Here is a 57,671-nt window from a genome sequence, read left to right on the forward strand (position 1 = left end):
TCCCCCGCACCCAGTGGCCCGTGACCCGCACCTACTCGGTACGGGCCTGGGACCCCAAGACCCGCGAACTGGCCATCGACTTCGTCGTGCACGGGGCGGAGGGCATCGCCGGCCCCTGGGCCGCCCGGGTCCAGCCCGGCGAGGAGATCCGCCTGCTCGGCCCCGGCGGCGCCTACGCGCCCTCCGCAGACGCCGACTGGCACCTGCTGGTCGGGGACGAGAGCGCCCTGCCGGCGATCGCCACCTCGCTGGAGGCCCTGCCGCCCGGTGCCACGGTCCGCGCCTTCGTCGAGGTCACCGGCCCCGAGGAGGAGCAGCGGATCGACACCGATGCCGAGGTGGTCTGGCTGCACCGCGGAGAGCGCCCGGTCGGCGAGGCCCTGCTCGCCGCGGTGCGCGCCCTGGAGTTCCCCGACGGTCGCTGCCAGGCGTTCGTCCACGGCGAGGCGGGGTTCGTGAAGGAACTGCGCCGGCTGCTGCGCCTGGAGCACCAGGTGCCCCGGGAGGACCTGTCGATCTCCGGGTACTGGCGCCTCGGTCACAACGAGGACGGCTGGCAGGCGTCCAAGCCGCAGTGGAACGCCCAGGTGGAGGCCGAGCAGGAGACCGCGGCCTGACCTCCCGAGAGCTCACCGAGCCGAACCCCCAGGGACCGGAGCCCCCTGGGGGTTCTTCGGGTCCGCGACCGGTCCACTGCCCGGGGACTACCCTCGGCAGCACGATGTCCCGCACCCGACGCAAGAGTCCCGCCCCGCTCCCCCAGCGCCAGGGGATCGACGCCGCACGGCTGCGGCTGCCGTTGACCGGCGGTCCCTGGCGCACCGTCCGCGACCACCTGGTGGAGCGGTTGGCCCCGCCGCCCGAGGTGATCGACGCGATGCTGACGGCCGGCGAGTTCGTCACCGCCGACGGACGTCCCCTCGCGCCGGACGCCCCGTACGCACCGGGCCTGACCCTCTGGTTCCACCGGGAGCTGCGCCCGGAGCCCCCGGTGCCGTTCCCGCTGCGCATCGTCCACCGCGACGCGCACATCGTCGTGGTGGACAAGCCGCACTTCCTGGCCACCACCCCGCGGGGCGGCCACGTCACCGAGACCGCCCTGGCCCGGCTGCGCCGGGAGCTGGACCTGCCCGCCCTCGGCGCCGCGCACCGTCTGGACCGGCTGACCGCCGGACTGGTGCTGTTCACCGTCCGCCCCGAGGAACGGGGCGCCTACCAGGGCCTGTTCCGGGACAAGCGGGTGTACAAGGAGTACGAGGCGCTGGCCCCGGACGATCCGGCCCTGGACCTTCCGCGCACGGTCCGCAGCCGGATCGTCAAGGAGCGCGGGGTGTTGACCGCGCAGGAGGTCCCGGGCGAACCGAACGCGATCAGCCGGGTGGAGCGGCTCGGCCCCGTTCCGACGGACGGACGGCACGGGGCCCTGGCGCGCTACCGCCTGCTGCCGCTGACCGGTCGGACCCACCAACTGCGGGTGCACATGAACGCCCTGGGCGTGCCGATCCTGGGTGATCCGCTGTACCCGGTGGTCCGCGAGCCGGTGCCGCCCGGGGACTTCGGCGAACCGCTGCGGCTGTTGGCGCGGGTGCTGGCGTTCACCGATCCCGTCACGGGCGTGGCGCACCGTTTCACCAGCGACCGCGCGCTCGCCCCGTAGCCCGGGGTCAGCTCCCCCGCCACCACTGGGCGAGCCGCCACCACACCCCCTGTTGCGCCGGGTCCGGTGCGGGGGCGACGGGTTCGGCGGTCGGGGGGAGCGGAACCGAGGCGGCGCCGGTCAACTCCCCCACTGCGGACAGCGGTGCGGGGGTGGAGACCTGCCAGTCACCGGCCATGGCCACCGGCTTGCCGATGCTGGGGCGGGCCCGGACGTCCTGCGGGGGCCGCGGCGCGAAGACCACGGGGAGCTCGACCAGGTGGCGGGAGAGGATGGTCGAGCGCCAGCGCAACTGCGTGGGGTCCGAGGCGAGCCGGACGTCCGGCAGCCGCATCAGCAGGGCGTCCACCCCGGTGTCGGCGATCGCCCGCCCGATGTCCTGGCCGGGGCACTCGTGGGGACCGCTGCCGAAGGCCAGGTGCGAGCGGTTGCCCTGCATGTTCGCCGACAGGTCCGGACGGACCGCGGGGTCGAGGTTGCCCGGGGCGATGCCGAAGATGAGGCCGTCGCCGGCCTGGATGCGCTGTCCCCCCAGTTCGGTGTCGCACTTGGCGAAGTAGCCCACCATCGCGGAGAACGGGGGCTCGTCCCACAGGGTCTGCTCCACCGCTTCGGGCACGGTCATCTGGCCGCCGTTGAGCTGCGCCCGGAACCGCGGGTCGGTGAGGACCATGCGCAGCACGTTGGCGATGAGGTTCGCGGTCGCCTCGTAGGCCGCGACCAGGACCAGCCGCAGGTGCTGGGCCACCTCGTCGTCGGTGAGTCGGGACTCGTGGGTGATGAGGGCGCTGGTGAAGTCCTCCACCGGCTTCGCCCGACGTCGGGCGACCAGGTGCATGAGGGTGCTCATCACGTACTCGTTGCTGGCGATGGCGGTCTCGGTGCCCTTGATCATGTCGCGGGCGGACTGCACCATCCGCTCGTTGTACTCCTCGGGCATGCCGAGGATCTCGCACATCACCGCCATCGGCAGTTGCTCGGCGAACTGGCTGACCAGGTCGGCCTGGCCCCGCTCGCAGAACTCGTTGACGAGCCGCTGGCTGTAGCGGTTGATGTGGCGCCGCACGCCGCGGTGGTCGATGGTCGCCATGGCACCGGTGACGGCGCCGCGCAGCCGCTGGTGTTCCGCCCCCTCGGCGAAGCTGCAGATCGGTTGCCAGGAGTACACCGGCGCGAGCGGGTGGGCGGGGCCGACGCTGCCGTCGAGGACGGCGGTCCAGTGGCGGGAGTCCCGGTTGTACTGGGAGGGGGTGCGCACCATGTGCAGGTTCTCGCCGTGGCCCAGCACGGCCCACATGGGGACGTCGTTGTGGATCAACACGGGTGCCACCGGCCCGTGTTCGGCGCGCAGCTGCTCGTAGAGGTCCGCGAGGTCCGCATCGGCCTCGGCGCCGTGGATGCGCCGGCGCCCGACACCGGCGCCGTGTGCGGGACAGCCGGGGGGCGGGGACGCGGTGGGGTCGCCGAGGGGCGGGCCGGCGGGGAGACGGGGCTGGGTGGTCACGTGAGTGCTCCGAGGAGTCCGGGGATGGCTCGTGGGCCGGGGGGACGCCGGCAGGTGCCGGAACGGGCGAAGGGTTGTCGGGGACGGTCGGCCGCCGGGGCCGGGGACGGCCCGGCCGGCCGGGCGGCAACGGGGCGGCGCGGGCGGACGCCCGGTCGGACCGGGTCAGGCGCGGGCGCCGGTCAGCGAGTGCAGGAAGTGCATCAGGGTGAGCAGGGCGTCCCGGCTGGACGCCCGGAGCCGGGCGTCGCAGTTCATGATGGGGACGTACTCCGGCAGGTCGAGCGCGACCCGCAGTTCCGTCATCGGGTAACGGGGCGCGCCGGGGAAGTCGTTGACGGCGATGACGAACGGCACCCCCCGTTCCTCCAGGCGCCCGATGACGTCGAAGCTGACCTCCAGGCGCCGGGTGTCGACGAGGACGACGGCACCGAGGGCGCCCTCGAACAGCCCGTTCCACAGGAACCAGAACCGCTCCTGCCCGGGGGTGCCGAACAGGTACAGCACCAGTTGCTCCGTGATGCTGATCCGGCCGAAGTCCATGGCCACGGTGGTGGCGGTCTTGGAGTCGGAACCGTAGTCGTCGTCGACCCCGATGCCGGCCTGGGTCATGGTCTCCTCGGTCGTGAGCGGGCGGATCTCGCTCACGGCCTGGACCATGGTCGTCTTGCCGACCCCGAAGCCTCCGACGATCACGATCTTGACGGCCGCACTGGCCGTGGCCGGCAGATGGTCCTCGGCACCCGGGCCGCTCCGGACACCGGTGCTCTGAACGGGGACGACGGGCACCGCGCCCACCGCGTCCTCATAGCTTTTGAAGTCCATGCATCACCGCTTCGAGAAGGGATCGATCGGGCAGCGCGGAACGCACGATCGGCGAGCGCGCCTGCACGAGTTCGGCCGCCAACAACTCCGTCAGCAGCAGGGTCACGACACTGAACGGCAGGTTGAGGTAGGCCGAGATCTCCGCCACCGACAGGGGGGACCGACAGAGCCTGAGCAGTGCGGTCTGCTCCGGCGGGGCGGTGGGCGCGGGATCGGCGCGGGTCACGATGAGCGTGACCAGGTCGACCTCGGCCCGGCCCTCCGCCGAACCCCCGGTGATGACGTAGAGGCGTTCCGGCTCCTTCTCCTGGACGGGTTCGGGGGGACGGCGCTGGCGTTGCGGAGCGGTCATGCCGTCCGTCCGTCGCGCCTGGGCGGACTGGTCAGATGGGCGCCGATGCGCACCACGAGGTCGCGCATGCGATTGCTCATCAGACCCGCGTCCACGGTCTCGTCGGCGAGGACGGCGAGAAAGGCACCCGCGCCCGCGGCCATCAGGTAGAAGTAGCCGCCGCTCACCTCGATGATCACCATGCGCATCCGGCCGTCGCTGTCGGGGATCTCGCCGGCCACCGCACTGGCGAGGCTCTGGAGTCCGGCGCACGCCGCGGCGAGCCGGTCGGCGGCGTCGGGCTCCCCGCCGTAGCGGGCGATGCGCAGCCCGTCCGCGGACAGCACCACCACCTGACGGGTCTGCGGCACACCGTCCGCGAGCTCCTTGAGCATCCAGTCGAAGTTGGCGCGCTGCTGGATCACGTGCGGTCCCCCTCGTCCATGAGGTCGTCGTTGTGCGGGTGGGTGCCGAAGTGGCCCGCGTGCGCGGTGCCGTTGACCGCGCCCTCGGCGCGGTGGACCGGCTGGGCCGGGGCGGGTCCTTCGGCGGGGCCCTTGATGCCGTTCATGAACGCCTCGACCCACAGGCCCGGCTCGGGCTCCGCGGGCTTCTCGCCCTGCGGCGGAACGGGCAGTTGCCAGGGTTCCGGGGCGAGCGGCTCGGCGCTCTGGGCGGTGGCGTCGGCGTAGCGCTGGCTGAGCGGGGTGCGGACCCGGCTGCGCCGTTGGGGCAGACCGCCCGCGGTCCACTCCGTGACGACGGGGGCCTCGCCGTCCTGACGGGCGGCGGCGAGGTCGTCCTCGGGGCGTCGCGGGCCGGTGGTGGGGCGTCGCTTCTTCGCCTTGCGCTGCGGTTCCTGCACGGGCGAGCCGTCGTCGTTCACCCGGGGCACGGCGGTCGCCCCGATGCCGTGGGCGAGACCGGGTGCGGGGCCGGAGGTGAGCATGTCGCGCGGCACGATGAGCACGGCGCGGACCCCGCCGTACGCGGACTGCCGCAGGGACACCTGCATGTCGTACATCTGGGAGAGGCGGCCGAGGACGGCCATGCCGAGCCGAGGGGTCTCGCCGAGGTCCTTCAGGTCGATGCCCGCCTTCGCCTGGGCGAGCATCCGTTCGGCACGCAGTCGGGCCTCCTCGCTCAGGCTCACCCCGCCGTCCTCGATCTCGATGGCGATGCCGGTCTGCACCTCGACCGCGGTGACGTGCACCCGGGTCTGGGGCGGCGAGTAGCGGGTGGCGTTGTCGAGGAGTTCGGCGGCGGCGTGGATCAGCGGCTCCACGTGGGTGCCCTTGACGGCGACCTTGGCGATGGAGTGCAGGTCGACGCGGCGGTACTCCAGGATGCGGGACATGGCGCCGCGCAGCACGCTGAACAGCGGGACGGGCTTGGGCCACTGCCGGCCGGGGCGGGCGCCGCCGAGGACGGCGATGGAGTCGGCGAGCCGCCCGATCAGCGCGGTGCCGTGGTCGATGCGCAGGAGGTCGTCGAAGACCTCGGGGTTGCGCCCGTGGTCCTCCTCCATCTCCCTCAGTTCCGCAGCCTGTTGGTGCACGATCGCCTGGACCCGACGGGCGATGTTGACGAAGGCCCGCTGGGTGGACTCGCGCACCGCCTCCTCGTTGTCGACGATGTCGAGGACGTCCTTCAGCAGGGCGCGCTGGGTGTCGGGGAGGTCTCGGTAGGCCGGGTCGGCGTCGACCACGGCGCGCACCACGTCGGCGGGCGACTCCCCCTGGCGGAGTCGGAACAGGGCGTCGGGCAGCAGCTGACGACCGAGGTGGATCAGCTCGGCGTCCTGGGTGGCGAGGCGCTTCTCCAGGTACGCGGCGCGGTGGGCGAAGTCGGCCCGCAGGTTCCTCAGCAGCCGGCCCCGGCGGGCGGCCTCGCCGGCCGAGGCGAGGACCAGCACGGTACCGACCGCACCGCACAGACCCACCATCAGCCGGGACGGTTCCGGGACGGCCGCGATGCACCCGCCTGTCACGGCGGCCATCAGAACGGTCGGCAACAGCAGCACGCGCAGGTTGGGGATCTTTCGGCCACCGGGAGGCGCTTGAACACTCACCATGTATGCCCTCTGAGGGAGTCGGCTCGGGGATGGTCGGTATATCCGAATAATTGGTGTTTTCACGGGATCAGAACGGTTTCCAGTGTGAATTCTGGGTGCCGGGCGCGCCGCAGCATCCGGAACGATTCCCACCAACGGGAATCCCGGAGAACAAGCGAACGATTTACCTCATTCGCCTTAACTCAGCACGCTGCGGGCGAGCTTAGTGCGGCGCGCCCATCGCCGTGTCATATTCAGGAAGCACCTGAAATCCAGCAGCACGGGCCGCTACACTCGGCCGATTTACACGCTGGGGAGTTCTCCGCATACGAGGAGTGACGGAGCGGAGGCGTCCGAAGGCCCCGATCGTGCAGGTCACAGAAGGGGTGCCGAGACGGAGCGGAACCCCCGTGCGGCGGTGGAGCGCGCCCCCGGCCGACCCCTGCCGGCTCGGACCGCCCGAGTCCCGGTCACCCACGGGCGGGACCCCGGTCAACACGGAACGGCCCGTCCCCCTCGGAACGGGCCGTCACGTTTCTCCGGACGTGGGCGTCAGCCCGACGATCGCACCGTCATCCCACCGAGGAGTAGGCGACCACTCCACGCAGCAGGGCGTCCACGGCCCGCCGGGCGTTCTTCGGCACCGTCGACTCCCCGTCCACCGGGGCGGCCGCGATCTGTCCCAGCACGTCGATGACCTGCTTGCACCAACGGACGAAGTCGCCCGCCGGCATCTCCGCCTCGCGCAGCACCTCGTCCAGGCCCTTGCCCGAGGCCCACATGTACGCCGCCCAGGCGAAGCCGAGGTCGGGCTCGCGCTGGCCGACGCCCTCGGTCTGGCTGATCTTGAAGTCCTCCTCCAGGGCGTCGAGCCGCCCCCAGATGCGGACCATGTCCCCCAGGGCCGCCTTGGCCCTGCCGGACGGCACCTTGGGCGCCGTCGCGTCGTCGGCCGCCCGCGCCTCGTAGACCAGCGCGGACGCGCAGGCGGCCAGCTCCGCCGGGTCGAGCTGCTCCCACACCCCGGCCCGCAGGCACTCGCTGGCCAACAGGTCCAACTCCCCGTAGAGCCGGGCCAACCGCCTGCCGTTGGGGGTGACCTCGTCGCCCCGCAGGTAGTCGAGCTCCGCCAACAGGGCCACGATCCGGTCGAAGGTGCGCGCGATGGTGTTGGTGCGCCCCTCGATGCGCCGCTCCAACTGGTGCGTGTCACGGACCAGTCGGTGGTACCGCTCCGCCCACCGGGCGTGGTCCTCGCGGTCCGCGCAGCCGTGGCAGGGGTGGGCCCGGAGCTCGGTGCGCAGCCGGGCCAACTCGCGGTCGTCGGCGGCGGCCGCGCGCTGCTTGCGGTGCCGCTCGGGCACCAGGTGGCCTGCCTTGGTGCGCAGCGCCGACGCCAGGTCCCGACGGGACTGCGGGGAGCGGGCGTTGAACGAGCGCGGAATGCGCATCCGCTCCAGGGCCTCCACCGGGACCGGGAAGTCGATCGGGGCGAGCCGCTTGACCTGGCGCTCCGCGGTGAGCACCAACGGACGGGGCCCGTCGTGCTGGTCGAAGCCCCGGTGCCCGTTGGAACGCCCGGCCGGCAACCCCGGGTCCAGCACCAGTGCCAGCCCCGCGTACTTGCCGGTGGGCACGTGGATCACGTCCCCCGGCTTCAGCTTCTCCAGGGCTCCCGCCGCGGCGGCCCGGCGCTGGGAGACGCCCTGGCGGGCGAGTTCCGTCTCGCGGTCCTTGAGCTGTCGGCGCAGCCGTGCGTACTCCTCGAAGTCGCCCAGGTGGCAGGTCATCGACTCCTTGTAGCCGGCGAGCCCCTCCTCGTTGCGCTGGACCTGCCGGGAGATCCCGACCACCGAACGGTCGGCCTGGAACTGGGCGAAGGAGGTCTCCAGCAGCTCCCGCGAGCGGTGCCGCCCGAACTGCTCCACCAGGTTGACGGCCATGTTGTACGAGGGCCGGAAGCTGGAGCGCAGCGGATAGGTGCGGGTCCCCGCGAGGCCCGCGAGGTGTTCGGGGTTCATGCCGCGCTGCCACAGCACCACCGCGTGTCCCTCGACGTCGATGCCCCGACGCCCGGCCCGGCCGGTGAGCTGGGTGTACTCCCCCGGGGTGATGTCGGCGTGCTGCTCGCCGTTCCACTTGACCAGCTTCTCCAGCACCACCGAGCGCGCCGGCATGTTGATGCCGAGGGCGAGCGTCTCCGTTGCGAAGACCGCCTTCACCAGGCCGCGCACGAAGAGCTCCTCCACGACCTCCTTGAAGGTGGGCAGCATGCCGGCGTGGTGGGCCGCGATGCCGCGCTCCAGCCCCTCCAGCCACTCGTAGTAGCCGAGGACGTGCAGGTCCTCGGCCGGGATCGCGGAGGTGCGCTCCTCGACGATCGCCCGGACCTCTGCACGGGCCTGGTCGTCGTTGAGCCGCAGCCCCGCGTACAGGCACTGCTGGACGGCCGCCTCGCAGCCGGCGCGGCTGAAGATGAAGGTGATCGCGGGCAGCAGGCCGTCGGCGTCAAGGCGCTCGATGACCTCCGGACGACCGGGGGTCCACACCCGGGTGCGCTGCCGCCGCTCACGCTCGCGGTCGGCCTCGCGCACCCCGCGCCCGCGGCGCTTGTCCCGCCCCCAACTGGGGCGGGAGGACTCCATCCGGGCCATCCGGGTCAGATCCGGGTTGACCGCCTTCTTCTGGCCCTCGCCCTCCTCGAAGAGGTCGTAGACCCGCCGCCCGGCCAGCACGTGCTGGAAGAGCGGAACGGGCCGGTGCTCGGAGACGATGACCTCGGTGTCGCCGCGGACCGTGTCCAGCCAGTCACCGAACTCCTCCGCATTCGACACCGTCGCGGAGAGCGAGACCAGCGTCACCGATTCGGGGAGGTGGATGATCACCTCTTCCCAGACGGCGCCCCGGAAGCGGTCGGAGAGGTAGTGCACCTCGTCCATGACCACGTAGCCGAGCCCCAGCAGCGACTGCGACCCCGCGTACAGCATGTTGCGGAGCACCTCCGTGGTCATCACGACCACGGGGGCGTCGGAGTTCACGCTGTTGTCGCCCGTCAGCAGGCCGACCCGGTCGGCGCCGTAGCGCTTGGCGAGGTCGGCGTACTTCTGGTTGGAGAGCGCCTTGATGGGCGTGGTGTAGAAGCACTTCTTGCCCTGGCCCAGCGCGAGGTGCACGGCGAACTCGCCGACGATCGTCTTGCCGGAACCGGTGGGCGCGGCGACCAACACGCCCTTGCCCGCTTCGAGGGCCTGGCACGCTTCGACCTGGAAGGGGTCCAGTCCGAATGCGTACATCTCGCGGAAGGCGCCGAGGGAGGTGGCCTGCTCGGCGGCGCGCCGCCGCGACGCCGCGTACCGCTCGGCCGGTGAGAGATCCTCTGTCATCGTGCTTCCGAGGTTACCCGCCTCCGGTGACAGCAGGCGATCAATATCCGGATCGTCCTATCGGTGCTGGTCAGGGGAGTGTGGACGATCGGAACGCGACGAGGTGCCCCGGGTGGTCCCGGGGCACCTCGTCATCGTCGACGCCGAACCGCGAGGCTCAGGTGACGTCGTCGTAGCCGTTGATCCGCTGCTGACGTCCGGCTTCCGATTGCGGGGGCACGGTCGGGCCCGCTCCGACCGACTCGGCCGCACCGATGTCGGAGGGCGTGAGGTCCAGTTCCGATGCCTCGTCGTCGGCCGGGCCGGCCGCCTCGATCATGGCCCGGCGGCGGTCGTTGAGGAGCGAGATCCCCGAAGCGAGGAGGTAGAGCAACCAGATCGGGCCGGCCAGCGCCAGCATCGAGATCGGCTCCGTGCTGGGGGTGACGACGGCGGCGAAGATGGCGACGCCCAGGATCATGCCGCGCCACCAGCCGAGCATGCGCCGTCCCGTGATCATGCCCGTGAGGTTGAGCATCACTAGGAACAGCGGCAGGGTGAAGGACGCGCCGAACACCAGGACCATGCGGGTGATCAGGTCCAGGAGCCCGTCGAGGGGCAACTGGTTGTCGAGGTTGGCGGGCGAGAAGTCCAGGAGTACGGTCGCCATCGTGGGCAGCGTCAGGTAGGCGAAGTACGCGCCTCCGGTGAAGAGCGGAACACCGGCGGCGACGAACGCAAGGCTGTACTTCTTCTCGTTCTTGTGCAGTCCCGGCGCGACGAACGCCCACAACTGGTAGAGCCAGAGCGGCGAGGAACCCACCACACCGGCCATCAGGGACACCTTCAAGGCCAGCGTGAACGGCGTCATGAGGCCGTTCAGCACGATCCGGGCACAGGTCCCGTCCTCGCGCTTCGCCAGCTCGGAGAAGCTGTCCTCACATCCGACCGCCTCCAGCACCGGATTGGTGACGAACTCGACGATGTCCTTGTAGAAGAACGCGGCGACGATCGTGACCAGGATGATCGCCACCACCGCCTTGGCCAGGCGGTTGCGCAGTTCGCGCAGGTGCTCCACGAGGGGCATGCGCCCCTCGGGATTCTTCTCCTTCTTGCGGGCAGACTTGAGCAACCCACGTCCTCATCTCGTGCGGCAGGCCGGAGACACCCGGGGCTGCGTCAGCGCTGCGTGGTGTCCGTGTGCTCGGCGACCGGACGTGAGCTGGTCACGTCGCCCGGCGCGGCCTTGATGGTGCGCTGGGCCGGCGGCTGCTCCTTGTGCAGGGGCTCGGTCGGCGCGGGCTCCTGGCCCTCCGCCTTCATCGCCTTGGCCTCGCTCTTGAGGATGCGGGCGGACTTGCCGAGGGAGCGCGCCATGTCGGGGAGCTTCTTCGCACCGAACAGCAGCAGGATGATGACGAGGATCAGAGTGATCTCAAGCGGGCCGATCCGTCCACCGAACATCTACGTCTACCTTCTCACCGAGGCGGCTTGGGGCGGGTTGCTGACCGATCGGCCGGACCCCTGCCCGACCGCCGTGCTGGCAGCGATCGTAACGCTCCAGGGTGAACCGGGGGCAATCCCCGTCCGTACTCCCCGTGGCGGTGGTCCGACGGCTCGGCCGTCCGGCGTTCCGACCCGTGCCTCACTTCCCGGGCCGTAGGGGGCAGCCTACCTGCCCCTCCTCAGCGGCGGACAGGTCGGGAACGAGGGTTTGACGAGGTCGTTGCCGTTGTGCCTCGGCATCCGGACCGGTACGGACGGTCACCGTCCTCGAACCTCCCCGAGGGCACCGGGGGCGAGGCTACGGACGGGCGTCGTGCCCGGCCCGGGCGGCATCCACCGACGCCCGCTCCAGGTCCTCGGCGGCGCCGCCGATCCGGCGGGCGGCCTTCGACACCTCGCGCCCGAGCCGTTCGGCCGCCACGAAGACCCGCACCGCGAGCACCCCGAGGACCAGGAGACCGAGGAAGCCGAGGGCGATCGCGAACATGGGCCAGAACATGCGCCGAGCCTAGACGGTGGTGTGCAGGCGCAGCGTGCGCACCCCGCCACCGGTGAGGAGTTCCACGATGCGCTCGCCCGCCGGCTTGCGGACGGCGGTTGCGCACTCCGGGCAGGTGAAGGAGTAGAAGGTGGTGCTCGCGGATCCGCCGATGGCCAGCCGCAGGGCCGCGGCGGGCAGTTCGAAGCGGGCCCGGCAGTCCGGGCAGCCGGCGCGGAAGACGACGGGGGTCACCATCGCCAGCTCCGGCACGGCGGATATCTCGGACGCCTCGGCGCGGGCCGGTCCGTCGGGGGCGGGCCCGGGGCCCACGGGCGTGCTCACAGCGCTCGCTCCTGCGGTCCGGCGGACGCCGGGGGCGGTCCCTCGCCCCGGTCGTAGGCGGCGAGTGCGTCACGGGCCGCCCGGCGCGCGCTCGCGGCCAGCGCCTCGGGGGCGACGATGCGCCCGTCCCCGCCCAGTCGGAGCGCGAGCCGTCGCAGCGAGGCCGGGTCCGGGGTGCGCAGGGTGATGCGCAGTCCGCCGTCCGGGAGCTCCTCCGCGCGGTCGTGGGGGTAGTACTCGGCCACCCAACGGCCGCCGGGCCCGACCTCCACCACCACCTCCGGGTCCTCGGCCGCGGGCTGGACCAGTGCTTGGGAGAGGTCGCGCAGTTCGACCTGGGGCGGCGCCGACGGCTCGTCCAGGACCGTGATCTCCACCACGCGGTCCAGCCGGAAGGTGCGCCGCGCCTCGGAGCGCCGGCACCACGCCTCCACGTAGGTGTGCCCGATGCTCACCAGCCGGATGGGGTCGATCTCCCGCTCGGTGATCTCGTCCCGGGCGGGCGAGTAGTACCTGATCCACAGTCTGCGGCGCTCGGAGATGGCCCGGTCCACATCGGCGAAGACCCCGCCCTCGGACTCGAAGGTGACCGAGAGCCGGGCGCTGGGGGCGGCGGCCTCGCCCGCCGCGGCCTCCAGTTTGGCGGTCGCCCGCAGCAGCGCCTGCCGGTCGCCCTCGCGCAGCCCCGGCAGGGTGGCGACCGCCCGGGCGGCGACGAGCAGCGCGGTGGCCTCGTCCGCGGAGATCCGCAGCGGAGCGGCCGCCTCGGCGCTGAGGGCCTGCGGGTTGCGCCACCAGATGCGGTCGCCGTCGGTGTCGATGTCGAGGAGGTCGCCGCCGCGGAAGCTGGTTCCGCACAGCGGCAGCACGTCGAGGTCGGAGATCAGTTCGTCCTCGCTGATGCCGAAGGCCCGTGCCACGTCCTCCACCCGGGCACCGGGCCGCTCGCGCAGATACGTCACCAGGGACAGCATCCGACGGGTCTGGTCGATCGCGTTCGCCGGGCGCGCGGGCCTGGCCGGCTTTCCTGCCACGGTGGTACGTCTCCCCCTCTAGCCCTTGGCCACGGCGCGCAGCCGGTCCACGACGTCGGCCCGCAGTTCGGCGGGCTCCAGCACCACCACGTCGGGACCGAACTCGACGAGCCAGGCGTCGAGGCCGTGCCCGTACGGGATCTCCAGTTCGTCCCACCCGTCCCCGAGCTCCCGGACGGTCTCCGCCTTGGCCCGCAGCGGGTACCCGGCCCCGGCGCGCAGCCTGATGCGGGCGCTGCGCTCGGCGCCCTCGCCCGCCCAGCGGGCCACGGTCTCCCGGACCGTGACGACGTCCGGCACGGGCGCGCGGTAGGCGCCGGCGCGGCTACGGACCCGGCCGGTGATGCGGGAGAGCCGGAAGACCCGCTCCGCCTCCCGGTCGCGGTCCCAGCCCGCCAGGTACCACTGGCCGCGCCAGCACTCCAGGGCCCAGGGCTCGACCTGGCGGGGCTCGGGGCGGGCGGCGTTGGCCTTGCGGTAGTCGAACTGGACGGGGCGGCGGTCCCGGCAGGCCAGCATCAGCGGTTCGAAGGCGGCCTCGTGGACCGGGATGCGCGGTTCCAGGGCACTGTGGCCGCCGTGCGGGTCGACCTCGTCGGGCAGTCCGGCGGCGCGCAGCTTCTGGAGGGCGCCGCTGGCCGCGCCGGCGAGCCGCGCCTGCTGCCACACCTTGGCCGCCAGGCCGAGCGCTGCGGCCTCCTCGGCGTCCAGGGATATCGGCGGCAGCCGGTTGCTGTCCCGGCGGGCCAGGTAGCCGACGTCGCCGTCGAGGTTCTCGACGGTCTCGATGACGAGCCCCAGCTCGCGCAGGTCGTCCTTGTCGCGCTCGAACATCCGGTTGAAGGAGTCGTCGCTGCCGAGGGCGCCCACACCGGGTCCGAACGCCTCGATGTACGCCTCGATGGAGCCGCGTAGTTCCCGCTTGCTGAGGGGGCGCCGCGTCCCGAGCAGACACAGCGCCAGATTCATCAGCCGCTCGGCCTTGGAGATGGCCATCGACGCCTTACGTCCTCTCGTTCGCCCACCCGCCCGACGACCGTACCGTTTCGGGGCGTCGCGGGAAAAGCCGAGGGCCCACGCCCGAAGGCGTGGGCCCGTGCCCGCGCTCGTTCGCGGGCGACCGCGGTGTCCTCAGACGGCCATCAGGTCGCAGACGAAGATCAGGGTCTCGCCGGGGGCGATCCGACCGCCGGCGCCGCGGTCGCCGTACGCGAGGTGCGCCGGGATCGTCAGCTTGCGGCGACCGCCGACCTTCATGCCCTGGATGCCCTGGTCCCACCCGGGGATGACCTGGCCCGCACCGAGCTGGAACTGGAGCGGCTTGCCGCGGTTCCAGCTCGCGTCGAACTCCTCACCGGTGGAGAAGGCCACGCCCACGTAGTGCACGGAGACGAAGTCGCCCTTGGCGGCGACCTTGCCGTCGCCCTCCCAGACGTCCACGATCTCCAGGTCCTTGGGGGCCTCGCCCTCGGGGAAGTCGATCTCGGGCTTCTCGATGTTCACTCACTCACTCCTGCTCGCACGGATGGGCAACCGTCCCAGTGTTACACCTTCGCGAGGATGTCCACCGAGAAGACCAGGGTCGAGTCCTTCTTGATCGGGGTGCCCTGCGGCGGGGTGTCCCCGTAGCCGAGCGCGGGCGGGATCACGATGAGGACCCGGCTGCCGACCTTCTTGCCGGTGAGGCCCTGGGCCCAGCCCTTGACGACCTCGCCGAGACCGAACTGGGCGAGCTGGCCTCGCTGGTACGAGGAGTCGAACTCCTTGCCGTCCGCCCAGAGCACGCCCTTGTACTGGACCAGGAGCGAGTCGGTGGCCTTGACCTCGTCGCCGTCGCCCTCCAGGACGTACTCCGACACCAGCTCGGTCGGCGCGGCCGTCTTGGGCACCTTGACGGCGGGGGCGGAGCCGTTGGTGTTGGTCCCCACCTCGGGCAGGTCCGCGTCCTGCTGGGGGACGGCCTTGCCCTTGGCCGAGCTCTTGCCGTTGAAGGAGTTCACCACGTCCACCACGAACACCAGGGTGTCGGTGCCCTTGATCCCGGCCTTCTCGTTGCCCGCCTCGCCGTAGCCGAGGCCGGGCGGAACGGCGAGTTCGACCCGGGAGCCGGCCTTCTTGCCCACCAGGGCCATGTCCCAGCCGGGGATGACCTGGCCCACCCCGATCGGGAAGACCGAGGGGGACCCCCGGTCGTAGGAGTTGTCGAAGACCTTCGCGGTGCTCCAGATCTGGCCCAGGTAGTTCGCCTGGAGGTAGTCCCCCTTGGCCACGGCCGTCCCGGTGCCGGCGATGAGGGTCTTCACCGCGAGTTCCGGGGAGGGCTCGCCGGGTCCCTTGGCCACGGTCGGCTTCTCGCCGAACTCCTTGCCCGCGGTGACGTCCGGGAGGGGGCCGGGCACGATCTTCGTGGACTTCTGGGGCGAGGGGCTGGTCGAGGGGGACGAGCTCGCGCTCGCACTGCCCCCGTCGGACGTGTCGTCACCGCATCCGGCGAGCGTCAACAGTCCGGCGGGCACGGCGAGGAGGAGTGAGCGTCGGCGCACGGTGGGGGCCTCGTATCGATCGTTCTGGCGGTTGGCGTCGCGCCACCTTACTGAGTTCCCCGCGCGCTGCGGCGTTCCGGCCCGCGGTCGGCTCCACCGGGCCCGTGGGCGACGCGGCACCACGGGTAAGGGGCGCCGCACGATGAACGCACGACGCCCCCGGAGCGTTCCGACCCACCGGGACCTGACGGCCGGTGCGGCCGCCGGGACGCCCCCCGGGCCGGTCACATGCCGGCGATCAGCTTCTCCACCCGGTCGTCGACGGACCGGAAGGGGTCCTTGCACAGCACGGTGCGCTGCGCCTGGTCGTTGAGCTTGAGGTGGACCCAGTCGACGGTGAAGTCCCGTCGCTGTTCCTGGGCCCGGCGGATGAAGTCGCCGCGCAGTCGGGCGCGGGTGGTCTGCGGGGGCACCGACTTGCCCTCGAAGATCTTGAGGTCGTTGCAGATCCGGGCGGCCTGGCCGCGGCGCTCCAACAGGTAGTACAGCCCGCGGCGGCGGTGGATGTCGTGGTAGGCGAGGTCTATCTGGGCGACCCGCGGGTGGGACATGCTCATGCTGTGCTTGGCCCGGTACCGCTCGATCAGCTGGTACTTCATGACCCAGTCGATCTCGGTGGCGATCCGGTCGAGGTCCTCGGCCTCGATGGCGTCCAGCGTGCGGCCCCACAGCTCCAGCACCTGCTCGACCGTTCCGGTGCGGATGCCGCGCCGCTCGCAGAAGTCCACGGCCTTCTCGTAGTACTCGCGCTGGACCTCCAGCGCGGACGCCTCCCGCCCGCTGGCCAACCGGACCTTGCGCCGACCGGTGATGTCGTGGCTGACCTCGCGGATCGCCCGGATCGGGTTCTCCAGCGTCAGGTCCCGCATCACGGTGCCGGCCTCGATCATCCGCAGCACCAGATCGGTGGCGCCGACCTTGAGCAGCATGGTGGTCTCGGACATGTTGGAGTCGCCGACGATGACGTGGAGCCTGCGGTAGCGCTCGGCGTCGGCGTGCGGTTCGTCACGGGTGTTGATGATGGGACGGGAGCGGGTCGTGGCCGAGCTGACGCCCTCCCAGATGTGTTCCGCCCGCTGGCTGACGCAGTAGACGGCGCCGCGCGGGGTCTGGAGGACCTTGCCCGCGCCGCAGAGCAGTTGTCGGGTGACGAGGAAGGGGATGAGGATGTCCGCCAGTCGGGAGAACTCCCCGTGCCGGGCCACCAGGTAGTTCTCGTGGCACCCGTAGGAGTTTCCCGCCGAATCCGTGTTGTTCTTGAAGAGGTAGACGTCGCCCGCGATGCCTTCTTCGTGCAGGCGGCGTTCGGCATCGACGAGCAGCCCTTCGAGAATGCGCTCGCCGGCTTTGTCATGGGTGACCAGTTCGGTCACGTTGTCGCATTCGGGGGTGGCGTATTCCGGATGCGATCCGACATCGAGGTACAGACGGGCACCGTTGCGCAGGAAGACGTTGCTGCTCCGGCCCCATGACACGACACGGCGGAAGAGGTACCGCGCCACCTCGTCGGGGGACAGTCGCCGCTGTCCCCTGAACGTACATGTGACGCCGTACTCGTTCTCCAGCCCGAAAATGCGGCGGTCCATGACTGAACATTACGCCTGATGCCCGTTACTGAAACCGGGTTCGGCCGTACCGTTCCGATCATTTTCCACAGTCCCGACCGCCACGGTGGTGACCGTGACCGCACGCGGCACGGCCGCGAGGGCGCTCCGGGCGACGACGAGCACCAGCAGCGCGACGGTCCCCGCCGCGGCGGGGACCGCGAACGCCGCCCGGGCACCGCCCCACTCCACCACCGGCCCGGCCACGGCGGTCCCCACCGCGGCGCCCACGCTGAACGTGGTGACCAACCAGGAGAACGCCTCGGTCACGGTGCCGACCGGGGCGTGTCGGTCCACGACCACGAAGGCGCAGGCCAGCGCGGGCGCCAGGAACACCCCGGCCAGTGCGCTCAGGAGGGTCATGGCCACCGGTCCGGGCACCAGGGTCAGCGGCAGGTAACACACGGCCAGCAGCGCCACCAGGACCCGGAGCCGGGGCTCCGGGGCTCCGGCCCACGGGCGCGCCCCGTACACCGCGCCGCCGACCAGCGCGCCGAAGCCGACGGCCGCCATCAGCCAGCCGTACACCGCGCCCCCGCCGCGGCCCTCCGCGTACGAGGAGCCCGCCACCGCGATGGCGCCCAGGGCGGCGCCCACGCACAGGAAGGCGGCCAGCAGGGTGAGCAGTCCGCGCGAGCGCAGCGCCCCCAGCCAGTGGGCCTCGCGCGGGGCGGAGCGCCAGGCGCGGGACGGCTCGGAGGTGACCACGGACAGCGCGCCGAGCACCCCCAGGGCGTTGATGACCAGCAGGGCGACCGAGGGCGACCACACGGCCACGCACAGGGTCACCAGCAGCGGTCCGAGGGTGAACATGACCTCCTGGGCCACCGCGTCCATCGCGTACGCCCGGTGCACCTGGCCCTCGTGGGGCAGCACGGAGGGCCACAGCGCCCGCAACCCGCCCTCCAGCGGCGGTGCGAAGAACCCGGACACGGCGACCGCCGCGTACGCCACCGGGAGCGGGTCGGTGCCGACGAGGGCGAGGAGCACGGCGCCGAGCGCCGACAGCAGCGAGGCCGGCAACTGGACGCCGGGCTGGCCGCGCAGGTCCACCAGTCGGCCCAGGAGGGGCTGCCCGACCGCGTGGGTCAGCCCGTAGACCGCCGCGAGGCCGGCCGCGAGCCGGTAGCTGCCGCCCTCCGCGCGCACCAGCAGCAGGATCGCGATGGTGGCGGTGGCGTTGGGGAGCCTTCCCACGAGGGTGCCGACCAGTAGCCGCGCGGCGTGCCGCGCCCGGAATATGTCGCCGTACCCCCAGGCCATGTCGGCCCTCCCCACCCATGAAGTGTTACGTATAACGTCAGCCCCGCATACGTACCATGTGAGCAATCCGGCGGTCCACCCGCGTTCCGGCCGTTCCCGACCGGGCGGCCCGGCGGGAACGGGCAGGACGGCACCGCACGGCAGGAGACGACGATGAGGACCCAGGGCCCCGGCGGTCAGGAGACGGCCGCGGGGACACGGCGCCCGGCGCCCGGCACCCGGCCCACCAGCCGGGACGTCGCCCGGGCGGCGCAGGTCTCGCAGGCGGCCGTCTCGCTGGTCCTGGGCGACAAGTGGCGGGGGCGGGTCGCGGAGGCGACCGCCGAGCGGGTGCGCGCCGCCGCGCGCGACCTCGGCTACCGCCCCAACGCCGCCGCCCGCACCCTGCGGCTGGGCCGGACCCGTACGGCGCTCCTCGTCGTGCCCGTGCTCAGCAGCGACTTCTTCGCCGGGGTGCACGCGGGTGCCGCCCGGGTGGCGGCCGAACACGGCTTCGGCGTCGTGCTGTACCCCTTCGACACCGTCTCCGAGGAGGCCCCCGACCCCTTCGCCTCGGCCCGGGCCGCCCTGGACGGGGTCATCGCCTCGTCCATGACCCCGGACGCGGTCGCCGCGATCAGGGGCGATGCGCTGCCCCTGGTCATGTTGGACTCCGACCCCGCCGCCGAACCGGGGGCGGCGGTGGTCAACGTGGACGTCGCGGACGGCCTGCGGCAGGTCGCCGCGCACCTGCTCGCCCTCGGGCACCGTCGGGTGCTGCACCTGGGCGCCGACGTCGACTCCTGGACCTTCCGGGTGCGCGCCCGGGCCCTCGCCGAAGCCCTGGGCAGCTCCGTGGAGCGGCCCGGGCGGGTGGTCGCCCCGCTCCGCGTCGACGCCGCCCGGGCCACCGCGGAGGGCGTCCTGGCCCGGCCCGCGGATCGCCGGCCCACCGCGGTGGTGTGCGACAGCGACCTCCTGGCCGCGGGCGTCCTCAAGGCGGCCCGCAGCCTCGGCCTGCGGGTGCCGGAGGACCTCTCCGTGACCGGCTTCGACGACCTGTCCCTGGCCACCGCCGTCGACCCCGAACTGACCACCGTCCGGCTGCCCGCCGAGGAGGTCGGCGCCCAGGGGATGCGGGCGCTGCTGGCCCTGCTGGACGGCGAGCGGTTCCCACCCGTGAACCTGCCGGTCGCCCTGGTGCCCCGGGGGTCCACGGGCACCGCGCCCGGGGTCTGAGCACACACGCCGAAGAGGGCCCCGGCTGCGGCCGGGGCCCTCGGTGCGCGCGGGGGCTACGCCTCGGAGTCGGGCGCCCCGTCCTCGTCCTTCGCCGGCGTGTCGGCGGCCGCGGCGTCCTCCGCCGTCGCCCCGGCCCCGCCGTCCGGCCGCGCGCCCTCCTCCAGCAGCTGGACGAGCTGGCGCCCCACGATCCGCTTGAACTTGCGCTGCTGGGGGCGGGCGCGGTCCAGGACCGCCACCTCCAGGCGCTCGGCGGGGATCTCCCGCTCGGTCCCGTTGGTGTCCCGGGACAGCGCCTGCACCGCCAGCCGCAGCGCCGCGGCCAGCGACATGCCGTCCTCGTGACGCTGGTCCAGGTAGTTGCTGATCTGCTCGGCGTTCCCGCCGACCGCGACCGAACCGTGCTCGTCCACGATCGACCCGTCGTGCGGCAGCCGGTAGATCTGGTCGCCCTCCGGTTCGTCCCCGACCTCGGCGACCACCAACTCGACCTCGTAGGGCTTCTCCGCCGAGCTGGAGAAGATCGTGCCGAGCGTCTGGGCGTACACGTTCGCCAGACCGCGGGCCGTCACGTCGTCGCGGTCGTAGGTGTAGCCGCGCAGGTCGGCGTAGCGCACCCCGCCGATCCGCAGGTTCTCGTACTCGTTGTACTTGCCGGCGGCGGCGAAGCCGATCCGGTCGTAGATCTCGCTGAACTTGTGCAGCGCGCGGGACGGGTTCTCACCGACGAACACGATGCCGTCGGCGTACTGGAGAACGACCAGGCTGCGCCCCCGGGCGATGCCCTTGCGCGCGTACTCCGCCCGGTCGGCCATGGCCTGCTGAGGTGAGACGTAGAACGGCGTAGACACCGGCTGTCCGCCCCTTCCTGTGAGTGGTTACGGTTTCGGCAGGCGGTTCAGAGCAGGGCGGCACGGGGGCCGTCGGGCTGCTCCAGGCGCCGCTCCAGAATCGAACGCGCGATCTCGGAGGACTCGACCTCCGTCAACCTGCGGAATCCGTTCTCGGTGATCACGGTCACGATCGGATAGATCCGCCGGGCCACGTCGGGACCGCCGGTCGCCGAGTCGTCGTCGGCGGCGTCGTACAGCGCCTGCACCACCAGGGTGGTGGCCTGCTGTTCCGTCAGGTCCTCGCGGAAGAGCTTCTTCATCGAACCGCGGGCGAAGATCGACCCGGAGCCGGTGGCCGCGTAGCCCTGCTCCTCGCTCCGACCGCCCGTGACGTCGTAGGAGAAGATCCGGCCCCGCTCCCGGTCCACGTCGTAGCCGGCGAAGAGGGGCACCACGGCCAGGCCCTGCATGGCCATCCCGAGGTTGGAACGGATCATCGTGGACAGCCGGTTGGCCTTGCCCTCCAGGGAGAGCTGGACGCCCTCCACCTTCTCGAAGTGCTCCAGCTCCAGCTGGAACAGCTTCACCATCTCGATGGCGAGGCCGGCGGTCCCGGCGATGCCCACCGCCGAGTACTCGTCCGAGGGGAACACCTTCTCCATGTCGCGCTGGGCGATCATGTTGCCCATCGTGGCCCGCCGGTCGCCGGCGAGGACCACGCCACCGGGGAAGGTCACGGCGATGATGGTGGTGCCGTGCGGCGCCTCGATCGCCCCCTTCACCGGAGGCAGGGCGCGGTTGGCCGGAAGCAGATCCGGCTGGTGCGCCGAGAGGAAGTCCACGAAGGACGACGACCCCGGCGTCAGGAAGGCAGCTGGTAGACGCCCGGTGCCACGGTTGTTGGCTTCCACGAGATTCCTCCCAGGTTAAGCGGCAGCCCTGCGGACGGTGTCGGGATCGGCGCCCAACTCGCCGATGGCCGAATTGCCGTTGAAGCACGGTACGCCAGGGACCTTACCCGCCTCACGGCCGTGATCCACATGCGTGGTCGGGCCGGTTGGAACGGCGGGTGGCGGCGGGACGACGGCAGCTGCGTCCGCACGGGCGCGACCCGTCCTCGGACTGGTCGGGCCCGTCGGCCGCCCCGCGGTCGGGGAAACGGTGGTGCGTGGCCGGGGTCCGGCCACGCACCTGGGAACACCGGCCCCGCCCTCACGGGCGGGGCGGGGCGGAATTCGTCCGTCCGCCCCGCCCGGCTCCTACTGCCCGCCCTTCTGCACGAAGGAGCGCACGAAGTCCTCGGCGTTCTCCTCCAGGACGTCGTCGATCTCGTCGAGGACGGAGTCGACGTCGTCGCTCAGCTTCTCCTGGCGCTCCTTGAGGTCCTCGGACGCCTGCGCGTCCTGCGCCTGCTCCTCGGTCTCCTCGGTGCTGCGCGTGGCCTTCTGCTGTCCGCCGCCGGTGTCCTTGGTCGCCATCAACCCTCACCCCGCTCGGTTCGCCCGACTCAGTTCGATCGGTCAAGATCAGACCCTACAAGCTGGGCCCGACATCGGCCCCCGCGTTCCGTACTCCCGGTGTTCCCGGTCCTCTCCGTCCTCCGTACGACGAAGGGGGTCATCACCATGATTCCCGGCGGCGGGGCCCTTCAGCCCCGTCCGGCCCGGTTTCGCCGGCGCCCCGGCACCGGTCAGCCGCCGGAGAGCACCTTGACGAGGTCCTCGGCGGTGCGGCACCGGTCCAGGAGCGCCTCGACGTGCTGGCGCGTTCCGCGCAGCGGCTCCATGGTCGGCACCCGCTGGAGCGAGTCCCGACCGGGCAGGTCGAAGATGACGGAGTCCCAGGAGGCGGCCGCCACGTCGTCGGCGTACTGTTCCAGGCACCGTCCCCGGAAGTAGGCCCGGGTGTCCTCCGGCGGCTTGGTGCGGGCCCGCTCCACCTCGTCCTCGTCCAGGATCCGCTTCATCCTGCCGCGGGCCACCAGCCGGTTGTAGAGGCCCTTCTCCTCGCGGACGTCGGCGTACTGGAGGTCCACCAGGTGCAGTCGGGCGGCGTCCCAGTCGAGGCCGTCCCGCCGCCGGTAGCCCTCCATCAGCTCCCGCTTGGCGACCCAGTCCAGCTCGCCGGCGAGGCTCATCGGATCGTTCTCCAAGCGGTTCAGCACGTCCTCCCAACGGGTGAGGACGTCCTTGGTCTGCTCGTCCGCATCGGCCCCGAACCGTTCCTCCACGTACTTGCGGGACAGTTCGAAGTACTCCATCTGGAGCTGCACGGCGGTCAGCGTGCGACCGCTGCGGAGCGTGACGAGCTGTCGCAGGCCCGGGTCGTGCGAGACCTGGTGGAGGGTGCGCACGGGCTGGTCGACGGCGAGGTCCACGGCGATGAAGCCGTCCTCGATCATCGACAGGACCAGGGCGGTGGTGCCCAGCTTGAGGTAGGTGGAGGTCTCCGACAGGTTGGCGTCCCCGATGATCACGTGGAGCCGCCGGTACTTCTCGGCGTCGGCGTGCGGTTCGTCCCGGGTGTTGATGATGGGCCGCTTCAGGGTGGTCTCCAGGCCGACCTCGACCTCGAAGTAGTCCGCGCGCTGGCTGATCTGGAAGCCGTGCTCGTGGCCGTCCTGGCCGATGCCGACCCGCCCGGCCCCCGTCACGACCTGCCGGGAGACGAAGAAGGGCGTCAGGTGGCGCACGATGTCCGAGAAGGGGGTCTCCCGCTTCATCAGGTAGTTCTCGTGCGTCCCGTAGGAGGCGCCCTTGTTGTCGGTGTTGTTCTTGTAGAGGTGGATGGGCTGGGCACCCGGCAGCTGGGCGGCCCGCTCCGCGGCCTCCGCCATGATCCGCTCCCCCGCCTTGTCCCACAGGACCGCGTCCCGCGGGTTGGTGATCTCCGGGGAGCTGTACTCGGGGTGGGCGTGGTCCACGTAGAGCCGCGCACCGTTGGTCAGGATGACGTTGGCGAGACCGATGTCCTCGTCGGTGAGCTGGCTGACGTCGGCGGCTTCGCGCGCGAGGTCGAACCCGCGGGCGTCGCGCAACGGGTTCTCCTCCTCGAAGTCCCAGCGGGCCCGGCGGGCGCGGTGCATCGCCGCCGCGTAGGCGTTGACGATCTGGGACGAGGTGAGCATGGCATTGGCATTGGGGTGGCCGGGGACGGAGATGCCGTACTCCGTCTCGATGCCCATTACTCGCCGTACGGTCATGCGGCCCTCCTTGCCCGGCGCGCCCCCGGTCGGGGGCCGCGCTCACCTACCGCCGGTGCTCCACTGGGCGTGCGGTGCCGGTCCCCGCACGGCGCGGCGCGGCGGTACGGTCGAGCCTATGCCGCTCGACACCAGCGGGGAGATCGTTTCCGTCATTGCCGTGTCGCCGGCCGCACGGTCGGCTGCGGGGGGCCCTGCCCGCCCGCAGCCGAGCGGCGTGCCTAGAGGTACTGACCGGTGTTCGCCACCGTGTCGATGGAGCGGCCGGTGTCGGCGCCCTGCTTCCCGGTGACCAGGGTGCGGATGTAGACGATCCGCTCGCCCTTCTTGCCGGAGATCCGGGCCCAGTCGTCCGGGTTGGTCGTGTTGGGCAGGTCCTCGTTCTCCTTGAACTCGTCCACGCACGCCTGGAGGAGGTGGGAGACCCGCAGACCCTTCTGGTTCTGTTCGAGGAACGCCTTGATCGCCATCTTCTTGGCGCGTCCCACGATGTTCTCGATCATGGCGCCGGAGTTGAAGTCCTTGAAGTACAGGACCTCCTTGTCGCCGTTGGCGTAGGTGACCTCCAGGAAGCGGTTCTCCTCGGACTCGGCGTACATCTGCTCCACCGCGGTCTGGATCATGCCCTGGACCGTGGCGCCGCGGTCGCCGCCGTGCTCGCCGAGGTCGTCGCCGTGGAGCGGGAGGCGCTCGGTGAGGTACTTGCCGAAGATGTCCTTGGCCGCCTCGGCGTCCGGACGCTCGATCTTGATCTTCACGTCGAGCCGTCCGGGGCGCAGGATCGCGGGGTCGATCATGTCCTCGCGGTTGGAGGCGCCGATGACCACCACGTTCTCCAGGCCCTCCACGCCGTCGATCTCGGCGAGGAGCTGCGGGACGATGGTGTTCTCCACGTCCGAGCTGACGCCCGAGCCGCGGGTGCGGAAGAGGGACTCCATCTCGTCGAAGAAGACGATGACCGGGGTGCCCTCGCTGGCCTTCTCGCGGGCCCGCTGGAACACCAGGCGGATCTGGCGCTCGGTCTCGCCGACGTACTTGTTGAGCAGCTCCGGGCCCTTGATGTTGAGGAAGAAGCTCTTGCCCGCGGCCTGACCGGTGACCTCGGCGACCTTCTTCGCCAAGGAGTTGGCCACCGCCTTGGCGATGAGGGTCTTGCCGCAGCCGGGCGGGCCGTAGAGCAGCACGCCCTTGGGCGGGCGCAGTTCGTGCTCCTTGAAGAGGTCCGGGTAGAGGTAGGGCAGCTCGACCGCGTCGCGGATCATCTCGATCTGGTTGCCCAGACCGCCGATCTGCTCGTAGCCGATGTCCGGGACCTCCTCCAGGACGAGTTCCTCGACCTCGCTCTTGGGCACGACCTCGTAGACGTAGCCGGAACGGGGTTCGAGCAGGAGGGCGTCGCCGGGGCGGATGGTGACGTCGAGGAGGGGTTCGGCGAGCCGGACCACGCGCTCCTCGTCGGTGTGCCCGACGACCAGGGCGCGTTCGCCGTCCTCCAGGACCTCCTTGAGGGTGACGATGTCGCCGACGCGCTCGTAGGTCATGGCCTCGACCACGTTGAGCGCCTCGTTCAACATGACTTCCTGGCCGCGCCGCAGTCCGTCGACCTCGACGCTCGGGCTCACGTTCACCCGGAGCTTGCGGCCCCCGGTGAAGATGTCGACGGTGCCGTCCTCGTTGGCCGTCAGGAAGACGCCGAACCCGGCCGGCGGCTGGGCGAGCCGGTCGACCTCTTCCTTGAGGGCCACGATCTGGTCGCGGGCCTCACGGAGCGTGTTCGCGAGGCGTTCGTTCTGTGCGGACACACCGGCAAGGTTGGTCTGTAGCTCGACGATCCGCTCTTCGAGAATCCGCGTGTGGCGCGGTGAGTCGGCGAGCTTGCGCCGCAGTACGGCGATCTCCTGCTCAAGATCGGCGATCTGACCGGCCGGGTCTTCGGACCCTCGACCCGGGCGGATGCCGCGGTTCATGTCATCGTCGTGGGCTGCCACGGTCCTCACCTCCTCCAAAGGGAGCTGGACGCTTCCTGACCCTACCTGGGTGGGTGACGATTGAAACCCCTAGATCACAAAGACCGTGGGGGTGTGTCCGATCTTCACCCTTGCGCTCTCCCTCACGCCAGGGGAATACCCACGGAATGACCTCTGGAAGCGGCCGGGTATGCCCGGGAACCGGTCAACACCCAACAGACTGCGGCCGACTTGTGGGGGTGGCACGCCCCTCGGCGGACGAAACGGTGCATCTCCTGTGACGAGCGCCACGCACCCGGGAGCACCGTCCCGACCGGGTTTTCGGCCAGCGGCGGGGATGTCAGGCACCTCACGCTCCGTGTCCCGGGCCGGGGGCTCCCGCCCGGCTCGCGGGCGGTTGTTAAGGTCGGTCGTCAGGCACCCGCGGGCACGGTCACGTCGGGTGCGCGGGTCGGGAACACGGCAGGAGCGACGACGGTGGGGCAAGCGGACCGGTCGGACGGACTCGGCGGCGACGGCGCCGAGCTGGAGGTCTGGATCGACCAGGACCTGTGCACGGGCGACGGCATCTGCGTCCAGTACGCCCCGGAGGTCTTCGAGCTGGACATCGACGGGCTGGCGTATGTGAAGAGCGCCGACGACGAGTTGCTCCAGGAGCCCGGCGCGACCACCAGGGTGCCGCTGCCCTTGCTGCGGGACGTGGCCGACTCGGCGAAGGAGTGCCCCGGGGACTGCATCCACGTGCGGCGGGTGGCCGACCGGGTCGAGGTGTACGGACCCGACGCGGCCTGAGCGCCTCCCGGCGCCGTCACGCCCCGAAGGCCGTCCCCGCGTCGGTGCTCGTGAAACGGCCGTCGCGCCAGGTCCAGGTGGTGCGTCGGCGCTCGTCCGGGCAGCAGTTGGGCACCTCGCGCGAGGAGTAGCCGAGCAGCGTCGCGGTCACCGAGCCCGCGCGCACGCCCAGCTCGGCGACGTTGAGCCGCTCCGCGGGCCGGACCAGGGTCGCCACGACCCGGGGGTCGGCTCCGGGCACCCGACCGCGGGTGAGGACGTACACGCCGTTCGGCGGGGTCCCCATGGCGGTGTCGCAGCGCGCCACGGCGACGGTCTCCGGGCTGCCGTCCCCGTCCAGGTCACCGGTGGCCTTCTTGATCACCCGGACCGTGACCGGGCCGCAGTCGATCGGGAAGGTCACCTCGGCGGGGTCGGGCGCGGGGCCCGGGGCGCGGGGCGCTTCGGCGGCGGAACGCCCCGGCTGGACGGCGGTCGCCGGATCCGGTTGCAGGACGGAGGAGGCCGCGATCACGCCGGCGAGCGCGGTGGCGGTGGCCACCCAGTGGATGGGCCGGGTGTGGGTGTGCGCCAGTTCCGGAACGGCGGGTTGCTGCACGAGGAGTGTCTCCTGTGAGGGCTGTGCCGGTGGGGTGGCCAGCATCGTGTCACACCCGCACGGGGCCGGGGAACGGCGGGGCACGGAACGACTGAACGCCCGGACGGCTCGGCCGGGTTCTCCCGTGGGATCGGGAACTCGACGGAGCCGTCCGGGCGTTGGGTGGGTGACCGACGCGCCGGGGCGGGCGGCTCAGCGGGGGGCGCCGCCATCGGCGTTGGGGCCGGCGTAGTCCTCGCCGTAGGCGCCCTTGGCGGGGCGGCGGCGGCGCATCGGGGGCTCGACGCCGTCGGCGAGGCGCCGGGCGGTGAGCAGGAAGCCGGTGTGGCCGATCATGCGGTGGTCCGGGCGGACCGCCAGGCCCTCGATGTGCCAGTTGCGGATCATCGTCTCCCAGGCGGTCGGCTCGTTGAAGCAGCCGATCTCCCGGATGGACTCCACGGTCCGGGCGAGCTGGGTGGTGGTGGCCACGTAGCAGCAGAGGATGCCGCCGGGGACGAGCGCCTTGGAGACGGCCTCCAGGCACTCCCACGGGGCGAGCATGTCGAGGATCACCCGGTCGACGTCGGTGTCGGACAGGTTGTCCTGGAGGTCCCCCACGGTGAGCTGCCAGGCCGGGTGCGGGCCGCCGAAGTAGCGCTCCACGTTCTGCCGGGCGATGTCCGCGAAGTCCTCACGGCGCTCGTAGGAGTGGAGCATGCCCTGGTCCCCGATGGCCCGGAGCAGGAAGCTGCTCAACGAGCCGGAGCCCACCCCCGCCTCCACGACGCGGGCGCCGGGGAAGATGTCCGCGAAGGAGAGGATCTGCCCCGCGTCCTTGGGATAGACCACGGCGGCGCCGCGGGGCATGGACAGGACGTAGTCGGGGAGCAGGGGGCGCAGCGCGAGGTAGGCGACGTTCCCCGTGGTGCGGACAACGCTGCCCTCGGGGGAGCCGATCAGCTCGTCGTGCGGGAAGGAACCCTTGTGGGTGTGGAAGTTCTTCCCCGCTTCGAGCGTGAACGTGTAGTGGCGTCCCTTGGGGTCGGTGAGCTGGACCTGGTCCCCGACCTTGAAGGGCCCGCGGCGGCGGGCGGCACCGGTCGGTTCGGACATGTGACCAGCCTACCCGCCGTCCCGGGGGGCTCGGACCACGGACGGGCCCGGGCCCGGTTCAGGAGGGGCGGGCCATGGCCCGGACGAAGGCCCTCTCCACGTCCGTCGCGGAGAGGACGCCGTAGATCTCGCCGGAGTCCTCGACCACCAGGTACTCGGTGGCGGGGGCGGCGCGCAGGGCGTCCAGGAGGTCCTCGCCGGCCAGCTCGGCGGAGACCCGCATCCCGTCGGTCAGGTCCTGGGCGAGGTCGCTGACGGCGACCCAGGGTCGGCGGTGCTCGGGGACGCCGACGATCGCCGCCTCCCGGACCACGGCGAGCGGTTCCCCGTCCGGGGCGACGACGACCAGGGCGCGGGCCCCGGCGTCGTTGGCGCGCCGCAGCGCCTCGGACAGGGGGGTGTCGGTCTCCACCGGGACGGCGCGGCGGGTCAGGGTGCGGGCCTGCAGTTCGGGCAGGTGCTCCCGGAGCCGGGCCATGCGCAGGCTGTTGCCGGCCCCGGTCCAGATGATGGCGGCGAGGATGGCGGCCAGCAGGGCGTCGGTGATCGTGTCCATCGCGCTGATGTCGTCGGACGCGGGGCCGAGCAGACCGGACTGGGTGAGCAGGGGCAGGCCGATCAGGACCGAGACGGCGAGGCCGCGCCCCACCCAGGCGGCGGCGATGGTGCCGCTCATGGGCTTGCCGGTGATCTTCCAGACCACGGCGCGCAGCATCCGACCGCCGTCGAGCGGCAGGCCCGGCAGCAGGTTGAAGGCGGCCACGATCAGGTTGGAGATCATCAGCCCGGCCAGCAGCACTCCGGGGACCGTGTCGGGCTCGACGAACAGCATGCCCGCGTAGAAGACCGCGGCGAGCACCAGCGACAGCAGCGGTCCGACGAAGGCGAGGACGAACTCCCGGCCGGGGGTCTCCGACTCCTTCTCGATCTCGGAGACGCCGCCGAAGAACTGGAGCTGGATGCGGCGCACCGGCAGCTTGAAGCGGAGGGCCGCGACGGTGTGCGCGAGCTCGTGGACGAGCACGGAGGCGTAGAACGCGACGGCGAAGAACAGGGAGACCAGGTACCGGGCGCCGCCCAGCTCGGGCAGGACGCGGTCGAGCTGGCCGCCGAAGACCCAGGTGATCAGGGCCGCCACCAGGAACCAGCTGGGGGCGACGTAGACGGGGACGCCGAAGGGGCGGCCCATGAGGATGCCGCCGCCGGGCTCCTTGGTCCGTTGCCGCTGGTCCGGGCCCGCCCCCGGTGCCCCGGGGCCTGCCGGCGGATCGGTCGGCGGGGGCGTGTGGGCGTACGGGTGGCGGGGCGCCCGGTCCGGGGGCCCGCCGTGCTGGGGGCCGCTCGAAGGGGGCGGGCCCTTGTCGGGGTCCGTGGGCGGGGTCGCCGCGGCGGGGGCCGCGGGGGTGTCGGGGGCGGGTGTCCCGTCCGCGGGTGCGGCACCGGGCCGGGCGTCGGGGGTGACGTCCGGGTGGTCCGGGTGCGGGGGCCGTCCGGCCGCCGCGTCGCTGTCCGGCTGCGGCTGACCGCTCCCGCCGCTCTCAGTCACGGTGTCCCCTCGTTCGGTGTCCCTCGCCCCCGATCATGCAGTGCGCGGGGGGCCGTGGTCGATGGTATGCGTCCTGGTGTCGGTGGCGGGCCGTAGGGTCTGTCCCCATGGAGACCCGTACCGGCGAGGCCGTGGCACCCGCGCGCCCGGATTCGTTGTCGCCGTCCCGTGCGAGCGATTTCATGCAGTGTCCGCTGTTGTACCGCTTCAGGGTGATCGACAAGCTGCCCGAGAAGCCCAGCGCGGCGGCGACGCGCGGCACCCTGGTCCATGCCGTGCTGGAGCGGCTGTTTGACGCTCCTGCCATCGAGCGTACGGCGCCGCGGGCGAAGGCGCTGGTTCCCGGCCAGTGGGAGCGCATGCGCACGGCGAGGCCGGAGCTGGCCGACCTCTTCGCGGCCCCGCAGGACGCGGCGGAGCCCGACCCGGACGGCACCGGCGACGCGGACCGGCTGGCCCGGTGGCTGGCGGAGGCGGAGTCCCTGGTCGAGCGGTGGTTCACGCTGGAGGACCCGACCCGGCTGGAGCCGGCCGAGCGCGAACTGTTCGTGGAGGCGCGGCTGCCCTCCGGCCTGCGGCTACGGGGGATCATCGACCGGGTCGACGTCGCCCCCACCGGCGAGGTCCGGATCGTCGACTACAAGACCGGCAAGGCTCCGCGCCCCGAGTACGCGGAGGGCGCGATCTTCCAGATGACCTTCTACGCGCTGGTGGTGTGGCGCCTCAAGGGCCTGGTGCCGCGACGTCTGCAACTGGTCTACCTGGGCAGCGGCGACGTCCTCACCTACGACCCGGTGGTCGCGGACCTGGAGCGGGTGGAGCGCAAGGTGCACGCCCTGTGGGAGGCGATCCGGCAGGCCACCGAGACCGGCGACTGGCGCCCCCGGCGGACCAAGCTGTGCGGCTGGTGCGACCACCGTGCGGTCTGCCCGGAGTTCGGGGGGACTCCCCCGCCGTATCCGCTGGCGCTCGGGCCCCGGGACGGGGCATCGGGCGGGGAGCCCGGGGCGGCACCGGCGAACGGCCCCGAACAGGGCAGAATGGGCCCGGACTAGCCGAAGGAGACTCACGTGGCCATCCGTGTCCTACTCGTCGACGACCAGCCGCTGCTGCGCACCGGGTTCCGGATGATTCTGGAGGCCGAGGCCGATCTCGCGGTCGTCGGCGAGGCCGGGGACGGCCTCCAGGCGCTCGACCAGGTCCGCGCGCTCCAGCCCGACGTGGTCCTGATGGACATCCGCATGCCCCGCATGGACGGGGTGGAGGCCACCCGGCAGATCACCGGCCCCGATCGGGACGGGCCGGCCAAGGTCCTGGTGCTGACCACCTTCGACCTCGACGAGTACGTGGTGGAGGCGCTCAAGGCGGGGGCGAGCGGCTTCCTGCTGAAGGACGCGCCGGCGAACGAGTTGGTCCAAGCGATCCGGGTGGTGGCGGCGGGCGAGGCGATGCTCGCGCCGAGCATCACCCGCCGGCTGCTCGACAAGTACGCCGACCACCTCCCCTCGGGGGACGAGCCGGTGCCCGACACCCTGCACACGCTCACCGACCGCGAGGTGGAGGTGTTGAAGCTGGTGGCGCGCGGACTGTCCAACGCGGAGATCGCGGCGGAACTCTTCGTCAGCGAGACCACGGTGAAGACGCACGTGGGCCACGTGCTGACCAAGCTGGGCCTGCGGGACCGGGTCCAGGCGGCGGTGTACGCCTACGAGAGCGGACTGGTGCGCCCCGGCGCCCAGTGACCGCCCGGATCCCACGCGAACGGGCCGGGCCGGGACCCGCGGGGGTCCCGACCCGGCCCGTCGACAGCCGGTGGCTCAGCTCTTGTTGATCTCCCAGAAGCGGAACACCGTGGAGGCGTCGAGGCAGTTCTCCAGCCCGTAGACGCCGTCCTGGACGACCGCGTACTGCTTGGCCTGCCAGAGCGGGACGATGGGCACCTCGCGCGCCACGATCTGCTGGAGCTCGCCGTACTCGTCGTTGGTGGCGCCGCGGTTGCTCTCGGCGGCGGTCGCCGGGATGAGGTCCCCGGTGATGGTGCGGTTCTCGTAGTTGTTGCCCAGCACGTTGCCCTTGCCGAAGAAGGGCTGGGTGAAGTTGTCCGGGTCCGGGTAGTCCGGCACCCAGCCCTTCACGTACACGCCGTACTTGTTCGCGGCGATGGCCTCGTCGTACCGGTCGATCTCGATCGAGCGGACCTCGGCGTCGAACAGCCCGCTGTCGTTCAACTGCCGGGCGATGGCCTTGAACTCCTGGTCGGTGGAGGGCCCGTAGCGCACCGGCGTCGACCACAGGGTCAGCTTCACCTTGTCGGTGATGCCCTCCTCGGCGAGCGCCGCCTTGGCCTTGGCCCGCTGCGGACGGCTGCCGTACTCGTCGAAGAACGCCGTGTTGTGGGCGGTGATCCCGGCCGGGATGATGGAGTACAGCGGTTCGGCGGTGGAGTCGTAGACCTCCTGGACGAGGGCCTCGCGGTCGATCAGGTAGGCGATCGCCTTGCGGACCCCCTTCTTCCCGACCACCGGGTCCTTCAGGTTGAAGACCAGGTGCTGCACCTCGGCGCTGCTCCCGGCGACGACGTCGATGCCGGAGGCGGTGCTGGTGTCGGTCTCGATCTCGGCGATGTCCTTGGCCGCGAGGCCGCGGTAGGCGACGTCGACCTCCTTGCCGAGCAGCGCGCGCTTCAACGCCTTCTGGTCGCCGCGGAAGAGCCGCAGGGTGATCTTGGAGTTGCGGAGCTTGGCGGTGCCCCGGTACGCGTCGTTGCGGGAGAACTCCGCCCGGTCCTCGGCGAAGGAGTCGAGCGCGTACGGGCCCGAGCCCACCGCCTCGCCGTCCGTGCGCAGCTTGTCCGCGGGGTACTCGCGGCGGTCCACGATCGAACCGGCACCGGAAGCGATCTTGCTGGGGAAGGTGGCGTCGGGGACGTTCAGCCGGAAGACGACCGTACGGGCGTCGGGCGTCTGGACCTCGTCGAGCATGGGGAACATGATCGCCGGGCCGGCATCGTCATTGATGCGCATCATGCGGTCGAAGGAGTGCTTCACGTCGGCCGAGGTCAGCTCGTTGCCGTTGCTGAACTTGAGGTCCTTGCGCAGGATGCACTCGAACACCTTGGTCTCCACGTCGGTGAAGCCGCAGCGCTCGGCCGCCTCCGGCTCCGGTTCGGTGCTGCCGACGGGGAAGCTCAGTAGGGACTGGAACACGTTGTTGAACAGCAGCCACGAGCCGGGATCGTATCCGGCGGCGGGGTCGGTGGACTGTACGTCGTCGGACATGCCGACCACGACGGAACCACCGCTACCGGAACCGCCGTTCTCCGTGCCGCAGCCGGTCAGGGTGGCGGCGGCCAGTCCTGTCGCGACGGACAGGGCGGACCACTGGGTGCGCTTCTTCACTATCTACCTTGGGGGGGTCAGAGGGAGTCAGCCGCTGACTCCGCGGCTCAGCTCCCACAACTGAAGGTTCGACGAGGAGTCGAGTGCCCATTCGGCTCCTTGGACGTCGTCGCGCGCGGCCACGTACTGCCGGCCTTGCCACAGGGGCAGTACGGGAACGTCCTCGGCGACGATGTCCTGGATCTCCTCGATGCTGCGCGACGCGCCCGTGCGGTCGGCCTCCCGGCGCGACCGGGGGATCAGGTCGTCACGGATGGCGCTGTTCACGTACGGCAGCGCGAGGAAGTTTCCCTTGTCGAGGAAGGGGGCGAGGAAGTTGTCGGCGTCGGGGAAGTCGGGGAACCATCCGAGGCCGTACACCGCGTACGTACCGTCGAGTTCTTCGGCGCGGAACTTCTTCCATTCCGTGCCCTTGACCTCGACGTCGAACAGACCACTGGCGTTGAGTTGCTTCTTCAGCACCGCGAACTCCTTCGCGGTGCCGGGGCCGTAGTGGTCGGTGGTGTAGTGCAGGGTGAGCTTGACCGGTGTGGTGACACCCGCCTTGCTCAGGATCGAGCGGGCCTTGTCGGTGCTCGGTGCGCCGTACCGGTTGAAGAAGGCGCTGGAGTGTCCGGGGAGGGTGACCGGAACCAGGGAGTACAGCGGGTCCGCCATCTCCCCGTACACGGTGGAGGTCAGTGCGCCGCGGTCGACGAGTTGGGCCATGGCCTGCCGGACCGCCTTCTTGCGGACCCCGGGCGCCTCGGTGTTGAAGCCGAGGTAGCGGATCTCCAGCCCGGGCGTCTCGACCAGCTTGACGTCCTCGTCGGCGCCGTCGGACAGCTTCTTGATCTGCTCCGGGGACATGGTGCGGGTCATCAGGTCGATCTCGCCCGCGTCGAGCGCCGCGCCCATGGCCCCGGCGTCCACGAACGGACGGAGTTCGACCTTGCCGTTCTTGGGCGTGTGCTGGCCCCGGTACTTCTCGTTCTTGGTGAACACGGCCTTGGTGAGACGGCCGTCCTTCGTCTCGGCCTCCAGGGTGTACGGCCCGGAACCGTCGACGCGGAACCCCTCGCGGAGCCGGTCACGGGGGTACTCCTCGGGGTGCACGATCCCCGCGACGGGGGTGGCGAGCTTGAACGGGAAGGTCGCGTCGGGGGTCTTCAGATGGAAGATGACCTTCTTGTACCCCTGGGTCTCGACGGTGTCGATGGTGTTCAACAGGCTGGCGACACCGCTGGACGACTTGATGCCCAGGACCCGGTCGATGGAGTACTTGACGTCGGTCGCGGTGACGGCTTCGCCGCCCGCGAAGGTGAGGCCGTCGCGCAGGGTGCACTCGTAGCGCTCGTTGCCGGTGTCGGTGAAGGCGCAGCTCTCGGCCGCCTCCGGTACCGGTTCGCCGCCGCCCCGTTCCATCGTCATCAGCGTCTGGAGGGTCTGCCGCAGCAGGTTCCAGGAGCCCGCGTCGTAGGCGTGCGCCGGGTCGAGGGGACCCGGGGAGTGCTCGGTCGCCGCGAAGGAGTCGGTGGTGCCGACGGTGATCGCGTGACCCTTCCGGTCCCCGCCGCCCGGCTCGCCGCATCCGACGAGGACCGGAGTGAACAGGCCGAGGACGGCCGGCAACACCAACGTCTTGCGGTTCATGGGCGGGGTTCTCCAGAGCGGTTGCTCCCGGACGTCGGCGGGGGGTGTGGGCGGCGTCCGGGATTCCGGTGATGTTCTGGCGACGACCCTAGTCCGATGCGCCCCTTTCCCCGGACCGGGCGGTTCCCCTCCTCCATCACGCTCCGGAACCGGCGGTCGACGGACCGAACAGCGGGGCGGCGGAAGGTATCGTGCACCCTCCCCCCAATCGGGACACATGGACCCGACCGCGGGTCGCCCCCGGAGACGCTCCGCAGGGGATGGGCGCCCCGATCACACCCAGCGATGTGTCAAAGCTCACAGGGGCGCGCACGGCGATCCGTCGGGCCCTCCCCCCATCCACCGGCATATTCCACCCGAAACGGTCACATGACATGCACAGTTGATGGTTTCATCACCTGCGCGGGGCCGGGAACGGTCGGAAGCGCACCGGTCGGAAGCGCCTGCGACCGGCGCCCGCCGACACCCACGGTGACGGCGGGCACGGCCCCCGGCGGCGGTTGCCGGGGGGACGGGGGTTCAGTTCGGGCTCATCAGGTCGTGGAGGAAGGCCAGGTCCACGTCCTCCAGGGACGTGACGATCGTGCGGCCGGCGGCGGCCAGGATCGGGGAGACCGAGGGCACGACCACCACCCGGCAGCCCGCGGCCTCGGCGGCGGCGACCCCGGTGGCGGCGTCCTCGACGACGGCGCAGCGGGTCGGGTCGACGCCCAGCCCCGCCGCGGCCCGCAGATACGGGTCCGGGAAGGGCTTGGTCCGCTCCACCTCGTCCCCGGCGACCGTCAGGTGGAAGTTCTCGTGTCCGAGCGAGTGCAGGACCCGGTCGATGACCCGGCGGTGCGAGGCCGAGACCAGGGCGGTGGGAACCCGGTGGGCGGCCAGCTCGGCGAGCAGCCGCGTCGCGCCCGGCATCAGCGGCAGCGCGCGGCTGATGCGCCGCTCGAAGCCCTCGTTGAGCAGCACGGTCAGTTCGGGGAGCGTGATGTCGGCGCCGGTCGCCTCGATGAGGAACCCCGCGCTGCGGGACATGGGTCCGCCGACGACGACCGTGCGCCAGGCGTCGTCCAGCCGGTGCCCGAGCGCGGCGAAGACCTCCGCCTCCGCCTCCCACCAGATGCCCTCGGTGTCGACGAGCGTGCCGTCCATGTCGAGGAGGACGGCCTGGAGCGCGGAACCGTCGGAAGGTCGACTGCCGAACGCGGGAACCGTGGTGGTCATCCGGGCACCTCCGGGAGGGACGAAGAGGCCGGCTGCGGTTCCGCGGAGGATCCCTCACGAACGGGCAGCCGGCCTGCACTGGACAGACCAGTGTACGACCTCGGGGCGCGGCACGCCGGACGGAAGCGGGCCGGGTCCCGGTCCGTCCGGCCCGCGGGCCGGAAACCGGGTGCGCGGCCGGTGGCGTCCGGGGGGACGCCACCGGCCGCACCGGTCGACCCGGTTCAGCGGGCGTTGAAGTACTTCGCCTCCGGGTGGTGGATCACGATGGCGTCGGTGGACTGCTCGGGGTGCAGCTGGAACTCCTCGGAGAGGAGCACGCCGATCCGCTCCGGCTCCAGCAGCCGGGCGATCTTGGCGCGGTCCTCCAGCTCGGGGCAGGCCCCGTAGCCGAGCGAGAAGCGGGCCCCGCGGTACTTCAGCGCGAACATGTCCTCGATGCCGGCCGGGTCCTCCCCGGCGAAGCCCAGCTCGGAGCGGACCCGGGCGTGCCAGTACTCGGCCAGGGCCTCGGCGAGCTGCACGGAGAGCCCGTGCAGCTCCAGGTAGTCGCGGTAGGCGTTGGCCTCGAAGAGTTCGGCGGTGGCCTCGCCGATCCGGGAGCCGACGGTGACGACCTGGAGGCCGACCACGTCGACCTCGCCGGACTCCTCGGGGCGGAAGAAGTCGGCCAGGCACAGGCGCCGGCCCCGGCGCTGGCGCGGGAAGGTGAAGCGGGTGCGCTCGTTGCCCTGCTCGTCCAGGACGACCAGGTCGTCGCCCTTGGAGACGCACGGGAAGTAGCCGTACACGACGGCCGCCTCCAGCAGGTTCTCGGTCTGGAGCTTGTCGAGCCAGCCCCGCAGTCGGGGGCGGCCCTCGGTCTCGGCCAGTTCCTCGTAGCTGGGGCCGTCACCGGCGCGGTTCTGCTTCAGCCCCCACTGCCCCTTGAACAGGGCGCCCTCGTCCAGCCAGGAGGCGTACTCCTTGAGCTGGATGCCCTTGACCACCCGGGTGCCCCAGAACGGCGGGGTCGGCACCGGGTTGTCGGTGGCGACGTCGGAGCGGACGGCGCCCTCCTCGGGACGGTCCTGTGCGACGGGGGCGGCGGCGGCCCGGACCCGGCGCTGCTTCAGCTCGGGCAGCGCGGCTCCCGGCACCCCGCGCTTGACGGCGATCAGCGCGTCCATCAGCCGTAGGCCCTCGAAGGCGTCCCGGGCGTAGCGGACCTCGCCCTCGTAGATCTCGTGCAGGTCCTGCTCGACGTAGGCGCGGGTGAGGGCGGCGCCGCCGAGGATGACCGGGTAGTCGGCGGAGAGCCCGCGCTGGTTCAGCTCCTCCAGGTTCTCCTTCATGATCACGGTGGACTTCACCAGGAGGCCGGACATGCCGATGACGTCGGCGCGGTGCTCCTCGGCGGCCTCCAGGATCGCGGAGACGGGTTGCTTGATGCCGATGTTGACGACGTTGTAGCCGTTGTTGGACAGGATGATGTCCACGAGGTTCTTGCCGATGTCGTGGACGTCCCCGCGGACGGTGGCGAGCACGATGGTGCCCTTGCCCTCCGCGTCCGACTTCTCCATGTGGGGTTCGAGGTGGGCGACCGCGCCCTTCATGACCTCGGCGGACTGGAGCACGAACGGCAGTTGCATCTGGCCGGAGCCGAAGAGCTCGCCGACGACCTTCATGCCGTCCAGCAGGGTCTCGTTGACGATGTCGAGCGCCGGACGTTCGGCGAGCGCGGCGTCGAGGTCGGCCTCCAGCCCGTTCTTCTCGCCGTCGATGATGCGGCGCTTGAGGCGCTCGTCCAGCGGCAGCGCGGCGAGTTCCTCGGCCTTGCCCGCCTTCATCGACTTGGTGTCGACGCCCTCGAAGAGCTCCAGCAGCCGCTGGAGGGGGTCGTACCCCTCGGCCCGGCGGTCGTAGACCAGGTCGAGGGCGACCTTGACCTGTTCCTCGTCGAGCCGGGCGATGGGCAGGATCTTGGAGGCGTGGACGATGGCCGAGTCGAGGCCGGCCTTGACGCACTCGTCGAGGAAGACGGAGTTGAGCACCAGTCGGGCGGCCGGGTTGAGGCCGAAGGAGATGTTGGACAGCCCGAGGGTGGTCTGCACGTCCGGGTGGCGGCGCTTGAGTTCGCGGATGGCCTCGATGGTGGCGACGCCGTCCTTGCGGGACTCCTCCTGGCCGGTGCAGATGGTGAAGGTCAGGGTGTCGATGAGGATGTCCGACTCGTGGATGCCCCAGTTGCCGGTGAGGTCGTCGATGATGCGCTCGGCGATCTCGACCTTCTTCTCGACGGTGCGGGCCTGCCCCTCCTCGTCGATGGTCAGGGCCATCAGGGCGGCGCCGTGCTCCCGGGCGAGTGCGGTGACCCTGGCGAACCGGGACTCGGGGCCGTCGCCGTCCTCGTAGTTGACCGAGTTGATGACGGCCCGTCCGCCGAGCTTCTCCAGCCCGGCCCGGATGACCTCGACCTCGGTGGAGTCCAGGACGATCGGCAGGGTGGAGGCGGTGGCGAAGCGGCCGGCCAGTTCCGCCATGTCCGCGACGCCGTCGCGGCCCACGTAGTCGACGCACAGGTCGAGCATGTGGGCGCCCTCGCGGATCTGCTCCCGGGCGATCTCCACGCAGTCGTCCCAGCGTCCGTCGAGCATGGCGGTGCGGAACTTCTTGGAGCCGTTGGCGTTGGTGCGCTCGCCGATGGCGAGGTACGAGGTGTCCTGTCGGAAGGGCACCGTCTGGTACAGCGAGGCCGCGCCGGGCTCCGGGTGCGGTGCACGGGCGGGCGGGGTGACGCCGCGGACGCGTTCCACGACCTGGCGCAGGTGCTCGGGGGTGGTGCCGCAGCAACCGCCGACCAGGGAGAGCCCGTACTCGCGGACGAAGGTCTCCTGCGCGTCGGCGAGTTCGGGGGCGCCGAGCGGGTAGTGGGCGCCGTCCTTGCCGAGCACGGGCAGACCCGCGTTCGGCATGCAGGAGAGCGGGATGCGGGAGTTGCGGGCGAGGTAGCGCAGGTGCTCGCTCATCTCGGCGGGGCCGGTGGCGCAGTTCAGCCCGATCATGTCGATGCCGAGCGGCTCCAGGGCGGTGAGCGCGGCGCCGATCTCGGAGCCGAGCAGCATGGTGCCGGTGGTCTCGACGGTCACCGAGCAGATGATCGGCAGCCGGCCGCCGGTGGCCTCCAGTGCGCGGTGGGAGCCGAGGATGGACGCCTTGGTCTGGAGGAGGTCCTGGGTGGTCTCGACGATGAGGGCGTCCGCCCCGCCGGCGATGAGCCCCTCCGCGTTGCGCTGGTAGTAGTCGCGCAGCGTGGTGAAGGGCGCGTGTCCCAGGGTGGGCAGCTTGGTGCCGGGGCCGATGGAACCGAGCACCCAACGCTGCTGGCCGGTGGCGGTGGTGAACTCGTCGGCGACCTCGCGGGCGATGCGGGCGCCCGCCTCGGACAGCTCGAACACCCGCTCGGGGATGTCGTACTCGCCGAGGGCGGAGTAGTTGGCGCCGAAGGTGTTGGTCTCGACGCAGTCGACGCCGACCCCGAAGTACGCCTCGTGGACGGTGCGGACGATGTCGGGGCGGGTGACGTTGAGGATCTCGTTGCAGCCTTCGAGGTCCTGGAAGTCCGCGAGGGTGGGGTCCTGTGCCTGGAGCATCGTGCCCATGGCGCCGTCCGCGACCACGACGCGGCTGGCGAGGGCTTCTCGCAGGGCGTCGGTGCGGGCTCGGCTGTCGGCGGGCACGGCGGACGGGTGGGGCGACGAGGCCATGTGAGGGGCTCCCTGGGATGCGACGGCTGTCGGCTTTGCGACTCCACGGGGAAGTCGCACGTGCCCAGGGTAACCGGGAGGCCGGGGAGCGCGCGGGGCGCGTCCACGGGGCGGACGTGCACACAGGGCGCACGCCCCCCTCGGGGCGTACGCGGGGCGGCTTCCCGTGGTCACCGGTTCGGGGCCGGCGGGACGGCCGCCGGCTGGGCCGATCGAGGGCATTCGGTCCGCCGCTCGGGTGGCGTGCTCCGCACCCGATCCACCGGGCCGCGCGCGCCCGGCGGCCGGGAGCGCGGCGGATGCGGACCGGGGCGGTCCGCGCGCCGCCGGGGCGGCGGACGTCCGGCGGTGGTGGCATCGGGTGTCACCCTCGCCTCCGGGCGGGTGGAAACATACGTGGACCGTTCGACATCCCCGGACGACGAAGACCGATACTGTTCAGCATCGTCGAACGCGCTACGCGGGCGGCGGCGAGTGGACCAGAGAACGGAGAAGGCTGCGATGGCCAGGAACATCCAGTCGCTCGAACGGGCCGCGGCGGTGTTGCGCCTGCTCGCCGGCGGTGAGCGACGACTCGGCCTCTCGGACATCTCCTCCGCCCTCGGCCTCGCCAAGGGCACCGCCCACGGCATCCTGCGGACCCTCCAGTCGGAGGGCTTCGTCGAACAGGACCAGGCGTCCGGCCGCTACCAGCTGGGCGCCGAGCTGCTGCGGCTCGGCACCACCTACCTCGACGTCCACGAACTGCGGGCGCGCGCCCTGGTGTGGACGGACGACCTCGCCCGGTCCAGCGGCGAGAGCGTGTACCTCGGCGTGCTGCACCAGCACGGGGTGCTGATCGTGCACCACGTGTTCCGTCCTGACGACAGCCGACAGGTGTTGGAGGTGGGGGCGATGCAGCCGCTGCACTCCACGGCCCTGGGCAAGGTGCTCGCGGCCTACGACCCGGTGGCGCACAGCGAGGCGCTGGAGGGGGAGCGCAAGGCGTTCACCCCGCGGACGGTGTGCGACGCGGAGGGCTTCGAGGGCCTGCTCGACCTGACCCGCGCCCGGGGGTACGCCTCCGACGTCGAGGAGACCTGGGAGGGCGTGGCCTCGGTGGCGGCGCCGATCCACGACCGGCGCCGGATGCCGGTGGGCGCGGTGGGCGTCACCGGCGCGGTGGAGCGGGTCCGCGGAGCGGACGGCGCACTGCGCCCCGAGCTGATCGCCTCGGTGCGCGAGTGCGCCCGGTCGGTCTCCCGGGACCTGGGCGCGGGCCGCTTCTGACCCCGGGCCGCCCCCCTCCTCCTCTCCCCCGCCCCACGGACGGGGGGCGCTCCGCCCTGCGCCGACGCGCTTGGGCACCCGCCCCCGGGACCGTCGGGGGACGCGCTCGGCGATGACGGAACCCTTGACGCGCCGATGACGCCGGGTGAGACTCCCGTCCATCGGTCGGCATTGTCGAACACCTAACGGCAATAGGCGTTAGGGTGTGGCGACACAAGCAACAAAGGAGTCGCGGGTGTCCACCTCCGACATCTTCATCGGCGAGACGATAGGCACCGCCGTCCTCATCCTGTTGGGCGGTGGTGTGTGCGCCGCGGTCACCCTGAAGCGGTCCAAGGCCAGGGACACCGGCTGGCTGGTGATCGTCCTCGGCTGGGGCCTCGCGGTGATGACCGCGGCCTACCTCGCCGGCGGGGTCTCCGGGGCCCACCTCAACCCCGCGGTCACCCTGGGCCTCGCCGTCCAGGGCGGCACCGATTGGGGCGACGTCCCCGCCTACGCCGCCGCCCAACTCCTCGGCGCGATGCTCGGCGCCGTGCTCATGTGGCTGGCGTACTACGGCCACTTCCAGGCGCATCTGACCGACCGGGACCTGGTCGGAGCACCCGGCAGCCGGGACCCCGCGGCGCCCGGCCCGGTCCTCGGGATCTTCTCCACCGCCCCGGAGATCCGCAACGCGGTGCAGAACGTCACCACCGAGGTCCTCGCCACCGGCGTCCTGGTCCTCGCGATCCTCACCCAGGGCCTGAACGCGGATGGCGACGGGCTCGGCGTCCTCGGGGCGCTGATCACCTCCCTGGTCGTGGTGGGCATCGGCCTCTCCCTGGGCGGCCCCACCGGCTACGCCATGAACCCGGCCCGCGACCTCGGCCCCCGCGTCGTCCACGCCCTGCTCCCGTTGCCCAACAAGGGCGGGTCCGACTGGAGCTACGCATGGGTACCCGTGGTGGCCCCGCTGATTGGCGGGGCCGCCGCGGGCGGTATCTACAACATCGCCTTCGCGTAGTCACCGAGACCCGCGCGCACCAGAACCAGCGAGACACGCACGGCCCGGGCCGACCGCCCGGGGCCCGGAACCAGGAGCAGAACCGTGACCGACGCCGCCACCGCCCCCACCGGCCCGTTCATCGCCGCGATCGACCAGGGCACCACGTCCAGCCGCTGCATCGTCTTCGACCGGGACGGCCGGATCGTCTCCGTCGACCAGAAGGAGCACGAACAGATCTTCCCCAAGCCCGGCTGGGTGGAGCACGACGCCACCGAGATCTGGACCAACGTGCAGGAGGTCGTCGCCGGAGCGATCCGCAAGGCGGGCATCACCCGACAGGACGTGCTCGCCATCGGCATCACCAACCAGCGCGAGACCACGCTGCTGTGGGACCGGAACACCGGCGAGCCGGTGCACCACGCCATCGTCTGGCAGGACACCCGCACCGACGGGCTCTGCAAGGAACTGGGCCGCAACGTCGGCCAGGACCGGTTCCGCCGCGAAACGGGCCTGCCGCTCGCCAGCTACTTCTCCGGGCCCAAGGCCCGCTGGCTGCTGACGAACGTGCCGGGGCTCGCGGAGCGCGCCGAAGCCGGGGACATCCTCTTCGGCACCATGGACAGCTGGGTGATCTGGAACCTCACCGGCGGCGTCAACGGCGGACGGCACGTCACCGACGTCACCAACGCCTCCCGCACCCTGCTGATGAACCTGCGCACCCTCCAGTGGGACCCGAAGATCGCGGCGTCCATCGGGGTGCCGATGCAGATGCTGCCCGAGATCCGCTCCTCCTCGGAGGTGTACGGCGAGGTCACCGGCGGCGCCCTCGGCGAACTGCTCGGCGGCATCCCGGTCGCCTCCGCCCTCGGCGACCAGCAGGCGGCCCTGTTCGGACAGACCTGCTTCAGCGTCGGCGAGGCCAAGTCCACCTACGGCACCGGCACGTTCATGCTGATGAACACCGGCGACAAACTCATCAACTCCTACTCCGGCCTGCTCACCACGGTCGGCTACCGCATCGGCGAACAGGACCCGGTGTTCGCCCTGGAGGGCTCCATCGCCGTCACCGGCTCGCTGGTGCAGTGGATGCGCGACCAGATGGGCCTGATCAACTCCGCGGCGGAGATCGAGACCCTGGCCTCCTCCGTCGAGGACAACGGCGGCGCCTACTTCGTCCCCGCCTTCTCCGGGCTCTTCGCCCCGTACTGGCGCTCCGACGCCCGCGGGGTGATCGCCGGCCTGACCCGGTACGTCACCAAGGCCCACATTGCCCGCGCCGTGCTGGAGGCCACCGCCTGGCAGACCCGGGAGATCACCGACGCGATGACCAAGGACTCCGGCGTCGAACTGACCGCGCTCAAGGTCGACGGCGGCATGACCTCCAACAACCTGCTGATGCAGACGCTCTCCGACGTCCTGGACGCGCCCGTGGTGCGGCCCATGGTCGCCGAGACGACCTGCCTCGGCGCGGCCTACGCGGCCGGCCTCGCGGTCGGCTTCTGGCCGGACACCGACGCCCTGCGCGCCAACTGGCGCCGGGCCGCCGAGTGGACGCCCCGCATGGACGCGGAGAAGCGGGAGCGCGAGTACAAGAGCTGGCTCAAGGCCGTCGAACGGTCCATGGGCTGGATCGACCACGCAGAAGAGAGCTGACCCCCGGCGCCGCCGGGCCACCCCCGGCGGCGCCCCGCACGACGAGGAGCACCACCATGACCACCCGACCGGGCGCCGCCTACCCCACCCTCGGACTGCACCCGCCCGCCGGCTCCACCCCCAGCCGCGCGCAGACCCGGGAGCAGTTGTCACGGGCGACGTACGACCTCCTGGTCATCGGCGGCGGCATCCTGGGCATCTCCACCGCCTGGCACGCCGCCCAGTCCGGACTGCGGGTGGCCCTGGTGGACGCCGCCGACTTCGCCGGCGCCACCTCCTCCGCCTCCTCCAAACTGCTCCACGGCGGGCTGCGCTACCTCCAGACCGGCGCCGTGAAGCTGGTCGCCGAGAACCACCTGGAACGACGTGCGGTCTCCCGCGAAGTGGCGCCCCACCTGGCGAACCCGCTGACCTTCTACCTCCCCGTCTACAAGGGCGGCCCGCACGGCGCGGCCAAGCTCGGCGCGGGCGTCTTCGCCTACTCGGCGCTCTCCGCCTTCGGCGACGGCGTCGGCCACCTGCTCTCCCCCGCCCGGGCCCGGCGGGACGTGCCGGAGCTGCGCACCGAGAACCTGAAGGCGGTCGCGGTCTACGGCGACGGCCAGATGAACGACTCCCGGATGGCCCTGATGACGGTGCGCGCGGCGGTGGAGGCCGGAGCGGTGGTCCTCAACCACGCCGAGGTCACCGGCTTGCGCTTCACCCGGGGCCGGGTCACCGGAGCCGAACTCAAGGACCGGCTGGAGGGCACCGAGTTCGGCGTGGACGCACGGCTGGTGCTCAACGCGACCGGTCCGTGGGTGGACCGCCTGCGGCGGATGGAGGACCCGGGCGCGGCCCCCTCGGTACGGCTCTCCAAGGGCGCCCACCTGGTCCTCAAGCGCACCTCGCCCTGGCGCGCGGCACTGGCCACGCCCATCGACAAGTACCGCATCACCTTCGCCCTGCCCTGGGAGGACATGCTGCTGCTCGGCACCACCGACGAGGCGTTCGAGGGCGACCCGGCGGACGTGGCGGTGACCGAGCGGGACACCGCCCAGATCCTCGACGAGGCCGCCTTCTCGGTGCGGGACCGCCAGCTGGACCGCTCGCTGATCACCTACGCCTTCGCGGGGCTGCGGGTGCTGCCGGGCGGGCCGGGCGACACCTCCAAGGCCAAGCGGGAGACCGTGGTCAGCGAGGGCCGCGGCGGCATGCTGTCGGTGGCCGGCGGCAAGTGGACCACGTTCCGGCACATCGGCCGCACCGTGGTGGAGAAGCTGGCCGCGCTGCCCGGCCGACCGCTGGGCGAGGACATGGAACCGGTGTCGGCACTGCCCGGCCGGCTGCCGCTGCCCGGCATCGCCAACCCCCGGGCGGTGGCGCACCGGCTGCTGGTCGACGGCCCCGCCCCGGGCCCGCGGATGGCCGCCGACACCGCCCGCCACCTGGCCACCCACTACGGTTCCCTCGCCTTCGACGTGGCCCGGCTCGCCAACGAGGACCCCGCGCTGGCCGAGCGCATCCACCCGGACGCCCCCGAGGTGTGGGCCCAGGTGGTGTACGCCCGCGACCACGAGTGGGCCGTGACCGTCGACGACGTGCTGCGCCGCCGGACCACGCTGACCGTCCGCGGACTGGACACCGAGGAGGTCCGGTCCCGCACCCGGCGACTGCTGGAGGCCCGCCGCTGAACCGACGCGCGGGGTCCGCCGTCGCCCCCGGCGGCGGACCCCGCGCCGGGTGGCCCGGGCGCGCCCCCGCGGTAGCGGACCGGGCAGGTCCGCCCCGTGCGGGCGGAAGCACTGCGGAAACGGTTCGTGCAGCCGGTGTGCCGGTTCGCCGTGCCGGGTGTCACGGGGCGTTGACCGGGGCAGTGTCCGTTCACTCCCCCGTGCAAGGGCCCTGCGGTGGGGTGCTCCGATGGCCGTAAGGTTGGGGCGTACGCAAGGGCTTGTCGGAAGGAGGCGCTGGGTGATCGAGCTCGACGGGGTCCCCGAGCTGATCGACCCGGTCATGGTGGCCGCGTTCGAGGGCTGGAACGATGCCGGTGACGCCGCCTCCACCGCGGTGGCGCACCTGGACAAGGAGTGGAAGGGCGAGGTCTTCGCCGCGCTCGACGCGGAGGACTACTACGACTTCCAGGTCAATCGTCCCACGGTGTGGTTGGACGGCGGCGTACGGAAGATCACCTGGCCGACGACCCGGCTCTCCGTGGTGCGGATCGGCGGGGACAAGCCGCGGGACCTGGTCCTGGTCCGGGGGATCGAACCCTCGATGCGGTGGCGGTCCTTCTGCAACGAACTGCTGGGCTTCGCCCATGAGTTGGGCGTGGAGCTGGTGGTGATCCTGGGCGCCCTGCTCGGTGACACCCCGCACACCCGGCCGGTGCCGGTCAGCGGGGTCACCTCCGATCCGGACCTGGCCCGCACCATGGACCTGGAGGAGACCAAGTACGAGGGCCCGACCGGGATCGTCGGCATCCTCCAGGAGGCGTGCACCCACGCGGGGGTCCCCGCGGTGTCCCTGTGGGCGGCCGTCCCGCACTACGTCTCGCAGCCCCCGAACCCGAAGGCGACCCTGGCCCTGCTGAACCGGCTGGAGGACCTGATCGACCTGCGCATCCCGCTCGGGGATCTCCCGGAGGACGCCCGGGCCTGGCAGCTCGGGGTGGACCAGCTCGCCGCCGAGGACTCCGAGGTGGCGGAGTACGTCCAGACCCTGGAGGAGGCCAAGGACACCGCGGAGCTGCCGGAGGCGTCCGGCGAGGCCATCGCCCGCGAGTTCGAGCGCTATCTGCGGCGCCGGGACGGCGGCGGCGGTTCCGCGGCCACCGCACCGGGTCTCGCGACCGAGGGCGAAGCCGGGGCGTACCTGCGGGAGACGCCCGGCGAGCGCACCCGTCCGCCCCGACCGCAACGGGCGGCCGAGGGGACCGAGCCCGCGGAGCCGGTGGAGCCCGGCAACGAGCAGCCCCCGGCCCAGGACCAGCCGAAGGACGGCGGCGGGGACGCCCCGTCCGGCTCGGAGGACGGCCCGGACGGCCCGGCCGGCCCGGACCCGACGCCGGAGGACTGAGCCCGGCCCGGTCGTCCTCCGGGTCCGGAAGAATTTCCCGGCGGGGTTGTCGATCCGGTGGGGTCCCGTTCGTCGTACGGGTGTACGGCGGGTCGGCCGCCGGACACCATGACGACGGGAGACCGACCGTGAAGTACATGCTGCTGATCCAGGCGGGCGCCGAGGGAACGACGGACGGCGCCGCCGCCGACCCCGGATGCGAGGTCGCGGAGTGGATCGCCTACACCGAGGCCGTCCGGGACGCGGGGATCTACGTGTCGGGCGAGGCCCTCGCGGACCTCGTCACCGCCACCACCGTGCGGGTCGACGCCGCGGGCGGGCGGAGCGTGACCGACGGGCCGTTCGCCGAGAGCCGCGAGGTCCTCGGTGGCTTCTACGTCATCGACGTGCCCGACCTGGACACCGCCCTGGACTGGGCCGCCCGCTGTCCCGGGGCCCGCGGCGACGGTGCCGTCGTGGTCCGGCCGGTGGCCGGCGACGGCGACTTCGGTGACTGAGGGGACGACCGCGGCGGGCAGGGACCGGAGCGCCGCCGACCGGGCGGTGGAGAAGGTGTTCCGCGAGGAGCACGGACGGCTGTTGGCCTCCCTCGTCAACCGGTTCGGGGACCTCGACCTGGCCGAGGAGGTCGCCGCCGAGGCCGTCGAAGCGGCCCTGCGGCACTGGCCCGAGGACGGGGTCCCCCGCCGGCCCGGCGCCTGGCTGCTGACCACGGCCCGGCGCCGTGCCGTGGACCGGCTGCGGCGGGACCGGACGTACGCGGCCCGGCTCGCGGTCCTGGGGGTCGACGCCGACCGGGCCGCCCCGGCCCCGCCGGCAGACGCGGACCGGGACCTGCCCGACGAGCGGTTGCAGCTGTTCTTCACCTGCACCCATCCGGCGCTGCCCGCGGACGCCCGCGGCGCCCTGGTCCTGCGCTGCCTCGCCGGGTTGACCACCCCGGAGGTGGCCCGGGCCCAGCTCGCGTCGGAGGCGACGACGGCCCAGCGGATCGTCCGGGCCAAGAAGAAGATCCGCGAGGCCCGCATCCCGTTCCGGGTGCCGGGCCCCGACGAACTGCCGCAACGGCTGCCCGGAGTGCTCCAGGTGCTCTACTCCCTCTTCACCGAGGGGTACGCGGCCAGCGGCGGGCCGCGGTTGCAGAGGTCGGACCTCGCCGAGGAGGCGATCCGGCTGACCCGGCTGCTGCGCCGGCTACTCCCCGGGGAACGGGAGGTCACGGGGTTGCTGGCGCTGATGTTGCTGGTGCACGCACGGCGGGCGGCGCGCACCGGCCCGGACGGCGCCCTGGTCCTGATGGCGGACCAGGACCGTGGGCGCTGGGACCGGCCGATGATCGAGGAGGGGCTCGCCCTGGTGCCCCCGGCGCTCGCCCCGGGCCCGCCCGGACCGTACGCCGTACAGGCCGCGATCGCCGCACTGCACGACGAGGCGCCCGACGTGCCGGGCACCGACTGGCCGCAGATCGTGGCCCTGTACGACGTGCTGTCGGCGCTCGCCCCGTCCCCGGTCGTCGCGCTGAACCGGGCGGTGGCGGTGGCCATGCGGGACGGCCCCGGCGCCGGGCTCCAACTGTTGGACGCCCTCGCCGAGGAACCCCGGTTGCGCCGCCACCACCCCTACCCCGCGGCCCGTGCGGAACTGCTGGCACGGCTCGGCCGACGCGCCGAGGCCGCCGCGGCCTACCGCGCGGCCCTCGCCCTCGCCGGCACCGAGCCGGAACGGGACCACCTGCGGCGACGGCTGCGGGAGGTGGGGGGCTGAGACCGGCCGGGCCCCACTCCGTGGAGTGGGGCCCGGCCGGGCGGGTGCCGCGCCGGACGGTTACAGGGCGACGCCCAGCAGGGCGTCGACGGCGCGGGAGACCACCCCGGGCGCGCCCTCGTCGGTGCCGCCGTGCTCGGCCTGCGCCGCAGCCCAGCGGTCGACGGCGGCCAGGGCGGCGGGGGCGTCCAGGTCCTCGGAGAGGGCCGCCCTGATCTCCTCGACCAGGGCCTCGGCCGGCGGTCCGTCGGGACGGGACACCGCGGCGCGCCAGCGTCCGAGGCGGGCCACCGCCTCCCGGAGGACCTCGTCGGTCCACTCCCAGTCGGCCCGGTAGTGGTGGGCGAGCAGGGCGAGCCGGATCGCGGCCGGGTCGACGCCCTCGCGGCGCAGGGTGGAGACGAAGACCAGGTTGCCCCGGGACTTCGACATCTTCTCGCCGTCCAGGGCGACCATCCCGGCGTGCACGTACGCCCGGGCGAAGGGGTGCTCGCCGGTGAGCGCCTGGGCGTGCGAGGCGCCCATCTCGTGGTGCGGGAAGGCCAGGTCGGAGCCGCCGCCCTGGACGTCGAAGCCCATGCCGAGGTGGTCCAGGGCGATGGCCACGCACTCGATGTGCCAGCCGGGCCGTCCGGGGCCGAGGGAACCGCCGTCCCAGTGGGGTTCGCCCTCGCGGGCGGCCATCCACAGCATCGGGTCGAGCGGGTTCTTCTTGCCGGGGCGGTCGGGGTCGCCGCCGCGTTCGGCGGAGAGCAGGCGCATGGCGGCGGCGTCGAGGTGCGACACCTCGCCGAAGTGCGGGTCGGACTCGACGGAGAAGTAGACGTCGCCGTCGAGTTCGTAGGCGGCGCCGGCGTCCCGGAGGCGTTCCACCAGGGGGACGATGCCCGGTATGGCCTCGACGGCGCCTATGTAGTGCTGCGGGGGGAGCATCCGCAGGGCGGTCATGTCCTCGCGGAAGAGGGTGGTCTCGCGGTCGGCGAGCGCCTCCCAGTCGACGCCGTCGCGTTCGGCCCGCTCCAGCAGCGGGTCGTCGATGTCGGTGACGTTCTGGACGTAGTGGACCTGGCGCTTGGTGTCGAGCCACACGCGCTGGACGAGGTCGAACGCGTTGTAGGTCGCCGCGTGACCCAGGTGGGTCGCGTCGTACGGGGTGATCCCGCAGACGTAGATGCGGGCGACGGGACCGGGGGCGACGGTGACGAGGCCGCCGGTCGCGGTGTCGTGTATCCGGAGGTCGCGGCCCCGACCGGGCAGGGCGGGGACCTCTGAAGCGGGCCAGGCATGCATGACATGAGCGTAACCGGACGGTGCGTCCGCTACACCGGGCGGCCGGGGGTTTACACCGGCGGCCACGGGATCGCGGGCCACTGGCCGCCGGGCAGGGGGTGGGTGCCGGAGGCCAGCAGGGCGGCCACCCTGGCCCGGGTGGCCTCGATCTCCGGCCCGGCGAGCAGCGCCCCCAGCCGTGTGGCCAGGGGCTCGCCGGGTTCCAGTGCGGCGGCGAGGGCGGTGAGCGCCGCCACGGCCTCCCCGGTCAGCGGCTCGCCCGCCCAGCCCCACAGCAGGGTGCGCAGCTTGTCGTCCGTGTGGAAGGTCACTCCGTGGTCGATGCCGTAGAGGTGCCCGTCCGCAGCGGGCAGCAGGTGGCCGCCCTTGCGGTCGGAGTTGTTGATCACGGCGTCCAGGACGGCGAGCCGGCGCAGCCGGGCGTCGTCGGCGTGTACCAGCAGCGCGGTGCGGCCGCCGCCGACGTCGGCGCGGCCGACCGCCTTCCAGCCGGGCTCGGGCTCGTCCGCGTCGACGAGGGCCAGCAGGTCCTCCCCCGTCGCCCCGGGGGCGCCGTCGACCCACAGCTGGCACATGCCTTCGCCGTACGGGCCCCCGCGCAGCACGGTGGGCGGCACCAGGTCCCAGCCGAGGGCCTCGGACACCGCGTAGGAGGCCACCTCCCGCTGGGCGAGGGTGCCCTCGGGGAAGTCCCAGAGCGGGCGCTCCCCCGCGACGGGCTTGTAGATGCAGGCGGCCCGCTCGCCGTCGTGTTCGACCGTGCAGTACAGGGCGGCGTTGGACGCCTCCTGGATGCGTCCGCGGACCGTCAGCTCGCCCCGGGCGAGCAGCTCGGTGACGGTCATGCCCGGCGACGGTATCCGTTCTGGCGGGGGCACACGTGTCCCTCGGGGTCGAGCGGCAGGCTGCACAGCGGGCAGGGCGGACGGCCCGCGTTGACGACCTCCAGGGCCCGCTTGGCGAAGGCCCGGGCCTGGGCGCCGGAGAGCCGGACGCGGAGCATCGGGGGCCCGTTCTCCTCGTCCTGGAGGAGGCGTTCCTCGGCCTCCGCGAGGTCCTCCTCGGACTCCGCGTCGAGTTCGACCAGCGCCTGCGCCTCGACCACCATCCGCTGTTCCTCGCCGTCCCAGGCCAGGGCCATGGTGCCGACCCGGAACTCCTCCTCGACGGGGGCATCGAGGGGGGCGGTGTCGGAGACCTCGGCGGGCGCCACGGCGGGCACCGGCGCGCTGCCGCCGCTGCGCCGTACGACCTCGTCCAGCAGTTCGTCCATGCGTTCCGCGAGGGCGGCGACCTGGGTCTTCTCCAGGGCGACGCTGGTGACCCGGGAGCCGGACGACGCCTGGAGGAAGAAGGTGCGGCGCCCTGGCAGACCGACCGTGCCGGCCACGAAACGCTCCGGCGGGTCGTAGAGGAACACCTGACGGGACACGTCCTGTCTCCCTTGGGATCTCGACGGGCCGATCAGGGGATCGACCGGGGGTGGCTGCGTTGCTCCGACCGCTTCACCCTACTGCGGCCGGCGATCACGGCGCGCCCGCGCCTCCCCCCACCTCCGCGGTGCTGTCGGTGCCGGCGGCCGGGGGGTGCGGGTGGTCGCGGGGTTTGAGCGAGGCGAAGTCCCCGGTGTCCCCGAGCCGGACCAGGAAGGGGCGCAGGGGGGTGTAGCGGATCACGGTCACGGAGCAGGGCTCCACGGACACCCGCTGGAAGAGGTCGAGGTGGAGGCCGAGGGCGTCGGCGACCAGCGCCTTGATGATGTCGCCGTGCGAGCACACCAGGTAGGTGGCGTCGGCGCCGTGCTCCTCGACGATCCGCGCGTTCCACTCCCGGACGGCCTCGGCGGCCCGGGTGGCCATGGCCCGCATCGACTCGCCGCCGGGGAAGGCGACGGAGGAGGGGTGCTGCTGGACGGCGGCCATCAGCGGCTCGTCGTTGAGCTCGGCCAGCTTGCGGCCGGTCCAGTCGCCGTAGTGGGCCTCGCCGAGGCGGTCGTCGACGTGCTCGACCAGGCCGGGGCGGGCGGCGAGGAGCGGTGCCGCGGTCTGCCGGCAGCGTTCGAGGGGGCTGCTGACGACGGCTGCGAGGGGGACGCCGTCGAGCCGCTCGGGCAGGCCGGCGGCCTGGGCGGTGCCGTGTTCGTCGAGGGTCACACCGGGGGTCCAGCCCGCGAGCAGGGCCGCGGCGTTGGCGGTGGAGCGTCCGTGCCGGACGAGGATCAGCGTGGGCATGCCGACAGCCTAGGTCGACGGGGCCCGGTGGGGTCAGGCGAACTCGGTGGCGGGGCCGCCGAGGGCGTCTCGGCGTTCCGGCATGCTGAGGGAGACCATCCGTCGCCAACCCACCGCGCGCTCGTAGGCGTACACGGCGTGGATGCCGGCCGCGAGGGCCGCGGCCTTGGCCCGGGACCAGCCGAGGATGCGTCCCATGTGGGCCATGACGGCGAGGCTGACGTCGCGGTAGACGAGGATCTCGGCCCGGGCGCACTCCCGCAGGGTCCGCTGGATGTTCCGGCCGTGTCCGGCGCGGGCGAAGCGGAGCAGTTCCTCGTGGCAGTAGGCGAGGTGGTTGTCCTCGTCGTGGGAGATCATCCGGACCGCGCGGCCGAGGTCGGGGTGGTCGCCGAAGAGCCGCAGCAGCAGTTCCATCTGTTCGGAGGCGCGCTGCTCGGTGACGCGGCTGTGGGAGAGGTAGGTGACGACGTCCTGGACGGTCAGGGGTTCGTCCCGGTGGAGCTTGTCGTGGGCGAGGCCGATGCCGCGGCCCTCCAGCAGCATCGTGTAGTCGGTCTCCCGGGGCACGTCGACGGGGGTGAGGCCGCGCTTCTTCAGCAGGGCGTTGAAGATGCGCCCGTGCTTGTCCTCGTCGGCGCCGTGCCGCACCACCTTGGGGGCGAGGTCGCGTTCGGCGGCGGGGATGAGGGCGGCGATGCGGGCGTTCTCCCAACCGCCCTGGGATTCGCCGCTGGCCGCGATGGAGCAGAACAGCCGGAACGACTCGTCGTTGTCGAGGATCTCCTGGAACAGGCTTCTGGCCGAGAGCATGACTGCCACCTCCGTGCAGGGTTCCGCGCAGAACGAGTCAAATGCGGGCGGCCTCGGACGGCAACAGGTGTGGGTGCGCACTCGGCCGAACGGGGGACGGGTGCGTGCGGCGCGGTGAGTAACCGTGCGGGTGGTGGCGCGTTGTGCTGGGTGACGGCCGTGGCGGGGAAGACCCCCGAGCCCCCACCACGGCCGCGGAGCCTCCTCGCGCGCCCCGCCCTTCCCGGTCCGCGCGGACCGGGAAGGGCGGGGCGCTGCCGCGGGCGGGTTCAGCCGAGTCCGGCCCGCTCCAGCGCCCGCGCCCCGGTGCGCAGGGCGGTCAGCCGCTCGTCGAGGGTGCGTCCGGCGGGGGCCAGGGTGAGGGTGGTGACCCCGGCGGCGGCGTAGGCGTGCATCCGGTCGGCGATGCGGTCCGTCGAACCCAGCAGGGTGGTGGAGTCGATCAGTTCGTGCGGTACGGCCGCGGCCGCCCCGTCCTTGTCGCCGGACAGATAGCGGTCCTGGATCTCGGTGGCCTCCCGCTCGTAGCCCATGCGCCGGGCGAGCCGGTTGTAGAAGTTCTGCCGGCGGCTGCCCATGCCGCCGACGTAGAGCGCGGTGTGGGGGCGGAAGACGTCGGCGAGCGCGGTGAGTTCGCGGTCCCCGCCGACCGCGAGGGGCAGCGTGGGGCAGACGTCGAAGCCGTCCAGGGTCAGTCCGGCCTTCTCGCGCCCGGCCCGCACGTGTCGGATCGCGGTCTCCTCCAGGTGCTCGGCGGAGGCGAGGACCAGGAGGGCGCCGTCGGCGATCTCACCGGTCTGTTCCAGGTTCTTCGGGCCGATCGCGGCGATGTAGAGCGGGATGTGCGGCCGCTCGGGGTGCACGGTCAGCTTGAGCGGCTTGCCGGGGCCGTCGGGCAGCGGCAGCGTCCAGTGCCGGCCCCGGTGGGTCAGGCGTTCGCGGCTCATCGCCCGGCGGACGATGTCGACGTACTCGCGGGTGCGCGCCAGCGGCTCGTCGAACTTCACCCCGTACCAGCCCTCGGAGACCTGGGGGCCCGACACCCCGAGGCCGAGCCGGAACCGACCGCCGGACAGCGCGTCGAGGGTGGCGGCGGTCATCGCGGTCATCGTCGGCTGACGGGCCGGGATCTGGAGGATCGCCGAGCCGACGTCGATCCGCTCGGTGTGGGCGGCGACCCAGGCCAGCACGGTCGGCGCGTCCGAGCCGTACGCCTCGGCGGCCCAGCACACGGCGTAGCCGAGTCGGTCCGCCTCCCGGGCCACCGCGAGGTTGTCCCCGTCCGCTCCCGCGCCCCAGTAGCCGAGGTTGATGCCGAGTTGCATGACCGATGCTCCTTACTGGCGAGTAACGTCGTGTCCGGGGAACCCTAGCGCGCCCCGCCCCGCCCGTCAGGACGGTGGCGACGACGGGCGCCGGAGGGAGCGCGGCACCGGTCGGTCCCGTTGTCATCGGTTATCCACAGGTCTGGGCGACCGTGGACGTCCGGCGAGTAATGTCCACGCCCATGGAGCAGAGGTATCTCGGCCGTACCGGCCTGCGCGTGTCCCGCATCGGGCTCGGCACCCTGACCTGGGGCCGCGACACCGACGAGGGAGATGCCGCCGACCTGTTGAAGACCTTCTGGGAGGCGGGCGGCACCCTGGTCGACACCGCGGACGTGTACGGCGGCGGGGAGGCCGAGTACCTGCTCGGACGGCTGATAGACCACCTGGTGCCGCGCCGGGACCTGGTGATCGCGACCAAGGCGGGCAGCGTCCTCGACCCGGACCGGCGCTTCGACGGCTCCCGCGGGCACCTGCTGAGCGCGCTGGACGCCTCGCTGGCCCGCCTCGGCACCGACCACGTGGACCTGTGGCAACTGCACGCCTTCGACCCGACCACCCCGTTGGAGGAGACGCTCCAGGCCGTCGACATCGCCGTGAGCAGCGGTCGCGCCCGCTACGCGGGGGTGTCCAACTTCTGCGGCTGGCAACTCGCCAAGGCCGCCACCTGGCAGCTCGCCGCACCCGGCGCCCGGGCCCGACTGGCCAGCACGCAGATGGAGTACTCCCTGCTCCAACGCGGGGTCGAGCGCGAGGTGCTGCCCGCCGCCGTGGACCTCGGGCTGGGGCTGCTGCCCTCCTCCCCCCTCGGCCGCGGCGTCCTGACCGGCAAGTACCGGCGTGCGACTCCCCCGGACTCGCGGGGCGCCTCCGCCCATCTGTTGCCGTTCGTGGAGCCCTACCTGGACGAGGAGGCCGGCCGGATCGTCGACGCGCTGGTGACCGCGGCGGACGGCCTCGCCGTCACCCCGCTCCAGGTCGCCCTGGCCTGGGTGCGGGACCGCCCCGGAGTGACCGCCCCGGTCATCGGCCCGCGCAACGCGCAGCAGCTCGACGCCGCCCTGTCAGTGGAGACGCTTAGTCTTCCCGACGAGATCTGCCGGGCCCTCGACGACGTGTCGGCGCCCGTCCACCGCTACCCCGACCAGGACTGGAGCACGTTGTGAGCACGCACGCCGAGGCCGAGGGCTCCAGCGCGCAGGACGCCCCGACGCCCGCCGACGACGACGCTCCGACCGCGCCCGACAGCACCGCGGAGGAGGACCCCCCCGCGGACCGGACGACGGACGGCGGGGAGGCCGCCGGGTCAGCGACCGCCGAGGGGTCGGACGAGGGGTCGGAGGCCGCGGCCGAGATCGCGGCCCAGCGGGAGGTGCGGGAACGCATCGAGCGGCGCAAGGCCGAGAAGGACGGCCCCGTCGACAGCGGCGCCAAGCTCAGCGGTACCGCTGCCGAGTTGCTCGCCGCCGTCCGGGCGGTGGAGAGCGGCGAACGCCCGGCCAGGAGCTTCACCCCGCCCACCCCGCCCCCGCCGGCCCCCGAACCCGCCGCCCCGTCCCGCACGGGCCCGGCGGCAGCGCCCGCCGAGGCCGCCGGGCCGCCCGCCGCGGTGGTGGACGAGGTGCGCGCCGTGCTGGCAGCGGGCGGTGCTCCGCAGTCCCTGGCCGCACCGGTCGCCGCGGACCTGGGCGAGGACGCCGCGGACCGGCTGCGCGAGGACCCGTGGCACCTGCTCCGGGTGCCGGGGGTGCTCCCCGAACAGGCGGACGGATTCGCGCGGACCCTGCTGGGCCCCGACTGCCGCCCGGACGACGCCCGTCGGGGTCGCGCCCTCACGGTCTGGCTGCTGGAGCGGGCGGCCCTCGCGGGACACACCGCGCTGGAGGTCCCCGCCCTGCGGACGGCCCTCGCCGGACGGTCCGTGCCGGAGCCCGACGAGGCCCTCCAGAGCGCCGTCGCCGAAGGCGAGGTCCTGGTGTTCCAGGACGCCCTGGAGCCCGCCGGCACGGACGGCTCCGGGGGGACCGGACCCGGCGCCGCCGACGGCGGGGCCGAGGCGGAGCGACCGGTACGGGTGCTGGTCGGGCTGGAGCGGCTCGCCCTGGCCGAGGAGAGCCTCGCGGACGGCCTCGCCCGGCTGCTGAACGCCCCGGCCCAGAGCGGCTCGCCCGCGCAGCCGGAGACGGGTGGGCCGGCGGCCGAACTGCTCGCGGCCACGGCCGCCGGCGCCCTGGTGCTGCACACCGGCGGCGAGGCCGCCCGCACCGAACTCGCCGCCCTCGTCACCGCGGCGCTGGCGACGGGCCGGCGGGTGGTGGCCGCCGCGCACACGGCGGACGGCCGGGACCGGTTCGCCGCCCTGCTGGCCGCGCCGGACGGCACGGTTCCCGAGGGCGTGGCGGTGACGGTCCCGGGGCTCCTGTCGGCAGCCGAGGGACCGGGGCGGGACGCCGAAGGGGCGCTCGCCGCCGACCTGCTCGTGGTGCTCGACGCCCCCCACCTCGACGTGGAGGGCGCGGCGCTGCTGGTCGAGCTCCTGGCCGACGGGGCCCGACTGGTGCTCGGCGGCGACCCGGCGACCCTGTGGTCGGTCGGCCCCGGCCGGGTCTTCGCGGACCTGCTCGCCTCCCGCACCTGCCCGCACGTCGCCTCGCGCACCCCGGACCCGGGCCCGCTCGGCGAGTTGACCAGCGGCATCGCCTTCGGCGAGCTCACCCGGGTGGAGGCCCCGGGCAAGGAGGTCGTGATCGTTCCGGTGCAGGACCCGGCGGAAGCGGTCCACCGCGCCGTCCAACTGGTCGTCGACTCGGTGCCGCGGGCCCTCGGCATCCCGTCCGAGCAGACCCGGGTGATCACCCCCGGCCACGGAGGAGGAGCGGGCACCCGGGCGCTGAACGCCGCCCTCAAGGAACGGCTCAACCCCGGCCCCGGCCGCTTCGGCGGCTTCGATCCGGGTGATTGCGTCGTGTGGTCCCCCGCCCCGGGACGGACGGTGCCGGGCCTGGTGGCCGGGGCCGACGCCGAGGGCCTGCGCTTGACGAGCACCGAAGGCCCGGTGCTCGTCCCCCGGGAGCACGTCGAGCGGACCGTGCGGCACGGGTGGGCGCTGACCGCGCACCAGGCCGCCGGACACCGCTGGCCGGCCGTGGTGGTGGTCCTGCCCCCGGACGCCGCCGGGGCCCTGGACCGCGCCTGGGTGTACACCGCGTTCAGCCGCGGCGAACGGCACCTCTCCGTGGTCCACGGCGTGGAACAGGCGCTGTCGCAGGCGGTGGCGGCGGGCGCGCCGCGCCCGCGCACCACACGGCTGCCGCTGCTGCTCCGCGGCCAGGGTCCGGCCGCCTCCGCCGAGGTGGGGTGACGGGGTCGGTTCGACGGTGCGGCCCGCTCCCCCGCCGGGGCGAGCGGGCCGTGCTGCGCGGTCAGCGGTGCCCGGCACCGCCTTCGTCGGCGTCCTCGACGACTCCCTCGTCGTCCTCGTCACCGCCGGTGAGGTACTCGTCGTCGTCGAAGACGGAGCTGACGTCG

50 protein-coding genes (1 of these 50 running past the window's edge) are annotated in these 57,671 nt (G+C 72.5%); 15 read left to right on the forward strand and 35 right to left on the reverse strand.

Annotated elements, in window-relative coordinates; translation table 11 throughout:
- Together ABT092_RS11945 and ABT092_RS11950 are read left to right on the forward strand one after the other, a co-directional pair.
- The coding region (locus tag ABT092_RS11945) for a siderophore-interacting protein (RefSeq protein WP_351242590.1) at positions 1–617 on the forward strand (617 nt) is incomplete at its 5' end.
- Positions 618–721: 104 nt separating this feature from the next.
- Positions 722–1,657, forward strand: coding sequence for a pseudouridine synthase (locus tag ABT092_RS11950; RefSeq protein ID WP_351242592.1), 936 nt, complete (start codon positions 722–724; stop codon positions 1,655–1,657).
- 7 nt (positions 1,658–1,664) lie between these two features.
- Here the strand turns inward: ABT092_RS11950 and ABT092_RS11955 are convergent, their stop codons facing one another.
- From ABT092_RS11955 to ABT092_RS12030, 16 genes are all read right to left on the reverse strand, one after another.
- On the reverse strand, positions 1,665–3,161 hold the full coding sequence (locus tag ABT092_RS11955) for a cytochrome P450 (RefSeq protein ID WP_351242594.1): 1,497 nt from the start codon (positions 3,159–3,161) through the stop codon (positions 1,665–1,667).
- Positions 3,162–3,326: 165 nt separating this feature from the next.
- On the reverse strand, positions 3,327–3,986 hold the full coding sequence (locus tag ABT092_RS11960) for a GTP-binding protein (protein WP_351242596.1): 660 nt from the start codon (positions 3,984–3,986) through the stop codon (positions 3,327–3,329).
- Positions 3,967–4,338 (reverse strand): DUF742 domain-containing protein, encoded by a 372-nt coding sequence (locus tag ABT092_RS11965; RefSeq protein ID WP_351242598.1) that lies wholly within the window; start codon positions 4,336–4,338, stop codon positions 3,967–3,969. Before ABT092_RS11965 ends, ABT092_RS11960 begins: the two co-directional genes overlap by 20 nt.
- On the reverse strand, positions 4,335–4,742 hold the full coding sequence (locus ABT092_RS11970) for a roadblock/LC7 domain-containing protein (RefSeq protein WP_351242600.1): 408 nt from the start codon (positions 4,740–4,742) through the stop codon (positions 4,335–4,337). The genes ABT092_RS11965 and ABT092_RS11970 overlap by 4 nt, the downstream gene beginning before the upstream one ends.
- On the reverse strand, positions 4,739–6,391 hold the full coding sequence (locus tag ABT092_RS11975) for an ATP-binding protein (RefSeq protein WP_351242602.1): 1,653 nt from the start codon (positions 6,389–6,391) through the stop codon (positions 4,739–4,741). Before ABT092_RS11975 ends, ABT092_RS11970 begins: the two co-directional genes overlap by 4 nt.
- 551 nt (positions 6,392–6,942) lie before the next feature.
- Positions 6,943–9,753: a DEAD/DEAH box helicase gene (locus ABT092_RS11980; protein ID WP_351242604.1), complete on the reverse strand. Its 2,811-nt coding sequence runs from the start codon at positions 9,751–9,753 to the stop codon at positions 6,943–6,945.
- 157 nt (positions 9,754–9,910) lie between these two features.
- Positions 9,911–10,864 (reverse strand): twin-arginine translocase subunit TatC, encoded by a 954-nt coding sequence (gene tatC, locus ABT092_RS11985; RefSeq protein ID WP_351242606.1) that lies wholly within the window; start codon positions 10,862–10,864, stop codon positions 9,911–9,913.
- Positions 10,865–10,911: 47 nt separating this feature from the next.
- A complete protein-coding gene (tatA, locus tag ABT092_RS11990) occupies positions 10,912–11,196 on the reverse strand; it encodes a Sec-independent protein translocase subunit TatA (RefSeq protein ID WP_351242608.1) in 285 nt (94 codons plus the stop codon).
- Between the two features lie 340 nt (positions 11,197–11,536).
- A complete protein-coding gene (locus ABT092_RS11995; RefSeq protein ID WP_351242610.1) occupies positions 11,537–11,737 on the reverse strand; it encodes a hypothetical protein in 201 nt (66 codons plus the stop codon).
- Positions 11,738–11,746: 9 nt separating this feature from the next.
- Positions 11,747–12,061 (reverse strand): hypothetical protein, encoded by a 315-nt coding sequence (locus tag ABT092_RS12000; RefSeq protein WP_502968427.1) that lies wholly within the window; start codon positions 12,059–12,061, stop codon positions 11,747–11,749.
- Positions 12,058–13,035 (reverse strand): helix-turn-helix transcriptional regulator, encoded by a 978-nt coding sequence (locus tag ABT092_RS12005; RefSeq protein WP_502968430.1) that lies wholly within the window; start codon positions 13,033–13,035, stop codon positions 12,058–12,060. The genes ABT092_RS12000 and ABT092_RS12005 overlap by 4 nt, the downstream gene beginning before the upstream one ends.
- A gap of 78 nt (positions 13,036–13,113) precedes the next feature.
- Complete coding sequence (locus tag ABT092_RS12010; protein ID WP_351242614.1) at positions 13,114–14,091, reverse strand: helix-turn-helix transcriptional regulator; 978 nt, start codon at positions 14,089–14,091, stop codon at positions 13,114–13,116.
- Positions 14,092–14,226: 135 nt separating this feature from the next.
- The gene (locus ABT092_RS12015) at positions 14,227–14,598 is read right to left on the reverse strand and encodes an FKBP-type peptidyl-prolyl cis-trans isomerase (RefSeq protein ID WP_351242616.1); all 372 of its coding nucleotides are present in this window, start codon (positions 14,596–14,598) and stop codon (positions 14,227–14,229) included.
- 41 nt (positions 14,599–14,639) lie between these two features.
- Positions 14,640–15,638 carry an FKBP-type peptidyl-prolyl cis-trans isomerase gene (locus ABT092_RS12020; protein ID WP_351242618.1) on the reverse strand — a complete coding sequence of 333 codons (999 nt, stop codon included), beginning with the start codon at positions 15,636–15,638 and terminating at the stop codon, positions 14,640–14,642.
- A gap of 224 nt (positions 15,639–15,862) precedes the next feature.
- Positions 15,863–17,224, reverse strand: a complete 1,362-nt coding sequence (gene pafA / locus ABT092_RS12025) for a Pup--protein ligase (protein WP_351242620.1) — start codon at positions 17,222–17,224, stop codon at positions 15,863–15,865.
- A 9-nt stretch (positions 17,225–17,233) separates the two neighbouring features.
- Positions 17,234–18,505 carry an MFS transporter gene (locus ABT092_RS12030; protein WP_351242835.1) on the reverse strand — a complete coding sequence of 424 codons (1,272 nt, stop codon included), beginning with the start codon at positions 18,503–18,505 and terminating at the stop codon, positions 17,234–17,236.
- A gap of 153 nt (positions 18,506–18,658) precedes the next feature.
- Here ABT092_RS12030 and ABT092_RS12035 point away from each other — a divergent pair, with 153 nt between their 5' ends.
- A complete protein-coding gene (locus ABT092_RS12035; protein ID WP_351242622.1) occupies positions 18,659–19,723 on the forward strand; it encodes a LacI family DNA-binding transcriptional regulator in 1,065 nt (354 codons plus the stop codon).
- Between the two features lie 56 nt (positions 19,724–19,779).
- Here the strand turns inward: ABT092_RS12035 and prcA are convergent, their stop codons facing one another.
- The 5 genes from prcA to arc all read right to left on the reverse strand — a co-directional run bounded on the left by prcA (position 19,780) and on the right by arc (position 25,749).
- Positions 19,780–20,577 carry a proteasome subunit alpha gene (gene prcA, locus ABT092_RS12040; RefSeq protein ID WP_351242624.1) on the reverse strand — a complete coding sequence of 266 codons (798 nt, stop codon included), beginning with the start codon at positions 20,575–20,577 and terminating at the stop codon, positions 19,780–19,782.
- Between the two features lie 47 nt (positions 20,578–20,624).
- Positions 20,625–21,470 (reverse strand): proteasome subunit beta, encoded by an 846-nt coding sequence (gene prcB, locus ABT092_RS12045; RefSeq protein WP_351242626.1) that lies wholly within the window; start codon positions 21,468–21,470, stop codon positions 20,625–20,627.
- A 348-nt stretch (positions 21,471–21,818) separates the two neighbouring features.
- Positions 21,819–22,037 carry a ubiquitin-like protein Pup gene (locus ABT092_RS12050; protein ID WP_030782898.1) on the reverse strand — a complete coding sequence of 73 codons (219 nt, stop codon included), beginning with the start codon at positions 22,035–22,037 and terminating at the stop codon, positions 21,819–21,821.
- A 212-nt stretch (positions 22,038–22,249) separates the two neighbouring features.
- Positions 22,250–23,761: a depupylase/deamidase Dop gene (gene dop / locus ABT092_RS12055; protein ID WP_351242628.1), complete on the reverse strand. Its 1,512-nt coding sequence runs from the start codon at positions 23,759–23,761 to the stop codon at positions 22,250–22,252.
- Positions 23,762–23,982: 221 nt separating this feature from the next.
- The gene (gene arc, locus ABT092_RS12060; protein ID WP_351242630.1) at positions 23,983–25,749 is read right to left on the reverse strand and encodes a proteasome ATPase; all 1,767 of its coding nucleotides are present in this window, start codon (positions 25,747–25,749) and stop codon (positions 23,983–23,985) included.
- A gap of 456 nt (positions 25,750–26,205) precedes the next feature.
- Here arc and ABT092_RS12065 point away from each other — a divergent pair, with 456 nt between their 5' ends.
- Positions 26,206–26,520: a ferredoxin gene (locus ABT092_RS12065; RefSeq protein WP_351242632.1), complete on the forward strand. Its 315-nt coding sequence runs from the start codon at positions 26,206–26,208 to the stop codon at positions 26,518–26,520.
- A 16-nt stretch (positions 26,521–26,536) separates the two neighbouring features.
- Here ABT092_RS12065 and ABT092_RS12070 read toward each other — a convergent pair whose 3' ends face one another.
- The 3 genes from ABT092_RS12070 to ABT092_RS12080 all read right to left on the reverse strand — a co-directional run bounded on the left by ABT092_RS12070 (position 26,537) and on the right by ABT092_RS12080 (position 29,759).
- Positions 26,537–27,118, reverse strand: a complete 582-nt coding sequence (locus tag ABT092_RS12070; RefSeq protein ID WP_351242634.1) for a hypothetical protein — start codon at positions 27,116–27,118, stop codon at positions 26,537–26,539.
- Between the two features lie 192 nt (positions 27,119–27,310).
- The gene (locus ABT092_RS12075; RefSeq protein WP_351242636.1) at positions 27,311–28,213 is read right to left on the reverse strand and encodes a tRNA (adenine-N1)-methyltransferase; all 903 of its coding nucleotides are present in this window, start codon (positions 28,211–28,213) and stop codon (positions 27,311–27,313) included.
- 58 nt (positions 28,214–28,271) lie between these two features.
- Positions 28,272–29,759, reverse strand: coding sequence for a site-2 protease family protein (locus ABT092_RS12080; protein ID WP_351242638.1), 1,488 nt, complete (start codon positions 29,757–29,759; stop codon positions 28,272–28,274).
- A 107-nt stretch (positions 29,760–29,866) separates the two neighbouring features.
- On the opposite strand from ABT092_RS12080, the gene ABT092_RS12085 reads away from it, so the two are divergent.
- Both ABT092_RS12085 and ABT092_RS12090 read left to right on the forward strand, forming a co-directional pair.
- Positions 29,867–30,814, forward strand: a complete 948-nt coding sequence (locus tag ABT092_RS12085; protein ID WP_351242640.1) for a RecB family exonuclease — start codon at positions 29,867–29,869, stop codon at positions 30,812–30,814.
- A gap of 15 nt (positions 30,815–30,829) precedes the next feature.
- The gene (locus tag ABT092_RS12090) at positions 30,830–31,501 is read left to right on the forward strand and encodes a response regulator (RefSeq protein WP_351242642.1); all 672 of its coding nucleotides are present in this window, start codon (positions 30,830–30,832) and stop codon (positions 31,499–31,501) included.
- Positions 31,502–31,576: 75 nt separating this feature from the next.
- Here ABT092_RS12090 and ABT092_RS12095 read toward each other — a convergent pair whose 3' ends face one another.
- From ABT092_RS12095 to metH, 4 genes are all read right to left on the reverse strand, one after another.
- A complete protein-coding gene (locus tag ABT092_RS12095; RefSeq protein WP_351242644.1) occupies positions 31,577–33,157 on the reverse strand; it encodes an ABC transporter substrate-binding protein in 1,581 nt (526 codons plus the stop codon).
- Positions 33,158–33,184: 27 nt separating this feature from the next.
- On the reverse strand, positions 33,185–34,789 hold the full coding sequence (locus ABT092_RS12100) for an ABC transporter substrate-binding protein (protein WP_351242646.1): 1,605 nt from the start codon (positions 34,787–34,789) through the stop codon (positions 33,185–33,187).
- A gap of 519 nt (positions 34,790–35,308) precedes the next feature.
- A complete protein-coding gene (locus ABT092_RS12105) occupies positions 35,309–36,007 on the reverse strand; it encodes an HAD family hydrolase (RefSeq protein WP_351242648.1) in 699 nt (232 codons plus the stop codon).
- 224 nt (positions 36,008–36,231) lie between these two features.
- Entirely contained in the window at positions 36,232–39,753 is a 3,522-nt protein-coding gene (metH, locus tag ABT092_RS12110; protein WP_351242650.1) for a methionine synthase, read from the reverse strand.
- 501 nt (positions 39,754–40,254) lie between these two features.
- Here metH and ABT092_RS12115 point away from each other — a divergent pair.
- The 7 genes from ABT092_RS12115 (at position 40,255) to ABT092_RS12145 (ending at position 48,484) form a co-directional block, all read left to right on the forward strand.
- Positions 40,255–41,022 (forward strand): IclR family transcriptional regulator, encoded by a 768-nt coding sequence (locus tag ABT092_RS12115; RefSeq protein ID WP_351242652.1) that lies wholly within the window; start codon positions 40,255–40,257, stop codon positions 41,020–41,022.
- A gap of 235 nt (positions 41,023–41,257) precedes the next feature.
- Positions 41,258–42,028, forward strand: coding sequence for an MIP/aquaporin family protein (locus ABT092_RS12120; RefSeq protein WP_351242654.1), 771 nt, complete (start codon positions 41,258–41,260; stop codon positions 42,026–42,028).
- Positions 42,029–42,112: 84 nt separating this feature from the next.
- The gene (gene glpK, locus ABT092_RS12125) at positions 42,113–43,663 is read left to right on the forward strand and encodes a glycerol kinase GlpK (protein WP_351242656.1); all 1,551 of its coding nucleotides are present in this window, start codon (positions 42,113–42,115) and stop codon (positions 43,661–43,663) included.
- A gap of 56 nt (positions 43,664–43,719) precedes the next feature.
- The gene (locus ABT092_RS12130) at positions 43,720–45,336 is read left to right on the forward strand and encodes a glycerol-3-phosphate dehydrogenase/oxidase (protein ID WP_351242658.1); all 1,617 of its coding nucleotides are present in this window, start codon (positions 43,720–43,722) and stop codon (positions 45,334–45,336) included.
- 280 nt (positions 45,337–45,616) lie between these two features.
- Positions 45,617–46,720, forward strand: coding sequence for a PAC2 family protein (locus tag ABT092_RS12135; protein ID WP_351242660.1), 1,104 nt, complete (start codon positions 45,617–45,619; stop codon positions 46,718–46,720).
- 128 nt (positions 46,721–46,848) lie between these two features.
- Positions 46,849–47,217 (forward strand): YciI family protein, encoded by a 369-nt coding sequence (locus ABT092_RS12140; protein ID WP_351242662.1) that lies wholly within the window; start codon positions 46,849–46,851, stop codon positions 47,215–47,217.
- A complete protein-coding gene (locus tag ABT092_RS12145) occupies positions 47,210–48,484 on the forward strand; it encodes an RNA polymerase sigma factor (protein ID WP_351242664.1) in 1,275 nt (424 codons plus the stop codon). Before ABT092_RS12140 ends, ABT092_RS12145 begins: the two co-directional genes overlap by 8 nt.
- Positions 48,485–48,544: 60 nt before the next feature.
- Here ABT092_RS12145 and mshC read toward each other — a convergent pair whose 3' ends face one another.
- The 6 genes from mshC to ABT092_RS12175 form a co-directional block, all read right to left on the reverse strand.
- Positions 48,545–49,774 carry a cysteine--1-D-myo-inosityl 2-amino-2-deoxy-alpha-D-glucopyranoside ligase gene (mshC, locus tag ABT092_RS12150; protein ID WP_351242666.1) on the reverse strand — a complete coding sequence of 410 codons (1,230 nt, stop codon included), beginning with the start codon at positions 49,772–49,774 and terminating at the stop codon, positions 48,545–48,547.
- Positions 49,775–49,824: 50 nt separating this feature from the next.
- Positions 49,825–50,619, reverse strand: coding sequence for an SCO1664 family protein (locus ABT092_RS12155; protein WP_351242668.1), 795 nt, complete (start codon positions 50,617–50,619; stop codon positions 49,825–49,827).
- Entirely contained in the window at positions 50,616–51,206 is a 591-nt protein-coding gene (locus ABT092_RS12160) for a DUF3090 domain-containing protein (protein ID WP_351242670.1), read from the reverse strand. The genes ABT092_RS12155 and ABT092_RS12160 overlap by 4 nt, the downstream gene beginning before the upstream one ends.
- A 94-nt stretch (positions 51,207–51,300) precedes the next feature.
- Complete coding sequence (locus tag ABT092_RS12165) at positions 51,301–52,005, reverse strand: histidine phosphatase family protein (protein WP_351242672.1); 705 nt, start codon at positions 52,003–52,005, stop codon at positions 51,301–51,303.
- A gap of 33 nt (positions 52,006–52,038) precedes the next feature.
- On the reverse strand, positions 52,039–52,818 hold the full coding sequence (locus ABT092_RS12170; RefSeq protein WP_351242674.1) for a ferritin-like domain-containing protein: 780 nt from the start codon (positions 52,816–52,818) through the stop codon (positions 52,039–52,041).
- 269 nt (positions 52,819–53,087) lie between these two features.
- The gene (locus ABT092_RS12175) at positions 53,088–54,143 is read right to left on the reverse strand and encodes an LLM class F420-dependent oxidoreductase (RefSeq protein ID WP_351242676.1); all 1,056 of its coding nucleotides are present in this window, start codon (positions 54,141–54,143) and stop codon (positions 53,088–53,090) included.
- A 182-nt stretch (positions 54,144–54,325) separates the two neighbouring features.
- On the opposite strand from ABT092_RS12175, the gene ABT092_RS12180 reads away from it, so the two are divergent.
- Both ABT092_RS12180 and ABT092_RS12185 read left to right on the forward strand, forming a co-directional pair.
- Complete coding sequence (locus ABT092_RS12180; protein WP_351242678.1) at positions 54,326–55,309, forward strand: aldo/keto reductase; 984 nt, start codon at positions 54,326–54,328, stop codon at positions 55,307–55,309.
- Positions 55,294–57,504 carry a helix-hairpin-helix domain-containing protein gene (locus tag ABT092_RS12185; protein ID WP_502968431.1) on the forward strand — a complete coding sequence of 737 codons (2,211 nt, stop codon included), beginning with the start codon at positions 55,294–55,296 and terminating at the stop codon, positions 57,502–57,504. The genes ABT092_RS12180 and ABT092_RS12185 overlap by 16 nt, the downstream gene beginning before the upstream one ends.
- Positions 57,505–57,565: 61 nt before the next feature.
- Here the strand turns inward: ABT092_RS12185 and ABT092_RS12190 are convergent, their stop codons facing one another.
- On the reverse strand, positions 57,566–57,671 hold the end of the coding sequence (locus ABT092_RS12190) for a hypothetical protein (protein WP_351242682.1). The gene runs 581 nt beyond the window's last position; 106 of the gene's 687 nt are visible here — the last part of the coding sequence; the start codon falls outside the window, past its right edge; it ends in the stop codon at positions 57,566–57,568.

Source organism: Streptomyces sp. NPDC002490 (assembly GCF_040296045.1).
Classification (GTDB): domain Bacteria; phylum Actinomycetota; class Actinomycetes; order Streptomycetales; family Streptomycetaceae; genus Streptomyces.

Coding starts and splice junctions, on each gene's coding strand:
- dop (WP_351242628.1), bottom strand. CDS start 23,761: ATGACCGTACGGCGAGTAATGGGCATCGAGACGGAGTACGGCATCTCC.
- mshC (WP_351242666.1), bottom strand. CDS start 49,774: ATGCATGCCTGGCCCGCTTCAGAGGTCCCCGCCCTGCCCGGTCGGGGC.
- ABT092_RS11950 (WP_351242592.1), top strand. CDS start 722: ATGTCCCGCACCCGACGCAAGAGTCCCGCCCCGCTCCCCCAGCGCCAG.
- tatA (WP_351242608.1), bottom strand. CDS start 11,196: ATGTTCGGTGGACGGATCGGCCCGCTTGAGATCACTCTGATCCTCGTC.
- ABT092_RS11995 (WP_351242610.1), bottom strand. CDS start 11,737: ATGTTCTGGCCCATGTTCGCGATCGCCCTCGGCTTCCTCGGTCTCCTG.
- ABT092_RS12100 (WP_351242646.1), bottom strand. CDS start 34,789: ATGAACCGCAAGACGTTGGTGTTGCCGGCCGTCCTCGGCCTGTTCACT.
- ABT092_RS11960 (WP_351242596.1), bottom strand. CDS start 3,986: ATGGACTTCAAAAGCTATGAGGACGCGGTGGGCGCGGTGCCCGTCGTC.
- ABT092_RS12105 (WP_351242648.1), bottom strand. CDS start 36,007: ATGACCACCACGGTTCCCGCGTTCGGCAGTCGACCTTCCGACGGTTCC.
- ABT092_RS11975 (WP_351242602.1), bottom strand. CDS start 6,391: ATGGTGAGTGTTCAAGCGCCTCCCGGTGGCCGAAAGATCCCCAACCTG.
- ABT092_RS12035 (WP_351242622.1), top strand. CDS start 18,659: ATGAGGACCCAGGGCCCCGGCGGTCAGGAGACGGCCGCGGGGACACGG.
- ABT092_RS12005 (WP_502968430.1), bottom strand. CDS start 13,035: ATGCTGTCCCTGGTGACGTATCTGCGCGAGCGGCCCGGTGCCCGGGTG.
- ABT092_RS12180 (WP_351242678.1), top strand. CDS start 54,326: ATGGAGCAGAGGTATCTCGGCCGTACCGGCCTGCGCGTGTCCCGCATC.
- metH (WP_351242650.1), bottom strand. CDS start 39,753: ATGGCCTCGTCGCCCCACCCGTCCGCCGTGCCCGCCGACAGCCGAGCC.
- ABT092_RS12010 (WP_351242614.1), bottom strand. CDS start 14,091: ATGGCCATCTCCAAGGCCGAGCGGCTGATGAATCTGGCGCTGTGTCTG.
- ABT092_RS12050 (WP_030782898.1), bottom strand. CDS start 22,037: ATGGCGACCAAGGACACCGGCGGCGGACAGCAGAAGGCCACGCGCAGC.
- ABT092_RS12170 (WP_351242674.1), bottom strand. CDS start 52,818: ATGCTCTCGGCCAGAAGCCTGTTCCAGGAGATCCTCGACAACGACGAG.
- ABT092_RS11980 (WP_351242604.1), bottom strand. CDS start 9,753: ATGACAGAGGATCTCTCACCGGCCGAGCGGTACGCGGCGTCGCGGCGG.
- ABT092_RS12085 (WP_351242640.1), top strand. CDS start 29,867: ATGGAGACCCGTACCGGCGAGGCCGTGGCACCCGCGCGCCCGGATTCG.
- pafA (WP_351242620.1), bottom strand. CDS start 17,224: ATGGACCGCCGCATTTTCGGGCTGGAGAACGAGTACGGCGTCACATGT.
- ABT092_RS12130 (WP_351242658.1), top strand. CDS start 43,720: ATGACCACCCGACCGGGCGCCGCCTACCCCACCCTCGGACTGCACCCG.
- ABT092_RS11965 (WP_351242598.1), bottom strand. CDS start 4,338: ATGACCGCTCCGCAACGCCAGCGCCGTCCCCCCGAACCCGTCCAGGAG.
- ABT092_RS12175 (WP_351242676.1), bottom strand. CDS start 54,143: ATGCAACTCGGCATCAACCTCGGCTACTGGGGCGCGGGAGCGGACGGG.
- ABT092_RS12075 (WP_351242636.1), bottom strand. CDS start 28,213: ATGTCCGAACCGACCGGTGCCGCCCGCCGCCGCGGGCCCTTCAAGGTC.
- ABT092_RS12030 (WP_351242835.1), bottom strand. CDS start 18,505: ATGGCCTGGGGGTACGGCGACATATTCCGGGCGCGGCACGCCGCGCGG.
- ABT092_RS12165 (WP_351242672.1), bottom strand. CDS start 52,005: ATGCCCACGCTGATCCTCGTCCGGCACGGACGCTCCACCGCCAACGCC.
- ABT092_RS12115 (WP_351242652.1), top strand. CDS start 40,255: ATGGCCAGGAACATCCAGTCGCTCGAACGGGCCGCGGCGGTGTTGCGC.
- ABT092_RS12155 (WP_351242668.1), bottom strand. CDS start 50,619: ATGACCGTCACCGAGCTGCTCGCCCGGGGCGAGCTGACGGTCCGCGGA.